Below are 46,713 nucleotides of genomic sequence, written 5' to 3'. Positions count from 1 at the left end.
CCCCTCCAAGTAAAAGTGTAACATCCATGTTTATTCATGGTCTTTTTACACTGTCTACCTTAAGGGGATAATATCAGTTTCACTTGCTTATGGGATAGCCCCTTTTGTTTTAGTATAAAAATAGTTTCGATAAAAAATTCATGTAGGTAAAATAATAATTAGATTATTTCAAATTAGCTGGATTAAAACAGGGAAATCTGGAAATGACAAGATGTATCAGCAGGGTAGAAAAATGGCCGAGGGTGTGGATAATGCATTTGCCTTCTTCAAGGGCGTTGAACCAGTTGGAAGCGGTGCATTGGCAGGAAAGTAAGGCGGCCCAGGAAAGGTTACCGAGTGGGTTCATGCACGCCATGCAGAGAGCAGTAAGAAAATTAATGATGAGATTCAGGGGATTGAGGATTCGCTTGCGGAGAGGATAAGAAAAACTGGAATAGGTGTTACTGGTGAAGGGATTCCTATAGAAGAAGTAAGTGAAAAGGTACTTAAAGAAATTCATGTTGATAAAAAGGAAGCATATGGTTATTCACCTAATGAAGGTACAACATATTCAAAGTATGATTTTACAGATATAGAGGCAACTAAAAATAATCATATTATTAGAAAAGAATACCTAGAACAATCACGGAAGATACAAGAAGAAATTGATTTAATGGTTGCAAATGGAGCCAGTAAACAAGAAATAGCCAATAAAGTGGTCGAAATGAGAAATCAAGATAAAATATTGTCAAGAGCAAAAATGAACCCAGAAGATTTAGCACCTATTGAAGAAAGGAATATGAAAATGTATGGAAATAAGGTAGGTCCGGATGCAACATGGTTATTTAAATCTAAGAAGGCTAAGTTGGAAGATTTGAAATTGAATCCTACTGATGATGAAGTATGGGATGCAGTTATAAATGGTTCTATGAAAAAAGATGATGTATTGAATACTTTGTTAGGATTAAAGCATTAAAGGAGGATATATAGTGTGATTATTTTAAGAAATTATTTTGATATAGATTCAAAAATAGTATTGCATGACAACGAGTACAAAATAGAGAATATTAATAGTATTATAAATGGAGTTGGAGGGGTAACTGATAATAATATATTATATGGTTTATATGTTTATAATAAAAAATTATTTTTTGTAATAAATACAAAATCATATGAGCTTAATAAAAATAATATCAATTGTAGTAATAAATACATTACTAAAACTGATAGATTATTTATTATATTAAGTTCGAATCAAAAGGTATGTGAAATTCAATATGAACCAGTTGTTGACCCAGGAATGATGTATTATGATATTGACGAAGAGGAATTTGACGTTTTGTTATATATTAGTAATTTGTTAAAGGATAATGAAACAATTAGTAAATTTGTTGAGGCAATGAGTAAAAGGAGTTAATTGCTAGTATAGATTTTGATAAAAAAATATAAAATAAGATGTATTATTAAGGCATGTGTGAATTTGAGTCAATATCGTGGACACAAAAAAGTTAAATCTAAGCGATTTCTTTAACCCAATTTTTTATTGCTTGAGGAGTTTTATAACGGGTGTAAATATAGATTCGCTTACAGTTATAAAATCTCTCAATGTATTGCAATGATACTAGAGTTGCTCGCTTAAACGTGACAGATTGTGTGCAGTGTATTTCTTTTTTTAGAATGGCATGAAACACTTGATACAAGTGTTATCATACCGACACTTCCTCTTTGAAATCTATTGTAAGAAGTAAGAACTTAATCATACGAATATACATGAACTTAAAGTACTTGATTGTCTATTAAAGGTAACAAGTGCTTTTTTGCGTTTAATCATAGAGTTTAGAGGGTTCATTACAATTTTATAAATGTACCGAGTGTTAAATTTTTTATAGTAATTTTTATGGCTTGTAACGGCTATGTACAGTGTATGACGGTTGTAGAGAAAATTGTAAAAGAATCAAATTAATAATTAACCTTGCGTTATGAGCAAAAAGGTGAGATGGAGAAACTACTTTTCATTTAAATATAGTACAATCATTGCAAGACAATAAAAATATTTTGCTTGAGCGCGTGAGACTAGCAAGCCTAAAAGTAGAAAAATCTGAAAAAGAAAAAATGAATCAGATTGGCGAATAGATTATGTAGTAGCTTCCTTCAAAGGCGTTGAATCAGCTGGAGAGGTACATTGATAGGGAAGCAAGGTGGAGCCCCTGGGAAGATTACCGAGTGGGTTAATACGCGTCATGCAGGTAGCAGTAACAAACTCAATGATGAGATTAAGAGGCTTGAGGCTTCGCTTGCTAAGGGTGCTAGTAATGGAGCCAGCATATCTAAACCAAGAGTTATTGAAGAATTAAATGGTCCAGTTCTGGATGCAGAAAGAATAGGTAGTGCTACAAAAGTAGATAAGAATAGTCCGATTTACACTAATGATTTGAAAAGCAGACCTTATGCTGAAAAAGGATTTCCTCAAATTCCAAAAGAACATGGATTTCCAGATGTTATTGATAATTACTCCAGATTTTCGCAAAGATTTTTATTTAAAGGAGGAGATGGTATAGAGCGGGATTTATTTCAAGTGGAAGGATTTTATAATGGGAAAAATGGAGTATTTGAATGGATAATTGAACCTAATGGTGCGATGTCGCACAGAAGGTTTATTACTGATGGAGTTATTAATGGTATACCAAATCAAATTCCTAAAAAACAAGGTGGAAAATAATGCTGAATTTAAAAGATTTTAAAAAAAAGGATGTTAACTATAATTGGAAAACAATATACATAGGTATAGAAGAGCATTTTTTTAATATCTCAGTTTTGACTGGTTACGCAATTGAATTATTGGAAAAAGGACAAGAAAACCCCGTAATTAATGATTTAGCTTGGGGTGTATCTGAAGACAACATATTTAATTCAATGTCAGAGATAAAAGAACAGTTTCTTCCTGATTTTGAAAAATATAGCTCAGAGTGGCAAAGAGAATATAGAAAGTTAAGATATGTCTATTTATCTAAAGTGAGAGATAATACATATGACAAACGTGAGTTATTAAATAAGATAGCTAGTTTTTATGATTCTTTTGGATATCCAGAGGATATGGTATCTGTCATTAATTATATGCCTCAAAAAGAATTTTCTACTCAAGAGAGTTTATTAGAGAACTTTAAAACATTTCTTGAAGAGGAAAGGAATTATCTAAAAAATTAATTTGACTATTTGGTTAGATTCTGAAGGTACATGTTAAGCTAGAAGCAGTCCAGGGATATACAAAGTCATTGACCTGGATTTAAGTCAACATCTTGGGCAAAAAAGTTAAATCTAAGGGGTTTTTTTAGCCCAATTTTCTATTGCTTGAGGAGCTTTATAACGGAAGTTACTATGGATTCTCTTACGGTTATAAAATCCCTCAATGCATTGAAATAGTGCTAGATTTGCTTGTTCAAACGTGGCATATTGTGTGCGGTATACTACTTCTTTCTTTAAAATGTCATGAAGCGATTCAATACAAGCGTTATCATATGGACACATCCTCTGTTAAATCCATTGTAAGGATTTAACTAAGTTGTGTCCATATGACTATACTAACTTCCAAAAAAATAACTTCTACTTACGGGAATTATAGTAACAAAAGGTGTTTTCACATATAGAAAACACCTTTTTAGTCTACAACTATTTTTTAACAGTTTAATACCTTTTTCTATAGTCTAAAACATTTTTTTAATGAAACATTAGTTGTATTATTATTTAATATTTAACTTTTCTGTTGCCCATACTTTTCTCCTTGCTTCATAGTTTTCTTTAACGCGTCAAAAGCATATTCATAAAATTTAAGCTCGGTCTTTGGCAACTCCTTCGAAATCTCTACCATTTCCGTAAGTGTTACTGGGTATTTTAAAACTCCATAACGTTCATTGAGTTTTGTATATTTACTTCCCATCAAAAATGCACTCTAGTATATGTAATTAGTTAAATATTTGTTAAGTATATCAAAATCTATGGTTAATTTTGTTTAAAATTATGTTTTTCTATTGTCTTCAATAATAGTATTGGTGAAATTAATATTTTCTTTGAGAGCTTTACCTATCAAATACTTGCCGACAGCTCTTTCCCGCTTCGCTTGCTTCTTGTATTTTATGTATACTCAAAACAAATTACTGCTTTTCTTAATTCTTTATTGAAAAATAAGTATATACGATCCGCACCATAAGCTTGAAAAAAATAGCCTGTAGTAAATCCGATATATGTAAATAGATGACCATCTTCATCTTTCGGCACATACAGTAGATTGGTATAGTCAAAAATTTCGTCTTCGCTAGTGCAATCTTCCAATAATTCTTGGCCTTCTTCTGTCATAAAACGTATATCATCCAGAATTTCATTTATCTTGGGATAATCTAATCCCCAGCCATTTGTCTGCTTTTCGACAAACTCTGCTTCTACTGCTTCTACGGATGTAAATTCTTTTCCGAAGCTAGAATAGGGAAAAATCTTCTGATTACGTTGGAAAAATTCTTTACGGATTTGGTAGTCTTTTTCATTATGTACATAGGCTTTCTCTACAATCTCGGAAGGGTTCTGCTCAATTTTAAAGTAATTCCAATCTGCTTCAAATTTATACTTTCCGTCTACGACATCAAAACCTAACGTATCTTCTTTCGTAAAATTGGTGTGAAACGGCTGGGTAAAATCACCAACGCACCCTTCGTGAATTTCCTTTGCTGATACAACATGTAACCATTGGTTCCATTCGGGTTCAATACATTGTAAGTTGATAGAACAAATAGGCAAAAAGTGTTTTTTATGCTGTTCCAAATTATCATAAAATACTTCTTCATACGCAGGAAACGGTTTAATGAATTGTTTAGGAATGTTCATCGTTTTTCCCACCCTTATACGAGTTTTTTGTTTAATTTTATCATTTCATCTAATACTCTTGGAATGTTCTTCTTCAACTATATTGCTTCAATAGGTAAACATAAAGTAACTCCAACATTAAATTTTATTGTATTTTTTGGAGTTACTTTACGCTTACATAGAAAAAAGTAATAGATTATAAAAGATAGTTGTAGATTGAAAAGGTGTTTTCTGTATATGAAAGCATCTTTTGTTAACATAAAGCCATTCTGTTAACAAACCTTTGAAAATCCCTATAGAAGAAATGAAGACTTCAAGGAAAGACACTTTGACGTTGAAGAAGGTGAATGGTACGATATATAGGAATAATATGGATATGGTGGAAGTAACGAAAACGGTTTTAATCAGTAAAATTTAAAGGGGATAAATTAGTCATGAAAGCAAAGAAACTAGTAGGTGTAGCAATTCCAGTTATGTTATTATTCGGTTGTGGGGTATCGGATAAAACTGAATCTAAGGAAACAAAGACAGAAGAGTCTAAATCCGCTAAAGAAGATGAAAAGAAGTCTTCTGTTAAGAAAGTGAAGGTATCAAAAGAAGAATACACAACTAGGGTAGTTGGACTAGTTGAAGAGTTTGATACTATATTTAAGAAGCATAATGATACAATAGGAGAACTCTTTGACGGCAAGAAAAAGAAATCAGACGTATTAGATTCAATAAAAGAACTGGATGGGGTATTAGATAAGATTGAATCTATAGACCCACCTAAAGAGTATATAGAAGAACAGAAAAACCTTGAAAAAGCGACTGGTTACTTTAGAGAGTCCTCCAAAATAGTAGAAGAAGTGTTTACTAGAAAATCAACTAGAGAAAAAGGCGAAAAGACTGACAAAGAAATGGTTGAAGAGTCAGAGAAGATTCTGAAACAAGGTGACGAATACTGGTATAAAGCAATTAACTCACTTAAAGATAAGAATACAAAAGTCGGTGATGGTACAGTATCGGTTAAAGATATTAAAGACTTAGATAAGAAAGCCGGAATCGACTATGATGCGGTACAGAAGAACGTAATAGATGGTACTGAATTAATTGGTAACTGGGGCGTACAGACTTCTGACGGATTTAAACCATCATTTATCTTAAAAGGTGGAAGTCCTAAAATTTTCGAAGTTTACAACGCAGAAGAGTATCCAAAGAAAACGAACCATATAGAAGGTACATGGGAATATGATAAAGCTAGTTTAATATTAAAACTACATATCACAAAACAAATGTCAAACGGTGTAGAAGCAGAGGTTGTTCAAAAAGACATAGATTATAAAGTTCAAAACTATGATAGAAAGAACTTGCAATTATTCAACGATAAATCATTTAATACAACTAGGTATGTGAAACAAAGTTAATAAATGAAATAATAATTGCTGAAGAAGATATTAAATGAATATAAAATAGTTTGTTAACAGGAGAAAGATAAATATAAAAATTAGAAATCCACCTTTAGTGAAGTGCACCCCAATTGTTAGACACAGTCTAACAATTGGAGGTGCTTTTCTTATGGCTAAATTTACAATTGAAGAGAAATTAAAGTAAGAGAAATTATAGATTGTTTCTAGAACGAAAACAAACACCTCAACCAGTGGTTCACTATATATGACAGCAGACATGGGGGATGTTTGTTTTGCTATTTCATTTTTTATTATGTATCTCTTTTTTCAATTCGATTTGTTTTTCTATCTCCTTTTTAGCTCCATCGCTCATTTCATAGATATGAGACCAATATTCCCTTGCAATCGGATCATATTCTAACCTAACCGTGATATCTTTTTGGGAATCCGTGTTTAAATATCCGTTAATGGTTAGTGCATGAATTGCATTCGATGGTCTATTTTCTTTCTTGTAGGAACTTGTATGCTTATTAAACGTTTTTTTTACAATTGTTAAATCCGAATTATACTCATTTTTCACATATTGAATCGCTTTTGATTCAGCACTGTTACAGATATTCACCTCTTCCTCAGGAGTAAGAGCTAGCTGCTTTTCTACTTCTACAGCACGTTGGTTATCTTTAGATAGATTCATAACACCTGTATTTTCTTTTGAATTATAATCTACCAGCCACTTTTTATCTTTGTAGTATGCTTCGACAGAAGATTCACATGAAAAGCCACTGCCTCCACCATTTTGTTTATCACAGTTTAATAACTCAAAATGAATGTTTATTTTGGGATATACAGGACTTCCTGAACCTTCATTCGATTGCAGCATACTTTCCCTTGTCACATATGTAATCTGAATGGGACCATTATTTTTTTCAATCGCTTGTTTTATTTTTTCTTCAATGCGTTGATCATGAACCTGCTTCGTGAATATGTAGTTCTCCTCATAAAAACCATAAATTTTTAAAGGAAGAAATAAAGCAAGCCCTAAAACAAAACAAGAAAGTGCATAATAAGCCAACATTCGCTCTGAAGTGTATATACGGAAACAGGAAAGTACAACACGAATATATACTAAAGGCAAAGTAATATAAAAAATAGGCACGGAAAAGTAACATGTAAAGGCTGTTATTAGAGCGATCTCCCCGAGCAACTTGATATATTACGGAATCCCCATACTGTATGCCGCTAGAATCAAAAACCAAATGTAACTTGTTGATACAAGAAAAGCAATTCTATAATATTTCTTACTTCTTGTTTTTTTCTCTTCCATTTTCCCACCATCTTTGCAAAATTGAACTTCTAATTTCCATCCTTACTTTAAACAAAGGTTTTGTTTAAATTCAGTTTCTCAAATATACAAAGTAAATACAAGAACAAACTCCATTCATTAAATTGGTTTCATACCTCATCTGAAAATGATATGATTGCATTGTCAATATTATCTAATTATTCAAATGTATTATAAGTGAATGAAAAAGAGGAGGAGAAATCATGGGTTTTTTCAATAGATTTTTTAAGAAAGTGGAACAAGTAAACAATAATGAGGCAACCCTCAATGAATTAAATGAAGAATTGTATGTTGAATCCCCATTAGAAGAAGCCAATAGCTATTGGGTCTCAATTGCACAAAATTTAATTATCAATACTGTAAAAGCTGCTGACAATAATGTGGAACGTGCTTTTATATTGCTTAATTTGAAAAATAGTGAGGCTTCATTTGATATTTTTTATCAAATGAACGGGCAATTGTATTTTTGGGATCAGTTAGAAAATCAGACGATTAAAAATAGAATTAAGAATGAGTTGTTACCACAAGCTTCGGAAGTTTCAGATGCAGTAAACCGACAATTTTATGAAGCGGACCATCCTACAATTTCGTTTGCAGAACTGCAATTTGAATGGGAAACAAAGGCCTGGTTTTCACACATCATCTGGGAAGACGACCCTGCCTCACAATTACCAAAAGCTCAAATATTAAACAAATGGTTCAGCATAATCAAAAAGGAAACCCAGGATACACCACTTGATAGTGATACAAAATTTTCTTGGTATCCATCAATCTCTTAAAAATCTAACAGTATTTAGCTAGATAAGGAATAGGCGTGATAGAAATGCCTGGTAGAAGAATGATTGATAAATGGGAAGATGATAATAAGTCTTTTCTTAGCTTGAGCATTAAACAAAGAGTTTTCCCCACAATATATGGTGAAATTACTGGGGATTTTTTAGGCGTTCCAGTTGAATTTAAGCAAAGAGACACATTTTATATAGATGATGTGAGTGGATATGGAACCTATAACCAACCACCTGGAACATGGTCAGATGATACCTCTTTGATTTTGTGTCTAATCAAAAATCTGATAAAAGAAGAAAGCATAAGTATTTTAATGGATAAATTTATTAAATATAAAAAGGAGGGATATTGAACTCCGTTTGGAAAAATGTTCGATATTGGAAGGATGCTATTATTCGTTTTGAGGAAGGACATTCACCAGAAAAATGTGGTGGGAAAGCTGAGTTCGATAATGGTAATGGTGCAATCATGAGAATAGCACCATTGGCTTTTATACTACTATATAATGAGTTTGATTTTATAAAAGAAGTAGAAATGATAAAAAGATATACTGAAATTACTCATGCTTATCCTCGTGCTATAGTAGGATCCATTATTTATATTGAATGTTTGATAAGGCTTTACCATAATGATAATCTTCAAGAATCATTAGAAGTAGTTAAAAGGCTATTTGATAAAAATTTTGATAAAGGCCATAAATACCAAGATGAATTGAAACATTATTCAAGGCTTTTTGAAAATGATTTTTTTAGTATACCTAGAAATGAAATCTTATCAGATGGTTATATAGTCCATACTTTAGAGGCTACCATTTGGTGTTTAGGAAATTCAACATCATTTAAAGAAGTGGTTTTAAAGGCAGTGAACTTGGGTGGAGATACGGATACAGTAGCTGCTATAACAGGAACATTAGCAGAATGTATTATAAAATGGATGGAATTCCAGAAGAATGGTTAGAAAAAATAGTAAGAAAGCAAGATATTGATGAACTGATAAAGAATTTCTATAAGTTTTGTGCGGATAAAGCAATTATAGAAGAATATGGTAGTCTCTAAAATAAAGAAAAGTAAGGCGAAAAGCATTAAATAAGGATTTATAATCCGAATATTTAATGCTTTTTGTTTATTACGAGTTAATTTTTTAATCCTAAGGAACTATTAAAGTTGGAAGCAAGATAAGGGTTAGTGGAAAAAAACTTAAAGGTAGGGTTTGAGGCATATAAGAAGGAGCATCTGAAAAGCATCATGTCCTATATTACTGTAGCAAATGGATAGAGATAGAAACTATGTTTGTAAAAGTACTTGTGATACTTTAGAGGTAATAATTGAAGAATCAAATATTTTAAAAATAGATAATAATCAATTAAGTGTAGGTAAAATTGGTGATATAAAAGACGTTATTAGAGAGAAGTAATGCAGGAGATGGAATTAACTAATGAGTAATTTGAAGAATGGTGTTTTCAAAATAGAAGGCTTTGAGATTAATCCAAATATCGTATTGAAAGATGTAGAAGATGCATTTGGTAAAGCAAATGCTGAAGTAAGAAAACGAACAAATGGGAGTTAGATATAGGAAAAGAGCAATATATGAATCTTAGTTGGAAAGAGAAGAATATGTATTTGAACAAATCATGAAAAATCAGCATTTATTTGATAACGCATCAATTCAACATTCAAGAGAATATATAAACAGATTGCGAATGAAATATAAGTGATTGAGGAGGAGAAAAAATGATAAAAAAATTTTATCACAATAGGACTAAAGAAGAATTAGACGCTTTATTAGAGTCTGTTGACAGAGATTTTCCAAGACATTATCGTAAATTAGAGGGAATTACGATTAATGTAATATTGAAGCCAGAAGAAGTTATAGAAATTGCTAAAACATATCATCAAGAACATGAACTGGATGGAACAATCGATGAAGATATTCGAAATTTACGATTTGATGAGGCTTATACATTCAAAATTGATAAAGAAAATAGAAATAATGATGATGTAAGACCGGCATGGAGAGTATTAGTAGATTTACCAGAAAACCCTTTTCTTATGGAGGACTATACATTGATTGTGTCTGATAAAGATAAAAAAGTGATGGGGATGCTTGATCCAAACGGGCATCCGGTATTTAAAGGAAATGAATTTACGGATGAAGATATCGAATATATTATGAATAATGAGGATTCTGAAGATTAATTAAATTAATAACTTCGTGTATAGTTTTAGAAATAGAATAAATATCGTTATTATGCAATTTTGCGAGTTTCTCGATTACTGGTAAAGGAACATCTCCACTTTATAACGTTATTTGTTGAAGCTTTTGTCTATACAACCTGAACTGGAAGATGTGAATAATCTTCCAGTTTTTTGTTGAAATGAAAAACGAGATATAATTAAAAGAAGGAAATATAAGTCATCTAGAAAAATTACGAAATATTGTTTAAAAGTATTAGCAAGCTGATGAGTTTATTGATGTAAACGATGCGATTAGAGCAGTTATAGGTACAGACACACGGATAGGAAAAGAGTTATCCGCAAAAGAAAGACTTATTGCGGCAAGTTGGACGCTTTTGAACATTATTCCGGTTAGAAAAGTCCTCAGTGTTGCTGGAAAAGCAATTAAGTATGACGGAAAAATGGTTGTAGGAGCAATAGAGAAAGGTGGAAAAGTCCTTCTTGATGGAGCGAAGAAAGTGTCAAGTAAGCTACAAGAAGGGGGATCCTTCGTCGCTTCTAAAACTAAAAGTCTAGTTAATAAAGTAGGGGATCTATAGAATAAAGGGAAAACAACAGTTAAAAATACTTTTGTCTAAGCAGATAAGAAAATCCAACATGCGATTAAAACATTGCTGGAGTATGAATAGATTCCTGGTGGAGGCCCTGCCGTTTCGCTAGCAAGTGGAGGGAAAGGCGGAGGATCACACTCTCTGAAAGATGCGTATCTACGATCCAAATATAATATCGAACGAAGACATTGTTAAGTTTGGTAAGGAAGCAATGGAGAATATCTTTGAAATGGAGCCATTAATAAATCATAACAAAGAAAAACTAAAAGGGATTGCTAAAAACGGTCTTAAATTTGAAGGACTCAGAAACCTTGAAACTGGTGAGATTGATAATTTTTGGCCTGTTTTCGAATTTGGCAATAAATAGTTAGGAAGTGAGAGCAAATGCAAAACAGAAAAGAAGAGTTTGAAAAATTTTATGATATTTTTGAACAAAAGAACTTAAAAAAGAATTATACCGTTATTGTATTAGGACAGTTTGTGTTTAATAATGATTTTGTAGATATTTTAAAGGGGTTCCTTAAAGAGGATGTTGAAAGACGAGATACCATTGGCGTAGTATATTCAGATGAATTTGATCAAAATGATGAAGAGTATTTCGGAGAAAATAAAGTATTATTTACGGTATAGACGAAGAATGGGAAGACATCGTGACCCACGAAGAATTATTTGAATACCTGCAAACAGCATGCAAATTTTATATTGGATGTCATCCCGAACAAGCTGAAAACGTAGAAAATCTCTTAATAAAAATAGAAGGGAAATATAATATAAAGTATTAATTTACTCCTTTCCTTTCATAGTTTCTTCAAAAATATCAAAGCACAGATAGTCATCATACCTTTTGAGAACTTTAGTGAATTTTACATCATAAACAGCTTTTTTGATTGAATAGAGGTCCTTGGGATGATGTTTTGGAAAATCTATGTATTGTTTGATGTAGTTTATTAGTTCTTGTAACTCATATTTTCGTCATTCTTTAATGTGAAGTCCGTTTTCCGTTTTATTCCAATATTCCAAGTTTCTCCTTTTTGAATAAATTTCGTAAGATCGTTTGGTGTATTAACAGGTTTGTATAAGTAGCAGGAGGTTATGATTATGATTGAGGAAAAACAAAATCAAAATACACGGTGGTATGTGGATAAAAATTTAAGAATCCGCATACAAGAAATAGAGGATGGAAAAGCGAAACTGTGGATGACAATTGATAAGTTAAACATTTGTTTTACATTGATTATGTATGATTTTATGGATTGGTGTGAGCGAGAGATAAGTATAAACTTGGAGATTGATAAGAGTTGGAATAATCATAGAGGTTTTATTATAGACAGAAAAGACCAAGTAATAATTATGTCGGAAATAAAAAGGTTCATTGATGAATTTAACGTAAAACCTAATGAAAATGCTGACCAATTTTCAGATGCTGAGTGGTATGCATAAATATGACTTTTTTCTGATGCTATAAAATACTTGGAAAGCAGAACTTTTAGCTAGACATTATCTTTCTAAAAAGAGAATCCGGGAGTTAGTGAGGGTAAAGGCTCAATAACTAATTTAGAAAAAGCTCATCAGTGGGGAAGTAAGTATTATGATAGTTTTATAGAATCACTCAATGAAAGTGAAAGGAATGCTATCAAACAGTATACTGGAAATGATTATAGTAAGATTAATTCCTATCTGAGAGGATTAAATGACTCTTTAGAAGGTATAAATTTGCAAGTAATTAGTGATATTAAGAGTGGCTTAAATAAAGCATGAGTTCCGTATGATATGCAAGTATATAGAGGGATAGATATAAAGCCGTTTAAAGATTTGATTGAATTAGAAAAAGATGGGAGATCTGATTTTGAATCGTTAATTAATAAAACAATTAAAGATGATGGATTTGTTAGTACTGCGATTTTAAAAGCATCTTCATTTGATTACATGAAAGTGTCATGGGAAATAAATGTCCCAAAAGGTGCAAGTGCGGCGTATGTAGGTAAAATTAGTCAATTTTCAAATGAGGCAGAGTTACTTTTGAATGCAAGTCATGAAATGATTATAAAAAGTATAAATGTTGAGTGTAATGGTAAATTACATGTTACCTTAGATTTAATATTAAAAAAGTAGGTGAAAAACATTGTCTGGTAGAAGAATGATAGAAAGATGGGAAGATGATAATAAAATTTTTCTTGGTTTAAACATAAAGAAGCGAGTACTTCCTACTTTATATGGTGGTATTCTTGGCGATTTAATGGGAGTTCCAGTAGAATTTAAACAGAGAGGTTCATTCCACATACAAGATATAGTTGGGTATGGCACATATAATCAACCACCTGGGACTTGGTCAGATGATACTTCGCTAACTTTATGTTTAATAGAAAATATTATGGAAGAAGGAACTACAGAAAGTTTGCTCGAGAAATTTGTACAATATCAAGATGAAGGGTATTACACTCCGTTTGGAAAGATGTTTGATATAGGCAGTGCTACTGCTGAAGCAATTAGGAGGTTTAAAGAAGGTACTTCACCAGATAAATGTGGGGGGGATTCTGAATATGATAATGGTAATGGTGCTATAATGAGAATTTCACCATTGGTATTTCTACTGCATAATGAGTTTGATTTTGTGAAAAAGACAGAGATAATTAAAAAATATACAGAAATCACTCATGCTCATCCTCGTTCTATAGTGGGTTCAATTATTTATATAGAATTATTATTAAGGCTGTATCATAATAATTCTCTTGAAAAATCTATAAAAGAAATACTTGAGCTTTTTGATGAAAATTTTAACGTAAACCACTTATATAGAAAAGAATTAAAGCATTATATGCGAATTTTTAGTAAAGATTTCTTTAATATACCTGAGGAAGAAATACTTTCAGGAGGTTATGTAGTACAAACTTTGGAAGCGGCAATATGGTGTTTAGGGAATTCAGCAACCTTTAAAGAAGCAGTTTTAAAGGCTGTTAATTTGGGAGAAGATACAGATACTGTTGCAGCAATAACAGGAGCACTAGCGGGGATGTACTATAAAATGGATAATATTCCAGAAGAATGGTTAAAGAAAATAGTAAGAAAAAAGGATATTGATGAATTGATAGAAAAATTCTATAAATATTGTATAGAAAAAGCGATTATGGAGGAGTATGGTAGTCTTTAAAATCAACAAATTAGAACTGAAAGCATTAAATGATAGATATATATAAGCTAATTATTTAATGCTTTCTCTTATTAATATTACATGCATAGAAATTAAAGTAATTGGAGAGATAATTGAGAAATTGTGTGACAATAATTTAAATTTTATGGGGTATTCAATAAGAGATGTTATTCAATCATCAGAGGAATTTTCAGATGATTTTGTATTAAATAATGTTGTTTGTTGAAGATATGGTGGAAGATTTACATATGTGCACCTTAAATCGTTTAGTAAATGAAAAAGATAGTAATTTTTATAGCTTATACACTCGGTGATTAGGAAGGCGAGTGTATAAGCTATAAAAATAATCGTCTATTTACCTAGAAAAGAATAAAATATTAATAACACAATTAAAAATTGTGGACAAATAGTAAAAGCTGATTCATAAGAATCAGCTTTTACTATTTCAAATGTGTATCTATTATATTGAAAGGTTGAATTTTTGGGTAAATTGGCTACTTGAATCATATAGCAGCTACATTCAAAGGCGTTGAAGCGCACAAATGGCAAAGGTTAAGAGCATCATGTAGATAGCAGTAAAAAATCAATGATGAGATTCAGGGGATTGAGGCTTCGCTTGAGGAGAAAATAGGGAATGCTAGTTCAGGAGTTAGTAAGGAAATTAGTAGAGTTAAGGGGACTAGTGAAGCTGGTAAGAAAACAGAAAGCATTGTTAAAAACTTAAATAAAGATCAATTAAAAGTTATAGAAGACATCCGGGAATGGATGCGTGTTGTGGTTTAAATGATAAATATTATCATTTATGTGTGGTTGAGAGTAAGTAATAATTTATCGTCAGGTTAAAATTAGTAATCTAAGTTAGGATATTACTTGGAAGGGTGTAAAGGAATGAATAATCCTAAAATAAATATTATTTATGAAGGTTTTGATAAAGATAACATAATTCTATTTTTTGATAAAAACGGAAGAAATATGTGTCTTACTTTTGGATTATATGAGTTTGAAAATGAGATGGAGTATTGGGATATGCCGACTAAATTAAAAAAGTGTAATGGTAAAATAGGGTTTGTTTTTGATAAAAATATTAATAGGGTTGATTTGGAAATGGAAATAGATCGTTTTATAAAACATAACGATTTAGACAAACTAGATTTTTAAGATGTTTTCAAGATATCAATCGTTGGTAAATACCAATTAACCTTGATAGTTACATCCGTTTAAAAATGAAAATATTCAATATGAATTTATAATAAAAATTAAATGTATACATCAAGAGAAATAATGAAGGGGATATAAATAAGGTAACAACCCAGGTGCTAAATTGATTCAGCTGTTTAATATTGTTATTTCCATTCGGCACTAACTAGGCAGATCGGGATGTCCGTCTGATGAAGCTTCGCTAGAAAATTAGTGGTTCGTTTCGAAGTGAATACGGAGCATACAATTTTCAAACGTACAAAGAAGCTTATGATATATATAAGGTGTCATACTATTGCGTATTTGGGAAAAGGTGCAAATTAATTAAAAGCAGTCGATGCGGCAGGTGGAGACTTAAATGATATTGTTGAAATATTAGAAGACCTTGTGCAAAGAGCTACTTTTAGAGGATAAAAATTAAAGGAGAAACTAAAATGGATAAGACTCAAGTTGCGAAAGATATTAGAGGTGCCATAAAAAGGGGGCAACTGGATACATTAAGAGATTTGCTTGAGAAAGATTCAGAAATGTTAACATGGATGACACCCTTTGGTACATGGTTACATGTAGCTGTAACTCATGGGTATATAGAAATAATAGAATATCTTATTCATGCTGGGATAGATATTCATGCACAAGGTGGAACTTTTTCTACAAATGCCCTTGAAAGAGCGGCTACAAAAGGACATTTAGAGATTGCGGAATATCTCATTAACCATAATATTGAGATTGATACTAGTGAACCAGATAGAAATCCTCTGTTTGCGGCAATATATGGTGGTCATTTTGAGATTGTTAAATTGTTAGTTGAGAATAATATAGATATATCTATAAAATACTCTGGTGACAACATGAAAGATATGGATGCTTATGCATTTGCTATTGAAAGAGGGCAAACAGAAATTGCTGAATATTTAAAGCAGAAGATGGATGAAAAACAATAGGGAAAGAGGCTATTTATTTGATAGTATTTGCTGTAGAGAAGACAAACATAACCAATCTAAATCCTATATCATATAAGTTCTATGTGAAATATAATGCACACGACAAAAGAAGTTTTTATGAGCATGGCCAATAGAAAAAAGGCTTGTCACAGTGACGTCCTATGTTTTGTCGAAGCTTCATAGATTGGAAGTGTAGTAGGTGCTATTAAAATTAAGGGAGTGATATTTATATTGAATTTCATAGAAAATCTAAATGAAGAGGCTAAAGTTGTAATAGGTTTGATAATAGCTGAAAGAATGTTTAGGTTGATACATATAAGTGAAGATGGTTATAAAACTGGTAGGGAGGCATTAGATAGTTGTTGGAAGTGGCTTGAAGGCGAAGATATAGAAGTTGCTGATTTATATGGTTACATTGATAGCGGAGATTATATAGATGTAGCCGAATTTGCCCATATTGAGAAAGATGATAAAAAACAACATGCTTGGTATGCTGTTTTAGATGCAGTTTCATATCGATAAAGAAGCCCTTAAAAGTGTGATGGTGTAAGCAGCAAAAAGTCAACCTTCATATACTGAAGATTTAGTAATGAAGAAATAAAATCATTAGAAGCTGGTAGAAGAGGAGAAATAACAAAAGATAAAGGAGATGATTTCATGGGACTAAAAAAATGGCTTTTTTCAGGAGAACCTTTAGATGAAAAAAATTATTGAAGTTGAAAGATTATTTGGATTTAAACTCCCTGATGATTATAAAAACTGTATAATGGAAAATGATGGAGGGTTTCCGGAACCTAATACCTTTGATTGTGATGATGGAAGAATTGAAGCTGTTTTCAATGATTTGATTAGTTTTACCGATGAAGATTTAAATATAAAAATGTTTTCTGAATTTTCACCGCGAAAATTAATTCCTTTTGGTAGAGATCCTTTTGGAAATTTACTATGTTTTGACTATAATGACAATGCTGACTCGCCTAAAGTTGTTTTTTATAATTGCGAAGAAACTGGAAGTACATTAATTACCCCAGTATGTCAGTCATTTACAGATTTATTAGATAGATTATATTCTTAAAAATAAAATGAGCACTAACAAAAAGAAAAGTAGGTGGGATTTTAGTGATACAATTTGAGTATTCATATAAACCACTAGTAAGTGAAGATATAAGGAACTTTGAAAATAAGTATGGTGTAACATTACCAGATGACTATAAAAAGTTTTTATTACATAGTAATGGTGGTAAACCTGTTAAAAGAAGGTTTAAAACAGCTGATGGGACGATTACAACTTCAATTATGTCGTTTTTCCCAATAGCAGAAGAAACAGAATCAAATTTGCAAAGCTTTTATAATCAATATAATTTAGGTAAAATAGTTCCGCTTAATTTGCTACCTATAGGCATTGACCCAGCAGATAGCTTGATATGCTTAGATATTGATAGGGATGGTAAAATCTACTTTTGTGACATGGATTATTTTGAAGAAGACAATGAATTAAAAGATGAGTATGTTAAATTAGTTTCAGAGAGTTTTATGATGTTTCTTAATAACTTATATACATCATAAATTAACAAATATGATCGTGTATATAAAAAATATAATAGATAATAATAAGGAAGGTTTTATTGATAAAGATACTAACTTATATTATGAATAGTTAACAAGTATGAACTCTATATTTGTTAACTATTTTATCATGAAAGCGGATTCACGATCTAATCTTGGACGCATACTATCCTTAACTCATTGTTTCATAGAATTGCTCTTTCTTTCGGCAAGTTGCTTCTTTTTTTCATAGGAGCTTTTGACGGTGAAGAAGGTGAATGATACGATGAATGAAGTGGAAAATAAACACAGAAAAGGTAGGTACATCTATGAAGGTAAATAAACTATTATGTGTTGCAATCCCTATCATGCTATTAGCGGGATGTGGTGGGGTAGATAAAGCATCGACAGAAAAACAAGATAAAACAGTTGAAACACAAAAATCTATTAAAAAGGAAAAGGTTTCAAAAGAAGACTATCCTAATAAAATCAATGACTTATGTGTAGAGTTTGATTCAAAGTTTGCAGACTTTAATAAAACACTGAGAGACGCATTAGATGGTAAGGGTGGTACGAAAAAGGATATTGTAAACAAACTAAATGAAGCAAATAAGGTAATTGACAAGTTTTTAGCAATAGATCCACCTAGTGAGTATGCAGAAACACAAAAAGACGTTGAAAAAGCTATGGAACATTATACAAAGGCATTTAAACTAAATAATGAAGTGTTCACTCGAACAAAACAAGGTTCAAAAACAGATAAAGAATTAATGGAAGAAGCTGAATCTGAACTGAAAAAGGGTGACGAGTATTGGTTTGAATTCTATAAAAATCTTGAAGATAAGATAAAAATCGGCACTGATGGTACAGTAACCGCTAAAACTTTAAGAGAATTAGATAAGAAATCTGGTATCGACTCAGAAGTAGTAAGAACTAACTTATCTAAAGAAGGGAAAGAACTAGTAGGTAAGTGGGGATTAGATAAATCGGAAGGCTTTATTGTTTCTTTAATCATGAATGACGATGGAACATACGAAGCGTATGGAAAAGGTGATTATCCAAACAAGGATAAGACTTATGCTAAAGGTAAATGGACTTATGACTCTAATTCTCAAACTATCACATTGCATGTGGAAAAGAACTTAATAAACGGTGAAGAACAAAAAGAGGCAAAGAATGTAGATGTTCCGTATACAGTTCAAAACTTTGATGGAAAGAACATTCAATTATTTAGTCCTAAGACTTTTAACACTATCAAGTATGTAAAACAAAAATAAACTTCGGCTACTGCAACTAATAAAAATCTTTTAAAATATCCTAAGTAAAAAGGTCTAGGTTATATCTGTTACGGTGAACTATCATAAAAGATGTGAGAATCTAATTAAGTGTAAATTTTAAATGAAAAGTATTTATTGAGTAAGGACTAAAAAATAAATTTTAGTCCTTATTTTTTTTTATTACGTTAAAGGTAGTATAGTAGAATAAAAGATGTATAAATTTTTCATTTCAACTAATTTGATCCATAAATTCGCAAAAAAGGTAAAAGGGGTTTGCGTATGAAGGTAGGTATTATTCATTTAAGTGATATACATTTGAAAACTACAGATAATCATATACTTCCTAAGGTACAAAATATTTATTTTTATTTCCTTTTATGTGGGTACTAAATAGGGACGAACAGCAACTATTAGAAAAAGGAAAACCAGTTGAAATTGTAGTTGTAAGTAAAAAAGAACTGCCGGCAAGAGGAGGTACTTATTATACGGTAGAGTATTACTTAGATAATAAACTATACAGTATTCACGTAAATAAACCTTTCTATGATGACGTAAAGAAAGGTGACACATTCGAAGCGATTCAGTACAAAGGTAGAATTAAGATTGACCCAAAATACCATATAGGAGCATACGAATGAGCGAAAAGAAACAGATAAACTTAGAAAAAGAGCCTGATGATTCAGTAGAAGTTATACTTGAAAGTAAAGACGGTAGAGAAGTCTTTATCTTTGAGTCAGATGATTTTGAAGACGATGAACTTGAAGAGTTAGATAAGAAACCTGAATCAGAAAAGAAAAAGAAAAAGAATAAAAAGAAGACTTGGATTTACATTAGTCTTTGCGTTTTACTCTTTGTTGTACTTTCTGTAATTGAGGGGTTTCAAGATAGAGAACTAATTCGTAACGGTAAGCCTATGGAGGTGACTGTTATAGAAAGACAAATCGAAAAAGAGCATATCATATTTAAACACCCTACATTGACATTATACGTAGATAATGAACTTAAAAAGGTATGGGTAAAGCAAGAAACATATGATAAAGCATTATTAGGCAATAAGATTCATGTAGTTAAGTATAAAGGTGAGGTTAAACTAGACCCTAGATATGATTATGAGGATTTAGTAATAGAACGCTATTAATCAAGTAAGTTAAACTTGGTGATATTCATGAAGTGAAACAATTAATAGGTAATGAAAAAGAAATTTTGAACACAATGACTTCATTTGGTACATGGTTACATGTAGCAGTTAAGAAAGGGCATCTTGAAATAGTTAAGTATCTCATTGAAAAAGGAATAGATATTGATGCTAGAGGTGGTACATTCGATGCTTCTGCGTTAAATGTGGCAGCGGGAGCGGGGCATTTGGAGATAGTAAAATATCTAATAGAGGTTGGTGCAGAATTAGATGTGAGCTTAGCAAAAAGAAACCCATTATTTGGAGCGATTTATGGTGGGCATAAAGAAGTAGCCGAGTTTGTAGTTGGAAAAGGTATAGATATTTCAATTCGATATACTGGGGAAAGTATTCAGAATATGGATGCCTATGAATATGCTATAGAATTTGGGCAAACAGAAATTGCTGAGTATTTAAAGGGGAAATTAGAAAAAAGTCGTACTAGTTATTAATTCTCAGTTGGAACTTGTGCCATTAGGAAGATGCTCTTAGATAGTTATACTAGTGAAAGGAATAAAATCATGAAAATAAAACAAGACATTATTGTAAGACCATCCCTTCGAAGGGATTAATAAGAAACATGAAAAGTTTTGGAAGTTAAAATTACTAGAATATTCCTTGATCTTTTTTGAAATATATAATGGTGCAGAAGTTGAGGAAGTTACCCCCATTCTTTCATAGCATAATTGCAAATGGATAAAGAATGGGGGGATAAATATACTCATTAATTAAAATTATAACTATTTAATGGGAAGTAGCAGAACAAAATAAATATAAAAGAACATCTTTTTTATCAAGATGTTCTTTTTTCCTTATACCTAAATTAATTCTTTTGTTATATTATTTCGCTTCATCTTCAGGAATTAAAAAGCTTATATCATACTCATCTAACTTCTCAAGTAATGCGTCTCCATCGATTTTCAATAAATTCATATGAATATTAAATGGTATAAATCCAGCGCGCTTATTAACTCGATACAGCCTTTGTCCTTTTGAAGGTATAGAGGCAATATATCGATCTTCAACATCATCTTCCATCACAATTCCTAAATACTTTTGCCCTTGGATTGCATAAGGTAAAACACCTAATACATCCTCCAAAGCAATTTTCACAGGATATTTTGGATTGTTAATAATTGTAATGTATTCTTGTTCTAAAATGATGGCTGGTTTTTTCGTAAGCATTTTTTGGATAACTTTCCAAAGAGCAATTAGTACAACGAATGCAAGAGCTCCAAATAAAAATCCAACTATGAAATTAGGCTCCTCAGACGAAAATGCATACATAACAATAAAGAGAAACATCACTTCAACTACCAAAGTCAAAAAAAATAATCCGACTACTTTTCTCTTTGACTCATAAATATCATATTTTCTCATACGATTCCCCCACTCATATAAATCCATCTTGATTTTCCAACATATTCGTCATCGCTATGCAGAACCAAAAGCAAAATGCCTATCCTATATAAATTGAAAAGTTTATGTGCCTTTTCAATTTATATATAATCTATTTCGCCCAACAGGACTGCAACATACAACACACATTCTCAAAGCGGCGATGTTTTAAATCTTCATTTGAAATCCAAAAATATAACATTCTACTTTCCGGTAAACCATTTTGCGTGTTTGTTCGTTGTGCAATTCTTCTAAATTCAATTGAGTGATAAAATGAAGGGGATGCTCTTTATATGTAGGATACATAAATAATACGGGTAAATTAAGAGCTCTCCCCATTTTCGAACAACCTATCGGTAATGCTTCCTCATGTCTTGGCACAACTTTTATACATTTACAAACATCGCCAATAGCTCTTCTTTCATATGTTAGTTGATATTTGCCAATCAATGCCTCCATACGTTTTTTTATAAAAACTTATAATTTAAAAAATTAGTACCTATACATCATACCATGAAAACGCTCATCACTTACTTTGTTTATCTTTATATCAAATTTTTAATGATCGTTTTAAAGAAACGTATGTTCGTGTTCGGGTTGATATGATATACTGATAATGTAAATATATTCCGTGTTTTTATATCTGGAATTTCAGATATGCGAGAGAATAGGTATTATCATATGTATATGATATAACGATGAATTTATAAAAGAACTAGGGAGGCAGAGAGGATGGCAGTCAGTACATATCAGTTGTTTCAACACCTTAATATGACAGGAGCACAAGAAGAATTAGCATTGCGTTACTTGCAGACGAGAGATGAAGAAGTTTTAAAGCATATAGAACAAACGACCATTCGCGAAAATAAGCGTAGTGATTTTGCTTGGCAGTTCATGAATGACTTTAGGAAAACATATAAGCAAGATCCAGTGTTTTTTCGGTTATTCTATCATTTACTTGAGGATCAATTGTTGAATGTTCTTCTCGTGCGTTTTTCATATATGAGTTTTCCAGATATAAAGGTTTATTTCGAAAAAAGCGGTCTTTCATTCGATAGACTTGTAGTATTTGCTTGTAAGTATTTAACGAATCTTTCGCGTTCTGTAAATGAAGCGGATGTTTTTCTTAGACAATTAATAAGGGAGAATCCGAATTATATAGAAGAACAGTTGCAAGTTATAACAGGTCAGCAAAAATTACTTTTGCTTCTAGTTATGTTAGATGCAGATTATGAGAGATTTCTTCCTTATCGTTCTTTACTGGAAGAAGAATTGGAAGAGCATGCGGAGTATATATTGAGGTTAAGTGGAGCGGAAGAGAAGATTGAAGCAGCTCAAAGGTACGTTCGAGGTGAAGCTGTTAGTAAAGTATTTGCTGGGTCATCTTTACCTGACTTTACTTGGCAGCAAATTTTTCGTATGTATCCACATTCGGATGTTGCAAGAAGATATATGGAATTGTTAGTGAAATGCTCTGTAAAAAATTTTATGAATTATGCAATTTCACATGTCAGCCATACTCTTGAACAGTCTGGGAATTACAAAAAAACAAAAAGTTTTTATGCACAATTGTATGAAACAACTCGAGATTTGTGTGAACAATTCGGTATTTCAGAGGAAAGATTTTTCGCATATCGCCTTACACAGCATCATTTAGGTGTTGTTGATTTTGATCGCGTATATGAATATCAATTGTTGCTTCGAATGGTGGAAGAACAACCGGAATTTGTGCAGCGTACACTGCAATATTTAAGTCAAAGTCATTACCTTTTCGTATCAATGCTTTTAGCGGAAAAAGGGTACGAGCTACATAGAAACAAAGTACGTGAAGAGTTTTTAACGGTTGTCCTTCAAACAAAATCATCTGACATACGTGGTACATATCGTGACTATCTATTAGGCACTTTATCATTTGAGGATATGAAGCAATGGTTCGAAAGCTCGAAGTTTAGAAATAATTACTGGAGAATGCCTGTTTTAGAAATTGCATTACTTTGGGATATAGAGGAAGCAGTAAAGAGGGAAGCCACTCTTACGCTTCAACTTGGGAAAGGGTATAACTATAGTTTATATGAACTTCTGCAGCGGTATGCTGCTATGGAAAACTCACCAGAAAAGGTGCTGGAAGATCTGCTTTCCTACGGTTTATCGATGGAGAAGCTCGTTTCTTATTCCATTGAACAAGCTTCCGGGCATAGTGAGAAGCGAGATAAGGCGACGGAGGCACTCGTTCGTTTGTTTGTAAAAGAACGAGCGTATGTGAAAGGTGAATTTCCTGAGTATTCTGCAGATGAACGGATTTTTATTTTGGATGAGTTGGCAAAGGATAACGCAGTTCAGACGCGTGATCTTCTTATTCAAAGTCTTGGGGATTCCTCTAAAAAGGTACGTACCGCTGCAGTTGAACTTCTTACAAAAGATACGGAAGCTGCAGAAGATGTAGCAAAGGAATTAAATCATAAAAAGAAAGTTGTTCGCGAAAATGCAATGCAAACACTTTTATATTATAAAATTGACAAATATACAAAGCTTGTACAGGAAGCTTTACAAGAAAAGAAAAACGCTTCTTTGACGGAGAAGTTTGCTCCATTGCTTGGTGACGGGGAATTAGAAGGAGCATCAGGAAGTATAGAAGCTCTTTGCACGCGTATTTTAACGCCGCAAAAAAGGAATGCACTTGTGCAGTGGCTCGGATTTGAACCGCAGATTCGTCTTCGCGATTCCGATACCATTGCAGATGCAATGATTCCTCTTGCATATTTTCAGCAGTACGTATCAGATTCTGTTATTGAGAAGAAGGAAGTAGCAGAAGCAATAAGCGCTGCTCTTAACGAACAAGATTTGAAGGAAAATATACAAGCGATCTATCAGCTTTGGGTTTCTCAAGGCGCGGAATCGAAGAAACGCGGTATTCTTTCGTTGTACGGTATTTACAGTGATGATGAAATGGCGATGCAACTCAAAAAGCAGATTGATGAGTGGGCACTTGGTATGCGCGGAGCGATTGCTGCTGCAGCTGTTCAGGCGCTAGCGTTGTCCCAATCACATATTGGGCTAATGTCTATCCATGCGATGGCATTTAAGTATAAACATAAGCAAGTGCGTAATGCTGCGAAAGAAGCGCTGAGTCTCGCTGCTAAAACGCGTGGTATTACAGAAGAAGAGCTAGAAGATCAGCTTGTCCCAGACCTTGGGTTTAATAAGCGCGGTGAAAAGACAATTGATTACGGCAGCAGAACATTTACTGCCTATTTAACTCCAAACTTGAAAATTGAGCTGAAAACGGGAGAAGGAAAACGAATAAAGTCGCTTCCGAAACCAAATGCAAAAGATGATGCGGAAAAAGCTGAGGAGGCTAAGGCGGAGTTATCCTCTATAAAGAAGCAGCTCCGAACTATGATTACGATGCAAACGCAGCGTCTTGAAACAGCACTTTCTCTGAATCGCTATTGGTCACAAAATACATGGAAGTCTCTGTTTGTAGAAAATCCAATTATGCAGCAGTTTGCTATCTCCCTTATTTGGGGTGAGTATAAGGAAGGAAAGTTGCTTGCGATGTTCCGCTATATGGAGGATGGCACGCTTAATACGATTGAAGAAGAAGAGCATGAACTTACGCCAGACACTGTTATCGGTCTAATCCATCCGCTAGAATTGTCAGAAGAGGAACGAGAATTATGGAAGGAACAGCTAGAAGATTATGAGGTGACTCAGCCATTTCCGCAAATTGACCGCGAAGTATTTCAGGTTGAGGAGAATGAGGAAGTCACTGTGGAAAGATTTGCTGGTATCCAGATCAATGGCCGTTCGCTGTTTGGTAAGATGACGAAGTACGGCTGGAGTCGTGGATCGGTTCAAGATGCCGGTGTATATTATACATTCTATAAAGAAGATACTCGCGCTGGACTAGGGGCGGAGCTTACGTTTGAAGGGGCACCGGTTGGGTATGAAGGCGAGGAGGATGTGTGCGTATTTGAAATTCAATTTTACAAAGCAGGCACGGTGAGCCGCGGTTCATATGACTACGACGAAATTGATCATGAGAGACGCGTTTTACCAAAGCGAGTATCGGAACGCTTTTTCAGCGAAATTTTATATGATATAAAACGGGCAACAGAATCGAACCTTGGCCGTGATGAAAACTGGCGCAGTAAGCGATAAGAAAGGAAATGACATATGCAGTCTATTAAACCATTAATGGAAGAATTATATGAAATAGAATTGAATGCGTTAGAAGCGAATGATTCGTTTCCAAAACCACCTAACTGGCGATTGTCACCGCGTGCCGTTCGGACGTTTATTATCGGACAAGAAGAACCGCTTCTTTGGGAAGGAAAAGAAGTGGAAATTAGTCGTAAGTTTTATGGTAATGATGCGCTTGTGGAACGAGCGATTGTTACATTAGCAGGGAATCGCGGACTTATGTTAATCGGAGAGCCAGGAACAGCAAAGACGATGCTAAGCGAGCTGCTTTCTGCCGCAATATGCAGAAATAGCCGTAACACTGTGCAAGGAACAGCTGCTACGATGGAAGATACGATTAAGTATTCGTGGAACTATGCACTTCTTCTTGCGAAAGGGCCTGTAAGGGATGCGCTTGTGCCAGGACCTCTCTTTGTTGGGATGGAACAAGGGATATTAACTAGATTTGAAGAATTGACTCGCTGTCCGCAGGAAGTGCAAGATTCATTGATCAGCGTTCTGAGCGATAAAGTACTAAATATTCCGGAGTTTGGGGAGCAAGGAATTCTTACAGCTAAGCCTGGATTTAATATTATTGCGACGGCTAACACACGAGATCGCGGTGTGAATGAGATGAGTAGTGCATTGAAGCGTCGTTTTAATTTTGAAACGGTGCATCCGATTAAGGATGTAAAGCTTGAAGCAAAAATAATAGAGTCACAAGTAACGCGCTTATTAGGAGCATCAGGCATTACACCAAAAGTGGATGAGACGGTTGTTCAGCTGTTAGCGACTGTTTTTCATGAACTACGGGAAGGTGTAACTGCTGAAGGAAAACGAATCGATCAGCCATCTTCTGTTATGAGTACTGCAGAAGCAGTATCGGTATATTATCAAAGCGCAATGGATGCGTATTATTATGGAAGCGGACAAGTGAAGATGGATGCGCTTGTTCGGTATTTATCGGGCACAATTGCGAAAGAAAACAAGGATGATTTAGAAAAGCTGCGCAGTTACTTTACAAGCATCGTTAGGGCGCGAGGTCAAGTAGGAGGAGAGGTATGGAAGTCGTTTTTCGAAGCTCGCAATCAGCTGAAGTAAATGCATTGTTTCAAAGAGCTTACAATTTAGATCACAACGTCGTATACGTGCCAATTCGCCATCATAGTCCTGCGTGCTCTTTTCATGTACAAAAGATCGTTAAATTCTATAAACCGGATGCGATTCTTATAGAAGGACCGATAGATTGCAACCCTCTTATTCCGCATATTGTGAGTGCAGAAAGTGAGGCTCCAATTTGTATATATTGCAGTTATGATGATAAAACGGATGTGCTTGAAAGAGGAGAAAGTGGAAAGTACCGTGCGTACTATCCCTTTCTCGACTATTCACCGGAACTTGTCGCGCTGCGGGAAGGAGCTGCGCGCAATATTCCAGTTTCATTTATTGATCTTCCTTATAAAGAATATTTGTTTGCAACGAAAAATGAGGAAGAGAATGGGAAGTATGACGAACAATATTTCCGGCACAGTCAATATGTTCGTATGCTTTCGGAAAAAACGGGGTGCCGAAGTTTCCATGAATTTTGGGAGAAATACTTTGAATTCCAAGGCTTTCATCTGACAAGCGAGGAGTTTGTCCGTCAGCTCTTCGATTATTGTTATTATACGCGCGCGGACTATACGCAGGAGATGCTGATAGAAGACGGATGCGCAGCCAGGGAGATACACATGGCAAAGGAAATTGAAAAAGCGCGTAAAGTGTATGACAAGGTGCTCGTTATTACCGGAGGCTTTCATGTGAAGGGGCTTCTTGAATTGGAAGGGAAAAAGAAAAAGCTGTCCAAAAGCCCATTATCTAAAGCGTATGCCAAAAACTACCTTATGCCGTATTCCTTTTTGGAAAGCGATCAGATGCGTGGCTATGAGAGCGGTATGCCTGCACCTGCTTTTTACCAACATATTTGGGAGAACAGGGATGAATCGGTAGCTGAGCAATTTATGATACGAATTGCTAGACAGCTAAAGGCAGAAGGAATATCAATGGCAGATGAGATTGAAGCTGCGCGAATGATACGTGAACTTGCACTGCTTCGAGGAAAGATGCAACCTGGATTGTATGAACTGATGGATGCAGTGCGTAGTGCATTTGTGAAAGGTGAGATATCTGCAGCAAATAAGCCTTTAGCGCTGCTTCAGACGAGTTTGCAAGGGACGAAGCGCGGGAAATTGTCAAAAGAAGCGGATGTGCCGCCGCTCGTGCATGATTTTCGTGCTTCTGTTCGTTCGTTTCGTCTTCCAGCACGTTCTACTGTACCACAGGAGACGATTATTGACATATACAAGAAAGAAAGGCACTTGCGTTTAAGTCAATTCTTTCATTGCCTCGCTTTTTTAGGAGTTCCGTTTTGCGAGAAGCTGCGCGGCCCAAACTTAGCTAGAAAGCAGAATATGAATCTTATGCGAGAAACTTGGAAGTATCGTTTTTCAGCACAAGTAGAAAGTGCTCTGATTGATTTATCTGTGTATGGCGGAACGGTGAGAGAAGCCGCGCAAGAAATGCTGCGAGCAAAGCTGTATAAGGCGAAAGGACGGGCTGGAGAGGTGGCCCTTTTATTGCTAGAAGGCTACTTAAGTGGGCTGTTTTCTGACTTTTCCATGTACACCCAATTTATAGATGAAGCCGTGCAAGAGGATGGAGATTTTGCTTCTATGGCAGATTGCGCTTACTATTTATCACAAATAGAAAAAGCAAATCAGCAAGCGGATCATGCTAGACATAAAGCACTTTCGTTATTTTCTGTTTTAGATGGGGGCGAACCAGCAATTATTGCGGAAAAGCTTATTGATTTGTATACAATGCAGCCTGCAGACCAGCAATTTATTGAAGCGCTGGAGCTTTATTTGCAAAAGGAAAAACGAGAAAGCCGAGTAGAGGGAGCAGTATTTGGGCTGTTAACTTCTTTAGGGAAGCGGAAAATCGATGAGGTAATGCAAGTGGCAAAAGGATATTTTTATGGAAGTGGCGATATGCAAAAGCAAGCTCCGATATTTTTGAATGGTTTGTTTGCTGGCGCAAAAGATATCTTCTTATATAACCACTCGTTACTTGACGGAATGTCTCATGTTCTAGAAGAACTTGATGAAGAGACATTTTTACAAGTATTGCCACATTTGCGCCTCTTGTTCAGTCAATTCACGCCGCTTGAGGTGGATACGATTGCTAGACAGATTGCTCGATTATATGGTGCTACAGAAGAAATAATAAAAGAAGAAGGAATTTCCGAAGAGGTGCTGACGTATGCAATGCAGTTAGATCGCAAGGCACGGGAAATTTTAATGAGACGGGGGCTAGAAGATGGAGAATAACATTTCTTTAAATCGCTGGCGTCTTGTTCTTGGGAAACATGCAGATGACCAAATCACATTTCAGGAAGAAGACCCTGCATACAGAGCAATGGATGAGGTGCTGGAGTTTTTGTACGAGAGAGAACGCGGAGAAGAACGCGGCGGGTCGTTGGATCCCTCTCAGCTAACAGTGCCGACTTGGATTTCGAAAGTGCGGGAGTTATTTCCGAAAGAAACTATTGAGATTATGGAAAATCATGCGCTAGAAAAGTATGAATTAACGGCTCTATTGCAAGATAAGCAAACGCTTGAAAAAATGGAGCCGAATATGAATTTATTAAAATGCATTTTACAATTTAAAGATTATGTAAAACCGGATGTATTAGACACAGCTAAACGTATTGTAGCGAAAGTCGCTGAGGAGCTGCGGCGTAATTTAGAGCAAGAAGTGAAGCACGCTTTAAGCGGTAGACCGGATCGAAATCGTTCTAGCCGCGTTCGTACGATGCGCAACTTTGATTTTAAGAAAACGATTCGAAAGAACTTAAAGCATTTTGACAAGGAAACAAAAGCCATTCATATTGAAAAACCGTACTTTTATGCTGCCGCGAAGCACGTTAGCCCATGGCGTGTGATCCTCGCAGTAGACGAGAGCGGAAGTATGATTGATTCTGTTATTCATAGCGCAGTTATGGCGGGTATTTTTGCAAGCTTACCGACGATTAAGACAGATCTGTTCATCTTTGATACAGCTGTTGTTGATTTAACGGATCGTATTGACGACCCGGTGGAAACGCTTATGAGTGTACAGCTTGGGGGAGGAACATATATTGCTCAGGCGCTGCGCTACGCAACGAATAAAATCGAGATGCCTCATAAAACAATTGTCGTGCTTGTAACAGATTTATATGAAGGTGGCAGTTACAATGAAATGTACCGAGAAGCGATGAAGATTGTAGAATCAGGAGCAAAGCTGATCGTGCTAACATCTCTGGATCCGACTGCACAGCCTTTTTATGATAAACAGGCAGCTAAAAAAATGGCGGCGCTCGGTGCTCATGTAGCGGCGTTAACACCAGGGAGGTTGGCACAATGGATCGCAACAATCATTTCTTAAATGTTCTTTCCTCTATTGATGAAACATACTTAATTGCCATGTCTAACAAAGGAACATATAAGAGAGCAATGAAGGATTTGGCCGTTGTATCAAATGTCAAAATGGACGTAGAAGAGGGTGCAGCGCAAATACATCTTGATGACGGAATTACTGTAACGTTTACGGGTGATATACGCAGTTACTCTTGTAGTTGTGAAGCCCGTTCGATTTGTAAACATGTCATTATGGCTCTATTAGAAGCAAAGAAGATGTACGAAGGTGAAGAGAACATAAAAGTTGATTTCTCTGCTCTTTTGAATGTGAACGTTCGCAATATTGTCTCCGAAAAAATGTGGGCTGAAATGATGTTTCGCGAAACATTTCAGCAAAAGTTTGTTTTAGAAGAAGAGGGGGCTTTAATTGCCACTTTCCCAGAAGAGAATATAACAGTTCGCTTTCTAACAGCTGAATCGGTAGCGGATGCGATCTGTACGTGCAAAGCAGAGGGGATATGCCGGCATAAGGCGGAAGCGGTATATTGGTATCAAAAAGAGAAAGGAATCTCGCACGAAACGAAACAGATGCATCCTCTTATCATTGCGCCGGATAAGCTATCTATTTTCAAAGAAATGATCGAGCAAATTGTTCACTTTGGATTAACACGCCTTACCGAAAATACAATCTATGAAATAGAACAACTTTCTGTAAAAGCACGTTCTTTGAAACTCGCAAAGTTAGAGAATTTATTTCGTAAGTTCGGGGCGGATATTGGGCTATATCGGATGAAGCATGCATCTTTTCAAATGGCATCTTATCGGCAAACGGTGTCCGCGATTTATGAACACATTTTGTTGTTAGAGCGCCACCATCTGCAAGAGAGTCCGTTTCGTTCGGAATATTACGAAGTTCCACCACTTATTTTGCATGCTTTTGGTGCATCTGGCTGGCAAACGAAGTCTGGTTATGTTGGTGTGACGTATTATTTCTATAATCGAGAACAGGAAAAGTGGATCACATACACACAGTCGCGCCCCATGTTTTATGAAGGGAGCAGCACAACTTCTGAAGAACTCCATGAAAGGCAAGTTCCATGGGGAATTGCAGGGAAAGGATACGAACTATCTCGTTCATCTATCCGATTGAAGCAGGCAAAACTTAACGCCGATTTTCAATTGTCATCTAGCTCACAGACAGTAGGAGAAGTGGAAGGGAAAACAAATGTGGCAGAGTGGCAATCTCTCTTTTTAACCTCATGGGAAGAACTATTAAAAAAAGTAAAAGAGCAAAGGCTAGAGGCAAATAAACAAGGAATCTTTTGTATCGAAGTTGCTGAAATAGGAGAATGGAAGTTTCAGAAGCAAGAACAAAAATGGATCATACCTCTTATCGATAAGAATGGGAAAACATTGCAAATGCAAATGATGAAACGACCAGAAAATGAGCGAATGATTCGACTTGTAAAAATATATGTGGACTCGTTGCATATAAAGAGAATGCTCGTTCATCCTTATCAGGAAGGAACAAAGCTCGTTGTTACACCTATCATTTTATATACAGAAGCAGGAGAGATTATAAATACTACACTGAGTGAAGGGGGAACGTTCTATGATCGAGTTAATGCGCCTAATCGATGAATTGGAAGAAGTTCTAGATGAGATGCTTGTCTCAGGAGCAGGGACTGTCCCTCTTTCCTTTTTTCAGGATATAAAACGAGAATGCGAAAAGTATGGTCTTTCTTATGCTGCCACGCAGCTGCTTATCATAGAGGAAGAGCGAAACAAGGCCCGCTTTCTTCATAAAGAAGAAACAAACAAACTGACAGAAGCGTTTTGTAAGTTGCAGGAATATATTCAAGTTATAAAGGCTGAAATGCTGCATTTATAGATAAGGTAGAAGGTGTTGTAGCAGATACTGCTATAGGGAGATTTTAGCTACTAATAAATATCATAAAGATGAAACTAAGAAAGAAGCAGGAGAGTATTTTAGGGGAATCTTTGCTTGATTTCTAGTTGTTAAAAGTTTTTTGATACTTGAATTAGAAACCTGTGACAGTAAATAAGTGAGATGACATTTTAATGCCCCCAACTCTAATTGTATTCGTAAAAATATCTATTAATTATTTTGATAGGTGTTTCATTAAAAACCTACTATTACCATGATAAATCATTAGTAGTATGAATAAGCAAAGCGAAAATTTTCCCTTGTTATTGTCCTGGCAATTAGTACAATACAGGAATTTTCGCTTTTTGTATGTTTTTTCTTTCTGCCAACCCCGTGATTTGGTGCTGAACTTAATTTTCGTTAATTGGTCTGATTTTTTCCATCCAGTTAGCTACTTCTATTGCAGAGACATCCTTTTCATTCTTAAGATTATGAGTAATTGATTTGTAGTCATCATTATTTCGGTTTTGACTTAACTTAAAGGAAGTTTCGACTTTCTCAACTTTTATTTTGAAGCCTACAATCCCTTTCATCTCTTGTTTTAAAAATTTTGGATCTAAAGTATCCCATAATACTCCATTATCTCTACCTTGTTCATATTTCTTTAGCATTTTTGCTAACATAAGCTCTAATTCTTCGCCTTCTACGAGCTGAGCTGTACCATATACATGGACTGATACATAATTCCATGTGGGTACATTTTCTTGAGCGTACCAGGAAGAAGAGACATAAGCATGTGGTCCTAGAAATGTAACTAATACTTGAGGATTTTCTTTTAACAATTTCCAGTGATGATTGGCATAAGCGAAATGTCCAGATAAATAAGTATGTCCCTGTTTATTATATATATCCAGCGGAAGGTGTGTTGCAATTGGAAAGTCTTTCGTACTAGATATTAAGGTTCCAAATGAATAGTTTTTGATAAGTTCTAAAATAAGTTCTGAATCTTGCACTTCAAAATATTTAGGTGTATACATAAAAATCCTCCTTAAAGTGTGAAAATCTATAATGATTAATAAAATATAACATAGCTTATTTGAAATAAAATATAACATAGCTTATTTGAAATAAAATATAACATAGCTTATTTGAAATAAAATGATTTTTCAAAAAATACAGAAGGGTTTTAGCAAAAAGGAGAATAATAGATGAGTAGAATCGCAATTAAAATAAGCCCTAATGGTACGCTTAATAACTATATAGTTCCTTTGAGAAAGTATACTGATTTAGGAATTACAGACATAAAAAATAAAATTGAAAACGAAGATTGGTTTGCTGAAACGGATGCGAACGATATTGACGATATGCAGAGTTTGAAAGGGTTAGTTGATAATTTGTTGGAGTTAGGCGCAAAAGTAAAAATATTTGAAAGTGATGAATATGGAGAGGGGATTTTTGATTATCAAGAAATTTCTCACCAAGAATTTATTAATCATATGAAGCGATTAAAAGAAATTATGGAAGAATTACAGGATTACGATGATAGGTTAGTTGATACCAGTACGTAATGAATAGAGTTCTTAATGAGTGTTTTGATTACACAACAATTCTTAGCTTAGGTGGTTCAGAGAAAGTAGGTATAATAAGTAATGAACTATGGTGTATTTAGTAATTTAGTTGAAGAAGTAATTCAGTTTTCAAAAAGTTTTCAGGGTGAACTTACTCATAATATTTCCGATAAGATTGTTATTATTAATGATATAAAAAAAGCAGAGCATTTCGCTTATGATGAGATATTTGGTGATGATGAGTATAGTTGGAAAGATATTAGAGAATTGGAAATGAGTGAAGATTGGTGTAGTTATTATGCAATGTCAGAAAATGAAAAGCCTAAAGGGTTGGAAGAATTATTAGAAATTATTGATGATAATGTGCGAAAAAGCCCATTTAAATATAGTATATTTTATAACGATGTTGTAGCTGACCTTACTAACTGTGCTATTAATAGAGCAATAAACGGAAAGAGTAATTCCTTTTTTGAAGAATTGTTTGATATATATAAATTTGGTGCTTTTCCTTGTGGTTGGGATGGCAATGATCCAGAAGGGAAAATTGTTGCGTATAAATTGGATTGATGAGATTTCTCTATTCTTATTTCTTTAATTTAATCAAATAAAAAATTAGACGGGTAAATAGTTTGCATTTCACGAAAAGTGTTTTTTATTTTAACATAGGGTGCGGGTGATTTAGTGAAATATTGGGGAGACAACGAATTATTTGAAGCGATCAAAGAGGACTATAATGATTTTTTAAGTTTAAATAGAGGATATAGAGAGGCAATAGCAGCAGAATGGAGGACATTATGATAAAAATCGATAGAGATGGTGAAGCCTACTGGAGTGAAACCGTTGATTTAGGTGTTTTAGGTAAGTTTAATAGCATTTTTATAAATTTAGATGGATGCGATATAACAGGGGCGACGGATGATATGTCCCAAGAAGAGAAGATAGAAAAAGCTACAAAATATTATGGTAATAGATTCAAGGAATTAGAAGCAAATGTGTGTTTTATAAATGAGCAATTTCTAATGTGGATTATAACGCATTTATGTGATATAGAATATCCATTTTGGGAATTTGGTGATGAAGATGAAGGCAGTGAAGATTATCCAGATTATATAGTTAAGGAAGAAATAAAAAAATTCGAAGATGAAAATGGACAATTGAAACATGATCCGTATAGTCCAAGTCCTATCTATAAAGAAATTCAAGAATATAATGCATATAATAATGAAGGTAATTTATCAAGTTATGAAATTATAGCGAAATATTTACCAGTTCTTGATTTTAAAAAACTTGTAGATACAATTAGAGCTAATAGCATAGATACATATGAAGATAACATAAATTTTCAGGTGAGTAGCGAGGTTTGTGGTGGTATGTTACTTTGTGCTACCTATGGAACAATATATACCAATAATGAGTTAGAAGTTACGCATAATTGTTAATACAAAAGTGACTGGTGACAATAAAAATGGTGATTATATGGAGAAATAATTTAACATGTAGCGAGAAGTAAATCCCAATGTTAAAGTAAAAGATTTACTCTGTATGGCCGAAATGCTACCGGATTAGCCCCCATCGTTTGGATACAGGTAACCTTATTTGTCCTTTTTCATACGTTTACACAGGTGTTGATTATCCAGTTTCAGACAAATCACACCTATATAAACGTTTGTAGTTTCTTAGGAATGTTTAAAAAATAAGCTATTTTAAGCCGTTGTAAACCAATAAACAGCAAAATAACTTTCTTCCGTTTCCATAACAAAAAATTCATCATTCCATTCTGGTTCATAAGCATAAGCAATTCTGATTCCTTCAATAGGGAACTGGATAGGTTTAATAAGGGGGGCATATCTGTTTCTCAATTCTGTGAATTCTTCTTGGGATAGTGTTTTCAGTTCTTCTTGTTCAGCCCTAAATTTTTTTTCAAATTCCCACATAGGCATATCTTCAACGTGTTTTCCTTTATACCAAAACCAATGCATATTTCTTCGTTCAATGAATTGGCACTTTGCTGCAAAATCTTCCAAGGTTTTAATCGTGTCGTAACTGCTTTTTCCTTTGCTATGTTCAAAAGCATATATTGTCTCTTCACCACAATTTGATAATTCATCATCTTCTATTACAAAATATTTCATATCTAAAATCTCCTAGCTTCTTGTCTTGTAAATAATCAATTTCTTTTCAAAAGACCATATTGATTAAGGATGAAAACTTTTTCTTTTTTAATTTTTATGCAAGAATGGATATATTTTTGTTTTATTAGGTATATTTCATTGGTGTTTTATGTAAAATTTGTATATCTGCTAGTTAGTCTAACATATTATTTTCATACAATCTAATTTAAGTAAATTGTGAAATACAGAAGCTTTAAGATTAATAGACGAAAAAGATAAGATTTTTCAAAAGTGCTAATAATTGCCAAGATTTTGATTAACGAGTATAATGAAATCAATAAGTAACAAAAAGAAAAGGGCAGTGTAGGAAAGAATTTCTTCGCCTTACATGCGGTAGGTCGCAGGTTCGAATCCTTGCCTCTCCTTATGTTTTATAAACATAAGGAGAGTAGCTCAGTTTGGTAGAGCAACATATTGAGTCTTTCCGCCTATCTCCCTTTTTTATAATTCATATTTAATAGATTTGGGTAGTGTAGAGAAGGATTTCTTCGCTTTGGACGCCGTGTGTCATGGGTTCGAATCCCATCCTTTCAATTTTGGAAGGTAGCTCAGTGGTAGAGCAACGTAATGAGCCTTTTCGCTTATCTCCCAAATCTTTAAACATTATATATAACAGGAACAGTGTAGATAGCTTATGCTTCGTTTGCTAATATTAAATACTATAGATTCGATCCTAATCGATGCGGGAAGGTCCGCACCGAATTCGTACTTTTCTTTGATTCATAACACTAAGGTAGGAGTTACTTCGTCATATAGGGATTGTGTTTGTGGGATTCGATTCCTGTTTTGAATATTTCTTAAGTGTTAGGAATGAGTGAAAAGAGCAACGTATATACGTTGCCTTTTTTATTTGTATTTCAACCAGTAGTGTCAAAAAAACATCTGGGGGTAGATAATAATGTCAAAGTTTAATCATTCTTCTCAAGGAAGCCGTCAAACGTATACAAAAGAGGGCGGAACAGCTTATAAAATGTATGATAAAGATAAATTAGTTACGATGGTATTAACATCTTTCTTTAATGAGCCTAAATTTTATGGAGACAACAGCGAAGAGTTAGTTACTATTGCAAAACAAATCATGGACCGAGATCCTAAATTTGTTGCAAGTTTAGCAGTGTATGCACGTGAAGTGTTCTATATGCGTTCTGTTACACATGTATTAGCAGTGGAACTCGCAAACCACCCTGAAGGTCGTAAATATGCTCGTCAAACAGTTTCTCGTATTGCGCAGCGTCCGGATGATGTAACAGAAATAATGGCATATCAATTAGGGGTATATGGTCGGAAAAATCCAATTCCAAACTCTTTGAAAAAGGGGTTAGCAGATGCCTTTTCTACATTTGATGAATATCAATTAGCAAAATACAATCGCACAGGAAAAGACGTTACATTGAAAGATGTATTCCGTTTAGTAAGCCCATCTGCCAAAAAAGGAACAGAACGTTATGAACTTTATAAACGTTTGTTAGAAAACACACTGCAAGTACCATATACATGGGAAACACAGCTTTCTCAAAAAGGAAACAAAAAAGAAGTATGGGAAGAATTAATTGATAGCGGTAAAGTGGGTTATATGGCCTTACTTCGTAACCTCCGCAATATCGTAAATTCAGGTGCATCAAATATTGATACAGTATATAACATTCTTCGCGATCCTGAGAGAGTGAAAAAATCAAAACAATTACCATTTCGCTTTTTTTCAGCCTATCGTGTTGTGCAAGAAAAATTACCACAAGCAGGAAGCGAATTATTAGATATATTGAATGATGCAATTGAAGCATCTGTTACAAACATGCCGAGGTTATCAGGAACAACATTTATGACAGCAGATATCTCAGGGTCTATGACATGTTATCCTGTTTCAAAAGATGGGACTGTTAAATGTGCAGATATTGCTACACTTATGATGGCAATGGCACACTCCTTCTGTGATAATTCTATTACATCTGTATTCGCAACTGATTTCAAAGTGATAAATGTTTCTACCCGTTCTGGTATTTTAGAGAACATGAACACATTTTTATCTGAAGTTAATAAACATGGATATGGAACAAACTTACATCTTTCTATCAAATATTTATTAGATCACAAAATCAAAGTTGACCGCATTCTTGTCTTCTCTGATGAGCAAGTGTACGGAGATAGGTATGGAGACAATTCTTCACAAATTCTTCTTGAAACATATCGTCGTAAAATGAATCCTGATGTTTGGGTTCACTCTTTCAATTTAAATAGTTACGGTAATCAACAATTCGTAGGAGAGAAAGCAAATTTAATCGGCGGTTGGAGCGAAAAATGTTTGGACTTCATTCAATATGCAGAAGAAGGAACAGATTCCCTTATTTCGGCTATCGAAAATTATCAATAATTTTTGTTACACTCTTTGTATTTAGAAGACGGAATAATTAGGATAACGGCAGGTCTAGTTAACCATGATGCAATAAAAAGAAACTCATAATCTTTATCTCAAGGAACCAATGATTTTCTAATTAAAGCAGGTTTATCTGGAGCTGCTCCTCCATTTCTATGATTTGAGCCGTTAGCTAATCTTGGTGAGGATAGATTAACTACAAAAGCAACTGGATAGTAACAAACAATAAATTGCCTACTGATAAGATGAAACTAGTTTATGAAATTTTAATAAAGCATGCTGTTAATTACAATATTAAGGAGTTTGAAAATGAAAATAATTAATAGTGAGTATGGTGGTTTTGTCGTTTCAAAAAATATTCTGGCTGGCAAACCAGTTAGATATTCATTTAGAGAAGAAAGTTCTATCCCGCAATTAAATGGCTGGAATTTGTATGCTATAGATGATACTGATGAATATGTGAATCATGCGGATAATTTCATCATTTTAAACGCGGAATCTATTTTTAAAATCGCCCCTGTAATGTTTGAGATTTTTGAAGCGCCTTATGGAACGGATCTATGCTGGCTATATGAAGAAGGTATTCATATTGGATTTTATGATGTAGTCGCCGATAAAGAAGTGACCATTAATGAACTTATAAAACAAAACTAGTTTTTTCATGTAGCTCTATTTTATAAGTTCTTCAGTAGATGACAAACAAGCCCATTATAAGCCTCTTCCAACCCCCTTATAAACCCCTACCAAGTAATAAATCATTAAATAAACAAAAGAAAAAACAACTACAAGAACTACTACAAAAAAATAAAAAAGTAACATTCTAGTACTAGTAAAAATTATAAAATAAATCCACCAAATTTCTGCCTGCAATCCTATATATATGAAGGAGTAACCAATTCTATATTTAACACTAAAAGGGTAGGAGGAAGAAACATGGGAGTATACCGGAGTGTACAGGTGAATTTTTGGCAAGATGAGTTTGTGCTGGATTTAATGCCAGAGGAGCGTTATTTTTATATGTATTTGCTGACATGTTCGAAGACGAGACAATGCGGGATATACCCACTGCCACTACGTTTGGTAGAGATGGAAACGGGGTATAATCGTGAAACGGTTGAGAAGTTGTTGCAGAGGTTTGTTGCGTATGGAAAGATATTATATGACGCGAAAACGAAGGAGTTATATGTGCTAAATTGGTTACGTTATAACCCTGTTACGAATACGAACATAGAAAAGTGTGTGTTACGTGAGTTAAAGACTGTGAAAAATAAAGAGTTTGTACATATGTTTCTTCAAAGATGCCTCGAGGAAGAGTTGAATATTCCGTTATTGTTAGAACATTTCGGAATGCCAGTTGAAGTATCTGATGTGATTCCGCAAGAAGTTTTTCAAGGTTGTGCACAGGATGAGAAAGTAGAAGAAGTAGAAGAAAAAGCGAATCCAGGTAGCAGTGTATTCACGTTTTATGAACAAAACTTCGGTAGTTTGTCATCATATGCAGCGGAGGAATTAAGTGAATGGGTTACGGATTTGTCGGAGGAGCTTGTACTAAAGGCACTTCAGATTGCCTATGAAAATAATAAGCGGACGCTTGCTTATGTGAAGGGGATTTTACGAGATTGGTATGGGAAAGGATATACGAAGCTCAGTGAAATAGAGGAAGCAGCAGCGAAGTTTCGAAAGAAGGAGCCGTCTATTCTTTATGAGACGGAGAAGTTTTTGGAGGAGTGTGAAGAGTGGAAGAAGAATGTTCCGTCTGAGGAAGAATTACAGAAGTTCTTGCAGGAACAAGGGTGGCAGCCGTGAGTATTCAACATATCGAGGCGGAACAAATGGTGTTAGGATCTTTGCTTCTTGATGGTGAACTAATTAAGGAGTGTCACCTGATTGAGCGGTACTTTTCTATGGGGGTGTATCAAGCTATATTCAAGTTGATACGAAAAATAGAGGAAGACGAGCTGCAGCTAGACAAGCTAATTTTGTTTAAATAGATTAACTTGCATGTTAGTTTAAGATGGAGCCTGATAGATTTGTTACAAAATAGAAAAAGGAGATCTTAAAATGATAATAAACGATGCCGTTTTTGGTGAACTTGAATATAATTACGGATGGGTAAGGTACACTACTATAACGTTTTGTGGAAAGGAAGCTAAGATAGCGTTAATGGTAGATGGCGAAGAGGAGAGTGGATTTGATAAAGAACACTATGAATCATATGATTCATTGATGAAAAATTGGGAGCAAGTGCAACAAAGTATTTTGCAACCGATTTTAGATTATTATAAACAAAAAAGGTATGAGCTTGGTTATGATATTGAATTTAATGAACATTATTCTTTAATTGAAACAACTGATCAACTTCTTAATAGGATAAGTTTAGTTGGAATTGTTGTTCCGTATGCGGGTATTTTTGAAGGTCGAGGGATTGGACTCACCTTCGACTGTACATGGGATATGGAAAATGGGTTAGGTCTTCTTCTTATAAATGAAAAGGTAACCGAAGTGGGCTATCAGGATGTTGCGATTTGAATAGGGTGGAGTAATATAATAAAGATAGCTTAGGGTTTTCTTTTAAAATATGAAATTGATGAGGTAAAGAAGACGAATTATATTATTTATAAAGAGTTTTAACTTATATTGAAACTTAAATGAAGCATGAGGTGAATGAATTGTTTACAAAAGATACATACATTAGCTCGGTAAAAGAAAATCTTGAAAAAATTCAGAAAGATTGATTCATAATATAAGAGAAATTCTTAATTTTAATTATTACAGTAAAATAGAGTTAGTAGATTTTATGATTTTTATCGGATCATTTGATCTTTCTATCATGATGTTTTCTATGAATAGAGAAGCAAGTGAAGTTTTTTACGAAGGAAACGATAGCAGTGTTTTTGCAGGAAGTCATGAATTACTCGAACGTATATCATACTATAACCTTTCTTATGATAAATCAGACGAGTTCTGGGAGTTTTATGAAGAAAACGATGAGATCATATCGGAAGATGAGGAACAAATCATTGTGGAATGGTTTGTTGATTGCTGGAATAAAGCAAATGGAGGAAGTATAAAGTTACCTGCCTATTGTGGTTTTCATGATGCTAATCAATCATTTGACTTACAGAAAAATATATGGGTTTCTGATGAGGAAAAGTGGTGGGATTAATACGCAAAAGATAACGGCTTGTTTTTTACTATAAACTGTATGTGTCTTCATGGATAATTTCCCCCTTAGATATGCTATTTTTGTGTATTTTCTATTAATATTCTTGGTGGATCACCGCATGTCAAAGTAGGAGATAAATTATTAGTGTCATATACATGACTGCTTACTCCCCAAGCACTAGGATTTACGTTTCCAATTTAATCAATGTAATCACTTCTTCCTGCAAGAATCAGTTTTTTATGTTATTAGAAGTGGATTCTTCTAAGTTTATCAAATACCTTATATGTAAATAAAATCCCAGGAAATCATAGTTCCTAGGATTTTTTATCAATTTGGTTAAGAAGCATAGCATGATTTAACTTAAATCTTTAAGTAGATTATTTTCCCATGGAACAACACTCAATAGAGTTTTTTTATAATCAAACAGGAGCGATACGTAATTAATATTATATTTATCTTTATTTATGAATTCTATATCATTTGCGTTAAAGTGGCTGCCGATACGAAAGGCGTTAAAATACTCGTGCCAATCTGAATAAGAATGTTGTGAAAGTCGTGCAGCTTGTATCATAAAGTTTTTTGCTTCCTGTTTTGATAAATAACCGAGTCTTCTACCGACCCGGCATAAACAAATGCACCATGCATAATCAAACGCTGCAATTCCGGAATCCGTCAAAATATGTAATCCGTAATTAGCAATATAAAGTTTTTCATAGTCAGGATGGTCTTTCGATAATTGCTTTCGCGCTGCCTCGGAAAGAGGAGTCAATTGATGGCGTATACGATGAAATTCCTGCCGTGTTCCTTCTTCTAAAAACCAAATGATTTTCTCTTTTAACTCCGTCGAATTTTCGATCTTCCATGTCCATAACACGTTCTTTAAAAAACGTTTCCCAATAAAGCGGTCTCTGATAAGGGTGAATTCATATCGGGTAAAATAGTTTGTAAGGTAAACGCAATTCAAACAAACGGAAGACAGACAGCGGAAATATAGTTCGAGCTGTTTCTCTCGTTTTCTTTTATATAAAACAGGCATTCTGTCTCCTCCTTATGCTAATGTTTTAAGCCTAACGAATTTCCATGCTTCCCAAATAAGTGGGAATAGGAGAAGTAATGCATATTTAGATGGTAATGGGGTTAAAACAATAAGAATCATAAAGAGCAAATAAACCCAGGTGCGGCTAATAAATAGAAATAAAAGGTATAGCGCATAGCCGATAATAAACTTCATATTTATTTCTTGTTTCTGTCTCTTCTCTGGAATTTCAGTGTGAATTCGAATACAGTATGAACGAAATTCGAAGCGTTCCACATAACGCTTTACCACATCCAACGCCCTAGTGGCTACAGTTTCTATATCACCTGATTCGAACGAATACTTCACTATTAAGAATTGTGCGTCCATATGCTCCGGCTCAATCGACAGTAGATGCTCACAGTCCTTGGTAGCATCTGCAAACTGCCCGCGGTCATAGTAAATCTGTGCCCGATAAAGTAAACCATCCGGGTCATCTGGGCAAATGACAAGTATGTCATTGAATGATTGTAACGCACGTTCTTTATTTTCGATGCGCAAATAATAAATGCCCTGCATACGTAAAAGTTCCGGATCTTCTTGATAAAGCTCGTATGCAAAATCGAGTGCACTTTTTGCTGCTTCTAAGTTATTATTCATAAGTGTGAGCTGGACTTCTTCACGTAAATGAAAATACGCTTCAAAATCTAAATCATCACTTTTCTTGAAAATATCATAACGCATTTCCTTCTCGCCGCTAATTCTCTCTAGCAAAAACTGTACCGTTTCTTCACCATATTCAAATTCTAACTCCTCTCTTTGTTCACTAAAGCGAAATACATTGTCGAGAAGTTCCCAAATCGAGCGGGGGAAATGGTAATGATATTGTAAAAATTCTATTAATCTATCTTGAATCACTGCCGCATGTTCTACGTCCCATATCACATCGGAACTTAATAAGTCTTCCCAATTTTTCGGTTCGATTCGTGCAAAGAAATCGTTATACAGCGTCTCAATTTTTTCCGTAAATGCGTGAATGGGATGTTCTGAAACGAGAGTAGCGGCAAGTTCAGCGTCACCATCCATCCATGTAGAAGATACAGGATGGATATAGGAATTTTCTTCGTTTTCATCTGTTTTTTCTAGTTGAGAGGGAGGTGCGGTCTTCATTTGTTTTGCGCTTTTTATCGCTTTATCAAATGCTTCTCTCAGCCTCTGATATCCTTCAGGATCGTCTTCGGGATGATAGATCTTTAGAAGTTTTGCATAAGCCTTTTTAATAGCTGCAATATTATCGGTAGGCTCAATTTCTAACGTTTCCCAAATGCTCATGAATGACTGATCCACCTTTCAATATTCTCTAAATGCTCTTTTAATATATGAGCGGCTTCTTTCACTTTTTTATCATTTTGCGTTGTGAGCGCATTTTCAAATTGCTGTAACAAGTTCGCGACTTTCTGGCGTTCGTCACCGAGTAACTCTTCATAGAGCCGTTCGCCTTTTGCGAGCAGCAAGCGGTTTTCGGACCGGTCTCGTGGATGAATTTTAATTTCCTTCAATTCTAGTAGTCTAGCTTCAATTTCTTTTTCTGTAAGATTTCCGGCATTTTGTTGGATAATTGCTCTTTTTTTCTCTCCAGTCGTTGTACTTATTACCTCGACTTCGAGAATGCCATTTATGTCATATGTATAACGAATGTCAATCGCCTCTTGTCCAGCAGGAGCAGGAGGGACTTTAATTTTAAGTTCGCCAAGTTTTAAGTTATTTTTAACCAAGCGGTTTTCTCCTTGATAAACATCGACAAGTATGGAGTGTTGTCTATCATTGACAGTATAAAGTCGTTCCACTCGACTTACAGGAATCGGTGTATTTCGTTCAATAATCGGGAAGAAGTATCCGGATTCTTGTTGTCCATTTCCTAATGCTTGAACAACACTAGTTCCTAACGTATATGGACAAACATCCGTTAAGATAACTTCTTCTAGTGCTTTGTTTCGTTCCTTTAAAGCAACTTGAATTGCAGCACCTAAAGCAACCGTTTCATCAGGATTAATATTCGCATGAGGCATGCGTCCGAACATTTTGGAAATGACGGATTTGATAAGCGGCATCCTTGTCGCCCCGCCAATTAGAATGACAGCATCTAAATCTTTAGGGTTTAGCGACGCATCGCGAAGTGCGCGTTCAATCGGATAGCGAAGCCGTAAGAGAAGCGGGGTTACTAATTTTTCAAATTCGCTTCTATTGATGCGAGTTTCGTACGTCTTATTATGAATAACGACTTTCATATTTGCGGCAGGTTCATTACATAGTGTTAGTTTGCAACGTTCTGCTTGTGTATAAATTAAAGATAGTGTTTTTGAGTCAAGGGAATCAGAATCGAGCTGGTGTGACTCTAAGAAAAAGGACATGAGACTGTTTGTGAAGTCTTCGCCTCCAAGGTAATTATCGCCGGCGATTGATTTCACATCCATAACTCCTTCAAATAATTCCAAAATGGACACGTCAAATGTACCGCCGCCTAAATCAAATACAAGAAATTTTGTCTCTGCCGCTTCCTGATACAGTCCGTAAGCGATAGCAGCTGCCGTTGGCTCACTAATGAGACGTTCAACTTTTAATCCAGCAATTTCAGCAGCTCGTTTTGTCGCTTTGCGCTGAGCATCGTTGAAATAAGCAGGTACGCTAATGACAGCACCAGTAACCACTTCGTTTAAATAAGCTTCTGCATCTTGTTTTAAAGATTGAATGATAAAAGATGAAAGTTCTTCTGAAGAAAATGTATACATACCTAACTCGTATTTTTTCTCTGTTCCTATAAATCGCTTAAACGTTGATGCTGTAACGTGCGGATGGGTAATCAGCCGTTCTTTGGCGATGCGTCCGACTAAAATTTCACCGCTCTCGTCAACGCTGATGACAGATGGTGTAAGATATTCGCCAAGTGCATTTGGGATAAGGGCTGCACCATAATCCGTCCAATAGGCTACTAAACTATTCGTTGTTCCTAGGTCAATTCCAATCGTTGCCATAATAATCTCCTCTCGTTTTTACTCTATCATACTATATATTATTATTATTATTATAATATATAGTATGAGAAAAATGGAATCGTAGGGTTTTATTTCTTGAAGGAAAGGGGGAGAAACAGATAGTTTAGTAGTGTTGAGTTTGTTATAAGTGAAGAGGTATAATTTCATCAGAATGTTTTTACAAACATGGGGAAATTTTATGTAAAGGGTGGTAAAGAGGTCAGATGATAATTGGAATTATATGTTTGATTTTAGGAATAGCGTTAATTTGGATGAGTGGAGGGGGACTTTTATTATTGGTGCCTAGCATTCTGTTTACAGTGGCGGGCGGTGTTATATGTGTGATTTTTAGACGGTTAGAAAAAGAGAGAAGAAGATTAAGGAAGAATGGTTAGAAGTTACATATTGTATAGTTTGTACTTACATAATTAGGCGGAAGCATCAAGTCTAAAAAATCTCTTATATTTTATAAATTATAAAAAAAGAACCCTAAACTTCTCGTTTTAGGGTTCTAATTATGAAAGAATCGTTATTCTATATGACTAGTTAACAAATAGACAATATATCTATTTTGTCGGTTTTCGTCCTACTAATATTCAGTATAGAGATAAACTGAAAAGGGCAATGAGTACGAGAATGAATAGGATATTGCTAAACATGGAAGCGTCCGCATTGTTTGCAATTCCTAGGAAGCTTTGGCGCATTGCGGAATGGTCCATCATTGCTGCTGTATAGGCAATACCGATTGACATCGCGACATTGAGTGTTAAATTATAAAACCCGATTGCTGTTCCTGTTTTTTCTTTCTCGATTGTACAAATGCAAGAATCAAGTAATGGTGCATACATGAATGCAAATGAACTAGAGAATAGAACCATAGATATGACGAATACTTTTTTACTAACCAGTGTATGGAGTGAATAAGAAAATAAAAGCCTGTTTATTTAGGGAAAGTATTAACATATTAACTTAACAGATAGAGTTAGTATAGTTATATGGACACAACTTAGTTAAGTCCTTACAATGGGTTTCAAGGAGGAAGTGTCCGTATGACAAACAAGAAATTTAAT

General features: G+C 34.5%; 48 protein-coding genes, 1 tRNA gene and 6 pseudogenes. 43 read left to right on the top strand and 12 right to left on the bottom strand.

Going from position 1 to position 46,713, the window contains the following annotated elements:
- The first annotated feature begins 652 nt into the window (after positions 1 to 652).
- From JDS96_RS32245 to JDS96_RS19705, 4 genes are all read left to right on the top strand, one after another.
- Positions 653 to 955, top strand: coding sequence for a hypothetical protein (locus JDS96_RS32245; RefSeq protein ID WP_242479947.1), 303 nt, complete (start codon positions 653 to 655; stop codon positions 953 to 955).
- A 15-nt stretch (positions 956 to 970) separates the two neighbouring features.
- Entirely contained in the window at positions 971 to 1,396 is a 426-nt protein-coding gene (locus tag JDS96_RS19715) for a hypothetical protein (RefSeq protein ID WP_199667777.1), read from the top strand.
- 765 nt (positions 1,397 to 2,161) lie between these two features.
- Positions 2,162 to 2,698 (top strand): hypothetical protein, encoded by a 537-nt coding sequence (locus JDS96_RS32240; RefSeq protein WP_242479946.1) that lies wholly within the window; start codon positions 2,162 to 2,164, stop codon positions 2,696 to 2,698.
- The gene (locus tag JDS96_RS19705; RefSeq protein WP_097786880.1) at positions 2,698 to 3,183 is read left to right on the top strand and encodes a DUF2247 family protein; all 486 of its coding nucleotides are present in this window, start codon (positions 2,698 to 2,700) and stop codon (positions 3,181 to 3,183) included. Before JDS96_RS32240 ends, JDS96_RS19705 begins: the two co-directional genes overlap by 1 nt.
- A gap of 111 nt (positions 3,184 to 3,294) precedes the next feature.
- On the opposite strand, the pseudogene JDS96_RS19700 reads toward JDS96_RS19705, so the two are convergent.
- From JDS96_RS19700 to JDS96_RS19695, 3 genes and pseudogenes are all read right to left on the bottom strand, one after another.
- A pseudogene (locus JDS96_RS19700) lies at positions 3,295 to 3,501 on the bottom strand (IS3 family transposase); the annotation flags it as partial.
- A gap of 250 nt (positions 3,502 to 3,751) precedes the next feature.
- Positions 3,752 to 3,916 (bottom strand): annotated as a pseudogene (locus tag JDS96_RS33475) (PH domain-containing protein); the annotation flags it as partial.
- A 191-nt stretch (positions 3,917 to 4,107) separates the two neighbouring features.
- Complete coding sequence (locus JDS96_RS19695; protein ID WP_098101862.1) at positions 4,108 to 4,851, bottom strand: siderophore biosynthesis protein; 744 nt, start codon at positions 4,849 to 4,851, stop codon at positions 4,108 to 4,110.
- Positions 4,852 to 5,264: 413 nt separating this feature from the next.
- Here JDS96_RS19695 and JDS96_RS19690 point away from each other — a divergent pair, with 413 nt between their 5' ends.
- Positions 5,265 to 6,236, top strand: a complete 972-nt coding sequence (locus JDS96_RS19690; protein WP_199667776.1) for a DUF3994 domain-containing protein — start codon at positions 5,265 to 5,267, stop codon at positions 6,234 to 6,236.
- Between the two features lie 283 nt (positions 6,237 to 6,519).
- Here JDS96_RS19690 and JDS96_RS19685 read toward each other — a convergent pair whose 3' ends face one another.
- The gene (locus JDS96_RS19685) at positions 6,520 to 7,293 is read right to left on the bottom strand and encodes a hypothetical protein (RefSeq protein WP_242479945.1); all 774 of its coding nucleotides are present in this window, start codon (positions 7,291 to 7,293) and stop codon (positions 6,520 to 6,522) included.
- Between the two features lie 470 nt (positions 7,294 to 7,763).
- Here JDS96_RS19685 and JDS96_RS19680 point away from each other — a divergent pair, with 470 nt between their 5' ends.
- The 21 genes and pseudogenes from JDS96_RS19680 to JDS96_RS19585 all read left to right on the top strand — a co-directional run bounded on the left by JDS96_RS19680 (position 7,764) and on the right by JDS96_RS19585 (position 20,868).
- Complete coding sequence (locus JDS96_RS19680) at positions 7,764 to 8,339, top strand: hypothetical protein (protein WP_199667774.1); 576 nt, start codon at positions 7,764 to 7,766, stop codon at positions 8,337 to 8,339.
- A 44-nt stretch (positions 8,340 to 8,383) separates the two neighbouring features.
- A pseudogene (locus JDS96_RS19675) lies at positions 8,384 to 9,401 on the top strand (ADP-ribosylglycohydrolase family protein).
- 379 nt (positions 9,402 to 9,780) lie between these two features.
- Complete coding sequence (locus JDS96_RS32835) at positions 9,781 to 9,912, top strand: hypothetical protein (RefSeq protein WP_255255194.1); 132 nt, start codon at positions 9,781 to 9,783, stop codon at positions 9,910 to 9,912.
- Between the two features lie 64 nt (positions 9,913 to 9,976).
- Positions 9,977 to 10,060, top strand: a complete 84-nt coding sequence (locus tag JDS96_RS32235; protein WP_242479949.1) for a hypothetical protein — start codon at positions 9,977 to 9,979, stop codon at positions 10,058 to 10,060.
- 16 nt (positions 10,061 to 10,076) lie between these two features.
- The gene (locus JDS96_RS19665; protein WP_199667773.1) at positions 10,077 to 10,541 is read left to right on the top strand and encodes a hypothetical protein; all 465 of its coding nucleotides are present in this window, start codon (positions 10,077 to 10,079) and stop codon (positions 10,539 to 10,541) included.
- Between the two features lie 272 nt (positions 10,542 to 10,813).
- Positions 10,814 to 11,119: a pre-toxin TG domain-containing protein gene (locus tag JDS96_RS32230; protein ID WP_307838197.1), complete on the top strand. Its 306-nt coding sequence runs from the start codon at positions 10,814 to 10,816 to the stop codon at positions 11,117 to 11,119.
- Positions 11,120 to 11,360: 241 nt separating this feature from the next.
- A complete protein-coding gene (locus tag JDS96_RS32225) occupies positions 11,361 to 11,498 on the top strand; it encodes a CdiA family toxin C-terminal domain-containing protein (protein WP_242479944.1) in 138 nt (45 codons plus the stop codon).
- Positions 11,499 to 11,515: 17 nt separating this feature from the next.
- Entirely contained in the window at positions 11,516 to 11,761 is a 246-nt protein-coding gene (cdiI, locus tag JDS96_RS32830) for a ribonuclease toxin immunity protein CdiI (protein ID WP_274605953.1), read from the top strand.
- 20 nt (positions 11,762 to 11,781) lie between these two features.
- Positions 11,782 to 11,913 (top strand): ribonuclease toxin immunity protein CdiI, encoded by a 132-nt coding sequence (gene cdiI, locus JDS96_RS33300; RefSeq protein ID WP_374221005.1) that lies wholly within the window; start codon positions 11,782 to 11,784, stop codon positions 11,911 to 11,913.
- Positions 11,914 to 12,229: 316 nt separating this feature from the next.
- Positions 12,230 to 12,571, top strand: coding sequence for a hypothetical protein (locus JDS96_RS19645; protein ID WP_199667772.1), 342 nt, complete (start codon positions 12,230 to 12,232; stop codon positions 12,569 to 12,571).
- Between the two features lie 105 nt (positions 12,572 to 12,676).
- A pseudogene (locus tag JDS96_RS19635) lies at positions 12,677 to 13,243 on the top strand (ADP-ribosyltransferase).
- Between the two features lie 10 nt (positions 13,244 to 13,253).
- Positions 13,254 to 14,279, top strand: a complete 1,026-nt coding sequence (locus JDS96_RS19630; protein WP_242479943.1) for an ADP-ribosylglycohydrolase family protein — start codon at positions 13,254 to 13,256, stop codon at positions 14,277 to 14,279.
- Positions 14,280 to 15,167: 888 nt separating this feature from the next.
- Positions 15,168 to 15,437 carry a hypothetical protein gene (locus JDS96_RS19625; RefSeq protein WP_199667770.1) on the top strand — a complete coding sequence of 90 codons (270 nt, stop codon included), beginning with the start codon at positions 15,168 to 15,170 and terminating at the stop codon, positions 15,435 to 15,437.
- 473 nt (positions 15,438 to 15,910) lie between these two features.
- Complete coding sequence (locus JDS96_RS19620) at positions 15,911 to 16,420, top strand: ankyrin repeat domain-containing protein (RefSeq protein WP_199667769.1); 510 nt, start codon at positions 15,911 to 15,913, stop codon at positions 16,418 to 16,420.
- Between the two features lie 231 nt (positions 16,421 to 16,651).
- Complete coding sequence (locus JDS96_RS19615) at positions 16,652 to 16,942, top strand: Imm6 family immunity protein (RefSeq protein WP_199667768.1); 291 nt, start codon at positions 16,652 to 16,654, stop codon at positions 16,940 to 16,942.
- Between the two features lie 175 nt (positions 16,943 to 17,117).
- Entirely contained in the window at positions 17,118 to 17,495 is a 378-nt protein-coding gene (locus JDS96_RS19610; RefSeq protein WP_176544818.1) for an SMI1/KNR4 family protein, read from the top strand.
- A 44-nt stretch (positions 17,496 to 17,539) separates the two neighbouring features.
- Positions 17,540 to 17,986, top strand: a complete 447-nt coding sequence (locus JDS96_RS19605; RefSeq protein WP_371388602.1) for an SMI1/KNR4 family protein — start codon at positions 17,540 to 17,542, stop codon at positions 17,984 to 17,986.
- 308 nt (positions 17,987 to 18,294) lie between these two features.
- The gene (locus JDS96_RS19600) at positions 18,295 to 19,242 is read left to right on the top strand and encodes a DUF3994 domain-containing protein (RefSeq protein WP_199667780.1); all 948 of its coding nucleotides are present in this window, start codon (positions 18,295 to 18,297) and stop codon (positions 19,240 to 19,242) included.
- A gap of 377 nt (positions 19,243 to 19,619) precedes the next feature.
- A complete protein-coding gene (locus JDS96_RS19595; RefSeq protein ID WP_199667767.1) occupies positions 19,620 to 19,880 on the top strand; it encodes a hypothetical protein in 261 nt (86 codons plus the stop codon).
- Positions 19,877 to 20,380, top strand: coding sequence for a hypothetical protein (locus tag JDS96_RS19590; RefSeq protein ID WP_206777149.1), 504 nt, complete (start codon positions 19,877 to 19,879; stop codon positions 20,378 to 20,380). Before JDS96_RS19595 ends, JDS96_RS19590 begins: the two co-directional genes overlap by 4 nt.
- A 23-nt stretch (positions 20,381 to 20,403) precedes the next feature.
- Entirely contained in the window at positions 20,404 to 20,868 is a 465-nt protein-coding gene (locus JDS96_RS19585; protein ID WP_199667778.1) for an ankyrin repeat domain-containing protein, read from the top strand.
- A gap of 388 nt (positions 20,869 to 21,256) precedes the next feature.
- Here the strand turns inward: JDS96_RS19585 and JDS96_RS19580 are convergent, their stop codons facing one another.
- Both JDS96_RS19580 and JDS96_RS19575 read right to left on the bottom strand, forming a co-directional pair.
- Positions 21,257 to 21,796: an STM3941 family protein gene (locus JDS96_RS19580; protein WP_199667766.1), complete on the bottom strand. Its 540-nt coding sequence runs from the start codon at positions 21,794 to 21,796 to the stop codon at positions 21,257 to 21,259.
- 186 nt (positions 21,797 to 21,982) lie between these two features.
- Positions 21,983 to 22,273, bottom strand: a complete 291-nt coding sequence (locus tag JDS96_RS19575) for a hypothetical protein (protein WP_240523093.1) — start codon at positions 22,271 to 22,273, stop codon at positions 21,983 to 21,985.
- Positions 22,274 to 22,546: 273 nt separating this feature from the next.
- On the opposite strand from JDS96_RS19575, the gene JDS96_RS19570 reads away from it, so the two are divergent.
- Genes JDS96_RS19570 through JDS96_RS19545 form a run of 6 tightly spaced genes read left to right on the top strand, consistent with a single transcriptional unit; the run spans position 22,547 to position 32,323 of the window.
- Positions 22,547 to 25,975, top strand: coding sequence for a DUF4132 domain-containing protein (locus JDS96_RS19570; protein ID WP_199667765.1), 3,429 nt, complete (start codon positions 22,547 to 22,549; stop codon positions 25,973 to 25,975).
- Positions 25,976 to 25,990: 15 nt separating this feature from the next.
- A complete protein-coding gene (locus JDS96_RS19565) occupies positions 25,991 to 27,097 on the top strand; it encodes an ATP-binding protein (protein ID WP_199667764.1) in 1,107 nt (368 codons plus the stop codon).
- Positions 27,058 to 29,364 carry a DUF5682 family protein gene (locus tag JDS96_RS19560; protein ID WP_199667763.1) on the top strand — a complete coding sequence of 769 codons (2,307 nt, stop codon included), beginning with the start codon at positions 27,058 to 27,060 and terminating at the stop codon, positions 29,362 to 29,364. Before JDS96_RS19565 ends, JDS96_RS19560 begins: the two co-directional genes overlap by 40 nt.
- Complete coding sequence (locus tag JDS96_RS19555; RefSeq protein ID WP_199667762.1) at positions 29,354 to 30,460, top strand: VWA domain-containing protein; 1,107 nt, start codon at positions 29,354 to 29,356, stop codon at positions 30,458 to 30,460. The genes JDS96_RS19560 and JDS96_RS19555 overlap by 11 nt, the downstream gene beginning before the upstream one ends.
- Complete coding sequence (locus JDS96_RS19550) at positions 30,436 to 32,073, top strand: SWIM zinc finger family protein (RefSeq protein ID WP_199667761.1); 1,638 nt, start codon at positions 30,436 to 30,438, stop codon at positions 32,071 to 32,073. The genes JDS96_RS19555 and JDS96_RS19550 overlap by 25 nt, the downstream gene beginning before the upstream one ends.
- Positions 32,045 to 32,323, top strand: coding sequence for a hypothetical protein (locus JDS96_RS19545; protein ID WP_199667760.1), 279 nt, complete (start codon positions 32,045 to 32,047; stop codon positions 32,321 to 32,323). Before JDS96_RS19550 ends, JDS96_RS19545 begins: the two co-directional genes overlap by 29 nt.
- A 407-nt stretch (positions 32,324 to 32,730) precedes the next feature.
- Here JDS96_RS19545 and JDS96_RS19540 read toward each other — a convergent pair whose 3' ends face one another.
- On the bottom strand, positions 32,731 to 33,357 hold the full coding sequence (locus JDS96_RS19540; RefSeq protein WP_003209412.1) for an FMN-binding negative transcriptional regulator: 627 nt from the start codon (positions 33,355 to 33,357) through the stop codon (positions 32,731 to 32,733).
- Between the two features lie 171 nt (positions 33,358 to 33,528).
- Between JDS96_RS19540 and JDS96_RS19535 the strand changes: the two genes are divergently transcribed.
- From JDS96_RS19535 to JDS96_RS19520, 4 genes are all read left to right on the top strand, one after another.
- On the top strand, positions 33,529 to 33,888 hold the full coding sequence (locus tag JDS96_RS19535; RefSeq protein WP_199667759.1) for a hypothetical protein: 360 nt from the start codon (positions 33,529 to 33,531) through the stop codon (positions 33,886 to 33,888).
- A gap of 81 nt (positions 33,889 to 33,969) precedes the next feature.
- Complete coding sequence (locus tag JDS96_RS19530; RefSeq protein WP_199667758.1) at positions 33,970 to 34,455, top strand: hypothetical protein; 486 nt, start codon at positions 33,970 to 33,972, stop codon at positions 34,453 to 34,455.
- Positions 34,456 to 34,569: 114 nt separating this feature from the next.
- Positions 34,570 to 34,686: an Imm3 family immunity protein gene (locus JDS96_RS33080; protein WP_018766756.1), complete on the top strand. Its 117-nt coding sequence runs from the start codon at positions 34,570 to 34,572 to the stop codon at positions 34,684 to 34,686.
- Positions 34,683 to 35,327 carry a hypothetical protein gene (locus JDS96_RS19520; protein ID WP_018766757.1) on the top strand — a complete coding sequence of 215 codons (645 nt, stop codon included), beginning with the start codon at positions 34,683 to 34,685 and terminating at the stop codon, positions 35,325 to 35,327. The genes JDS96_RS33080 and JDS96_RS19520 overlap by 4 nt, the downstream gene beginning before the upstream one ends.
- A 264-nt stretch (positions 35,328 to 35,591) precedes the next feature.
- On the opposite strand, the gene JDS96_RS19515 is transcribed toward JDS96_RS19520, so the two are convergent.
- Positions 35,592 to 36,020, bottom strand: coding sequence for a hypothetical protein (locus JDS96_RS19515; protein WP_199667757.1), 429 nt, complete (start codon positions 36,018 to 36,020; stop codon positions 35,592 to 35,594).
- A gap of 423 nt (positions 36,021 to 36,443) precedes the next feature.
- Between JDS96_RS19515 and JDS96_RS19510 the strand changes: the two genes are divergently transcribed.
- From JDS96_RS19510 to JDS96_RS19480, 7 genes and pseudogenes are all read left to right on the top strand, one after another.
- Positions 36,444 to 36,592: transfer RNA gene (locus tag JDS96_RS19510), tRNA-OTHER, on the top strand.
- Between the two features lie 365 nt (positions 36,593 to 36,957).
- Positions 36,958 to 38,427 carry a TROVE domain-containing protein gene (locus tag JDS96_RS19505; RefSeq protein ID WP_199667756.1) on the top strand — a complete coding sequence of 490 codons (1,470 nt, stop codon included), beginning with the start codon at positions 36,958 to 36,960 and terminating at the stop codon, positions 38,425 to 38,427.
- A 312-nt stretch (positions 38,428 to 38,739) separates the two neighbouring features.
- Positions 38,740 to 39,084, top strand: coding sequence for a DUF2185 domain-containing protein (locus JDS96_RS19500; RefSeq protein ID WP_199667755.1), 345 nt, complete (start codon positions 38,740 to 38,742; stop codon positions 39,082 to 39,084).
- Between the two features lie 279 nt (positions 39,085 to 39,363).
- On the top strand, positions 39,364 to 40,236 hold the full coding sequence (locus JDS96_RS19495; protein ID WP_199667754.1) for a DnaD domain-containing protein: 873 nt from the start codon (positions 39,364 to 39,366) through the stop codon (positions 40,234 to 40,236).
- A pseudogene (locus JDS96_RS19490) lies at positions 40,233 to 40,412 on the top strand (DnaB-like helicase N-terminal domain-containing protein); the annotation flags it as partial. The gene JDS96_RS19495 and the pseudogene JDS96_RS19490, both read left to right, overlap by 4 nt.
- A 79-nt stretch (positions 40,413 to 40,491) precedes the next feature.
- Positions 40,492 to 40,959, top strand: coding sequence for a DUF6985 domain-containing protein (locus tag JDS96_RS19485; RefSeq protein WP_199667752.1), 468 nt, complete (start codon positions 40,492 to 40,494; stop codon positions 40,957 to 40,959).
- Positions 40,960 to 41,227: 268 nt separating this feature from the next.
- The gene (locus tag JDS96_RS19480; protein ID WP_199667751.1) at positions 41,228 to 41,596 is read left to right on the top strand and encodes a hypothetical protein; all 369 of its coding nucleotides are present in this window, start codon (positions 41,228 to 41,230) and stop codon (positions 41,594 to 41,596) included.
- Positions 41,597 to 41,951: 355 nt separating this feature from the next.
- On the opposite strand, the gene JDS96_RS19475 is transcribed toward JDS96_RS19480, so the two are convergent.
- The 4 genes and pseudogenes from JDS96_RS19475 to JDS96_RS19460 form a co-directional block, all read right to left on the bottom strand.
- Positions 41,952 to 42,632 carry a DUF1266 domain-containing protein gene (locus JDS96_RS19475; protein WP_199667750.1) on the bottom strand — a complete coding sequence of 227 codons (681 nt, stop codon included), beginning with the start codon at positions 42,630 to 42,632 and terminating at the stop codon, positions 41,952 to 41,954.
- Between the two features lie 12 nt (positions 42,633 to 42,644).
- Positions 42,645 to 43,943, bottom strand: coding sequence for a J domain-containing protein (locus JDS96_RS19470; RefSeq protein WP_199667749.1), 1,299 nt, complete (start codon positions 43,941 to 43,943; stop codon positions 42,645 to 42,647).
- Positions 43,940 to 45,643, bottom strand: a complete 1,704-nt coding sequence (locus JDS96_RS19465) for a molecular chaperone HscC (RefSeq protein ID WP_199667748.1) — start codon at positions 45,641 to 45,643, stop codon at positions 43,940 to 43,942. The genes JDS96_RS19470 and JDS96_RS19465 overlap by 4 nt, the downstream gene beginning before the upstream one ends.
- A 596-nt stretch (positions 45,644 to 46,239) precedes the next feature.
- Positions 46,240 to 46,545, bottom strand: a pseudogene (locus JDS96_RS19460) (MFS transporter); the annotation flags it as partial.
- Positions 46,546 to 46,713: the final 168 nt, after the last annotated feature.

It is taken from the genome of Bacillus cereus group sp. N21 (genome assembly GCF_016483395.1).
In the GTDB taxonomy this organism is placed as follows: Bacteria; Bacillota; Bacilli; order Bacillales; family Bacillaceae_G; genus Bacillus_A; species Bacillus_A pseudomycoides.
Note: the sequence above shows the minus strand (reverse complement) of the source record. Positions and strands in the feature narration are given on the sequence as shown.

Excerpts from the sequence above, each read along its gene's own strand:
- JDS96_RS32245 (WP_242479947.1), top strand. The coding sequence starts at position 653 with ATGGTTGCAAATGGAGCCAGTAAACAAGAAATAGCCAATAAAGTGGTC.
- JDS96_RS19705 (WP_097786880.1), top strand. The coding sequence starts at position 2,698 with ATGCTGAATTTAAAAGATTTTAAAAAAAAGGATGTTAACTATAATTGG.
- JDS96_RS19695 (WP_098101862.1), bottom strand. The coding sequence starts at position 4,851 with ATGAACATTCCTAAACAATTCATTAAACCGTTTCCTGCGTATGAAGAA.
- JDS96_RS19690 (WP_199667776.1), top strand. The coding sequence starts at position 5,265 with ATGAAAGCAAAGAAACTAGTAGGTGTAGCAATTCCAGTTATGTTATTA.
- JDS96_RS19685 (WP_242479945.1), bottom strand. The coding sequence starts at position 7,293 with ATGTTGGCTTATTATGCACTTTCTTGTTTTGTTTTAGGGCTTGCTTTA.
- JDS96_RS19680 (WP_199667774.1), top strand. The coding sequence starts at position 7,764 with ATGGGTTTTTTCAATAGATTTTTTAAGAAAGTGGAACAAGTAAACAAT.
- JDS96_RS32835 (WP_255255194.1), top strand. The coding sequence starts at position 9,781 with ATGAGTAATTTGAAGAATGGTGTTTTCAAAATAGAAGGCTTTGAGATT.
- JDS96_RS32235 (WP_242479949.1), top strand. The coding sequence starts at position 9,977 with ATGAAAAATCAGCATTTATTTGATAACGCATCAATTCAACATTCAAGA.
- JDS96_RS19665 (WP_199667773.1), top strand. The coding sequence starts at position 10,077 with ATGATAAAAAAATTTTATCACAATAGGACTAAAGAAGAATTAGACGCT.
- JDS96_RS32225 (WP_242479944.1), top strand. The coding sequence starts at position 11,361 with ATGGAGCCATTAATAAATCATAACAAAGAAAAACTAAAAGGGATTGCT.
- cdiI (WP_274605953.1), top strand. The coding sequence starts at position 11,516 with ATGCAAAACAGAAAAGAAGAGTTTGAAAAATTTTATGATATTTTTGAA.
- JDS96_RS19645 (WP_199667772.1), top strand. The coding sequence starts at position 12,230 with ATGATTGAGGAAAAACAAAATCAAAATACACGGTGGTATGTGGATAAA.
- JDS96_RS19625 (WP_199667770.1), top strand. The coding sequence starts at position 15,168 with ATGAATAATCCTAAAATAAATATTATTTATGAAGGTTTTGATAAAGAT.
- JDS96_RS19620 (WP_199667769.1), top strand. The coding sequence starts at position 15,911 with ATGGATAAGACTCAAGTTGCGAAAGATATTAGAGGTGCCATAAAAAGG.
- JDS96_RS19610 (WP_176544818.1), top strand. The coding sequence starts at position 17,118 with ATGAAAAAAATTATTGAAGTTGAAAGATTATTTGGATTTAAACTCCCT.
- JDS96_RS19600 (WP_199667780.1), top strand. The coding sequence starts at position 18,295 with ATGAAGGTAAATAAACTATTATGTGTTGCAATCCCTATCATGCTATTA.
- JDS96_RS19595 (WP_199667767.1), top strand. The coding sequence starts at position 19,620 with ATGTGGGTACTAAATAGGGACGAACAGCAACTATTAGAAAAAGGAAAA.
- JDS96_RS19590 (WP_206777149.1), top strand. The coding sequence starts at position 19,877 with ATGAGCGAAAAGAAACAGATAAACTTAGAAAAAGAGCCTGATGATTCA.
- JDS96_RS19580 (WP_199667766.1), bottom strand. The coding sequence starts at position 21,796 with ATGAGAAAATATGATATTTATGAGTCAAAGAGAAAAGTAGTCGGATTA.
- JDS96_RS19575 (WP_240523093.1), bottom strand. The coding sequence starts at position 22,273 with ATGGAGGCATTGATTGGCAAATATCAACTAACATATGAAAGAAGAGCT.
- JDS96_RS19570 (WP_199667765.1), top strand. The coding sequence starts at position 22,547 with ATGGCAGTCAGTACATATCAGTTGTTTCAACACCTTAATATGACAGGA.
- JDS96_RS19565 (WP_199667764.1), top strand. The coding sequence starts at position 25,991 with ATGCAGTCTATTAAACCATTAATGGAAGAATTATATGAAATAGAATTG.
- JDS96_RS19560 (WP_199667763.1), top strand. The coding sequence starts at position 27,058 with ATGGAAGTCGTTTTTCGAAGCTCGCAATCAGCTGAAGTAAATGCATTG.
- JDS96_RS19555 (WP_199667762.1), top strand. The coding sequence starts at position 29,354 with ATGGAGAATAACATTTCTTTAAATCGCTGGCGTCTTGTTCTTGGGAAA.
- JDS96_RS19550 (WP_199667761.1), top strand. The coding sequence starts at position 30,436 with ATGGATCGCAACAATCATTTCTTAAATGTTCTTTCCTCTATTGATGAA.
- JDS96_RS19545 (WP_199667760.1), top strand. The coding sequence starts at position 32,045 with ATGATCGAGTTAATGCGCCTAATCGATGAATTGGAAGAAGTTCTAGAT.
- JDS96_RS19540 (WP_003209412.1), bottom strand. The coding sequence starts at position 33,357 with ATGTATACACCTAAATATTTTGAAGTGCAAGATTCAGAACTTATTTTA.
- JDS96_RS19535 (WP_199667759.1), top strand. The coding sequence starts at position 33,529 with ATGAGTAGAATCGCAATTAAAATAAGCCCTAATGGTACGCTTAATAAC.
- JDS96_RS19530 (WP_199667758.1), top strand. The coding sequence starts at position 33,970 with ATGAACTATGGTGTATTTAGTAATTTAGTTGAAGAAGTAATTCAGTTT.
- JDS96_RS19520 (WP_018766757.1), top strand. The coding sequence starts at position 34,683 with ATGATAAAAATCGATAGAGATGGTGAAGCCTACTGGAGTGAAACCGTT.
- JDS96_RS19515 (WP_199667757.1), bottom strand. The coding sequence starts at position 36,020 with ATGAAATATTTTGTAATAGAAGATGATGAATTATCAAATTGTGGTGAA.
- JDS96_RS19505 (WP_199667756.1), top strand. The coding sequence starts at position 36,958 with ATGTCAAAGTTTAATCATTCTTCTCAAGGAAGCCGTCAAACGTATACA.
- JDS96_RS19500 (WP_199667755.1), top strand. The coding sequence starts at position 38,740 with ATGAAAATAATTAATAGTGAGTATGGTGGTTTTGTCGTTTCAAAAAAT.
- JDS96_RS19495 (WP_199667754.1), top strand. The coding sequence starts at position 39,364 with ATGGGAGTATACCGGAGTGTACAGGTGAATTTTTGGCAAGATGAGTTT.
- JDS96_RS19485 (WP_199667752.1), top strand. The coding sequence starts at position 40,492 with ATGATAATAAACGATGCCGTTTTTGGTGAACTTGAATATAATTACGGA.
- JDS96_RS19480 (WP_199667751.1), top strand. The coding sequence starts at position 41,228 with ATGATTTTTATCGGATCATTTGATCTTTCTATCATGATGTTTTCTATG.
- JDS96_RS19475 (WP_199667750.1), bottom strand. The coding sequence starts at position 42,632 with ATGCCTGTTTTATATAAAAGAAAACGAGAGAAACAGCTCGAACTATAT.
- JDS96_RS19470 (WP_199667749.1), bottom strand. The coding sequence starts at position 43,943 with ATGAGCATTTGGGAAACGTTAGAAATTGAGCCTACCGATAATATTGCA.
- JDS96_RS19465 (WP_199667748.1), bottom strand. The coding sequence starts at position 45,643 with ATGGCAACGATTGGAATTGACCTAGGAACAACGAATAGTTTAGTAGCC.